The following is a 56324-nucleotide window of genomic DNA, read 5'->3' as shown; positions in this document are numbered from 1 at the left end:
GTTGCGGGAGCGGTTCTGCGAGCAGCTCATGCTCGCCCTCTACCGCTCGGGCCGGCAGGCGGACGCCATCAACGTCTACTACCGCGTACGGGAACGCCTCAGCAAGGACCTCGGGCTGGAGCCCGGACCCGGTATGCGCAACCGGCTCACGGAGATCCTGCAGCAGGAGCCGAGCCTGATCCTCGCCGGGAGCTGACCCCCGCGCTCGGGGCCCGTCCGCGCCGAGGCCGACCGGCCGCCACCGTGCGGCACGGCGGCCGCGGCATCGCGTCGCCATCACCCGACTCGCTCCGGGCGCACCTCCGTTCAGCACGCTTAGTCACCTGACTAACTATAGTCCGGGTGTGCTTCTGTGTCACCCCCGCGCTGCCCGCGGTGACACGAGTGCGGCGGTATCCGGCCATCCGGATGCCGCCGTCTCCCATGCCCACATCCGGACAAAAAGGACTCAGTCAGGTTTCAGTGCATTCTCAGGAACCCCTGGAAAAGTCTTGTGCGCACCCTTCTACAACCTCGACTCGCGCGTTATTCGCAGACGAAACGGAGTCAGTGTGGGCACCGGTCAGCCGTCCCGTTCCACCCCTCAGAGCCTGCGCACCTATTACTCCTACGTGAACGGCGAGCGGAGGGAGAGCGGGGAATGGGTCTACGTGGTGGACTCCAACGCCCTGCTCGACGACGTCTTCGCCAGCCTCCGCCTCAAGCGCCGCCTGGAGCAGGGGCCGCTGGAGGACGTCGCGCCGGAGGGCCTGCCGGACACCGTGGTCGGCCGGGTCGCCAAGGCGGACCGCGACACCGTTGAGCTGGCGGTGAAGGCCGCCGCGTCGGCGTTCCCGGAGTGGGCCGCGGCGCCGCTGGAGACGAGGGTCGACCGCTTCGCCGAACTGCTCCACCGGCGCATATCCGACCACGCGGAGGAGATCGCCGCCATCCTGGTGGCGGAGGGCCACCCCCTCCCGCTGGCCCGCTGGCAGGTCTCCGGGATGCTGGAGATCTTCGGGGCGCAGTCCGCCGCGTTCTACCGCTCGCAGATGCTCCAGGAGTTCACCCACGGCGAGCGCCGGCTGCAGGTCCGCCGCCGCCCGGACGGCGTGGTCTGCCTCAACCCGCCGCAGAACGCCCCGCTCTCCAGCGCCATGCTGGGGGCCACCGCCATCATGGCCGGGAACGCGCTGGTCGTCCGGGCCCCCCGGAGCGGACCGCTGGGCGTGATGTACGTGCTCCAGGAGGTCGTCGCGCCCGTGCTGGAGGAGCTGGGCGCGCCCAGCGGCGTGCTCAACGCGGTCTGCGGCGACCCCGCGCCGATGCTCTCGGCCTGGCTGGAGAGCCCCGAGGTCGACGACATCATCTACTTCGGCAGCAGTGAGAACGGCGTCCGCTTCGAGCAGCGCTGCATCGCCGCCGGGAAGAAGCCGATCCTGGAGCTGGCCGGCAACGACGTGGTCACCGTCTGGAAGGACGCCGACGTCGAACTGGCCGCCGAGGCCCTGACCGAGAGCTTCTACGGCTCCGGCCAGCTCTGCATGATCCCCAACCAGGTCGTCGTCCACCCGGACGCGGCCGACGGACTGCTGGACGCGCTGCTGCGGCAGGTGCGCGAGATCCGTCCCGGCCGCCCCCAGGACCCGGACGTGCTGCTCACGCCCGTCCTGCGCAACGAGAAGTTCTTCGCCTGCCTGGAGCAGGCGCTGGACAAGGGCGCCGAGCTGGTCCACGGCGGCCACGCGACGGGGATGGACGGCGTCCGCGACCCGCACGGCATCTTCCTGGAGCCGACCGTGCTGGTGGTGCGCGGCCTGGCGCACGCCCGCGAGCTGGACGCCGTGCGCCACGAGACGTTCTTCCCGCTGCTGCCGGTGATCGTGGCCGAGCCCGCCGACGACGCGACGACGCTGGACCGCTTCGTGGCCTTCGTGGAGTCCAACGAGTACGGGCTGCGCAACTCGCTGTGGGCGCGGGACGAGCGGGTCGTGGAGTACTTCACCGACCGCATCACCGGCGGCGGCCTGCTCAAGGTCAACGACTCGCACATCGGCTTCCTACCCTGCCTGCCCACGCACGGCGGCACCGGGCTGACCGGCGGGGTCTTCGGCGAGGCCAACTACCCGATCCTGCGCACCTCGCACATCCAGGGCGTGAGCCTCAGCGGCGGTTCCCGACCGCGCGAGGCCGTCTTCGGCGCGTGGCGTGAGCTCTTCGGCTGACGCGTTCGTCGGGCACCTGCCGCAGGCGTTCGCCGCGACGCTCCAGGACGCCCTGAGGGACATCCGCGACAACCTGCCCTTCCGGGCGACCACGAGGGGAACCATGACCACAGTCGACACTCCGGGCGCAGCCGCCGAGGACCACACCGCGGACGCGCTGATCGAGCTCTACCGGACGCGCATGAACAAGGGGCGCGCCACGCTCGGCGAACTCTTCGGCCGCCACGTGGAGGTGGCGTCGGACGGGGCCTGGGTCACCGGCGAGGAGGGGCGCCGCTTCCTCAACTGCGGGGGGTACGGGGTGTTCATCACCGGCGCCCGCCACCCCGCGGTCGTCTCGCGCGTCGCCGAGCAGTTGGGCCGCCACCCCGTGGGGACGCGGCTCTTCCTGGAGCCGCAGGCCGCCTACGCCGCCGACGCGCTCGTGGCCCACGTGCCCGCGGGCCTGGAGCGGGTGCACTTCGCGTGCGGCGGCGCCGAGGTGGTGGAGGCGGCGATCAAGCTCGCCCGCACCCGCGGCCGCACCCGCCTGGTGGCCACCGAGGGCGGCTACCACGGCAAGACCATGGGGGCGCTCAGCCTCACCGGCAAGGACGTCTTCCAGGCCCCGTTCCGGCCCCTGCTGCCGGGCGTCGACCACGTGCCGTACGGCGACGCGGCGGCGCTGGAGCGACTGCTCGCCACCATGCCGGGCGAGGCGTGCGTCGTGCTGGAGCCGGTCCAGGGCGAGGCCGGGGTGGTCGTCCCGCCGCCGGGCTACCTGCGCGAGGTCCGCCGGATCTGCGACGCCCACGGGGCGCTGCTGGTGCTGGACGAGATCCAGACCGGGCTGGGCCGGCTGGGCGCCTGGTGGGGGGCCGACCTGGCGGGCGTGGTCCCCGACATCCTGCTCACCGGCAAGGCGCTGGGCGGCGGCGTCATGCCCGTATCGGCCCTGGTGGCGACGGCCGAGGTGTTCTCGGTCTTCGACCGGGACCCGTACCTGCACACCTCCACGTTCTCCGGCTCGCCCCTGGCGATGGCGGCGGTGCGCGGCGCGCTGGCCGCGATCGAGGAGGACGGCCTGGTCGAGCGGGCCCGCGACCTGGGCGACCGGCTCCTCACCGAGCTGCGGGCGATCGCCGTACGCCACTTCGGCCCGGCCGTCGCCGAGGTGCGGGGCCAAGGGCTGCTGATCGGCGTGGAGTTCACCGAACCGGGGCTCGCCGGCGAGCTGCTGATCGAGCTGCTCGAACAGGGCGTCATCGCCAACCACTCGCTCAACTCGCACATGGTGCTGCGCTTCACCCCGCCCGCCGTGCTCGCCCCCTCGGACGTGGCGTTCCTCTACGAGGCGTTCGACCGGGCCTGCCGCGCGCAGGCGGCGCAGTACCTCCCCTCCGTACCGACTCACTAGGCGGCATACCCATGCGTAGCGTGCAGCTTGCGATCGACATGCCCGGCACCGACCCCGACACCGCGTTCGCCGCGATCCGCGCGTTCGGCCGGTTCTCCGACCTGGCGCCCGCGGTGCGCTCGGTCGAACCGCACGAGGGCGGCAGCGACTGGGAGGTCTACTTCCGCAACGGGATCCTGCGCTGGACGGAGGCCGACCGCGCGGACGAGACCGCCCGCACCATCGACTTCGCCCAGGTGGACGGGGACTTCGCGTCCTTCTCCGGCCGCTGGCACGTGGTCGCGACGGCGGACGGCGGCCGGACCGACTTCACCTGCGACTTCGACTTCGGCATCCCCAGCCTGGTCGGCATCCTCGACCCGGTCGCCGAGCGCGTCGTCAAGGAGACGATCAGCCTGATCGTCATCGGCCTCTTCCCCGGCTCCACCGTCCTCGACGACGCCAGACTCTCGGACCGGCTGGCGCAGTTGGCGACGCCGCCCGCCGGCGCGGTCTGAGCCGGGGACGACCGTGATGACTCGGGCCTCGATCCTGGCCGGACTCGGCGTCCGGCTGCCGGAGCGGATCGTCACCAACGACGAGCTGGGCCGGGAGCTGGACACCTCCGACGACTGGATACGCAGCAGGACCGGCATCGGGCGGCGGCACGTCGCGGACCCCGGCACCGCCACCTCGGACCTGGCGTACGAGGCGGGCGGCCGGGCCCTGAAGTCCGCCGGCGTCGAACGCGCCGACGCGGTCGTGCTGGCCACCACCACCCCGGACCGGATCTGCCCGGCCACCGCGCCGCTGGTCGCCGCCCGGCTGGGGCTGGGGCCGGTGCCCGCGTTCGACGTGTCCGCCGTGTGCACCGGGTTCCTCTACGCGCTGGCCACCGCCCGCGGGCTGATCGCGGCGGGGATCGCCGACAGCGTCCTGGTGATCGGGGCGGACACCTACTCCACCCTCCTCGACCCGCTGGACCGCTCCGCGCGGGCCATCTTCGGCGACGGCGCGGGCGCGGTCCTGCTGCGCGGGGGCGAACCGGACGAGCCGGGCGCGCTCGGCCCGACCGTGCTCGGCAGCGACGGCGGCGGCGAGGGGCTGATCTCGGTGCGGTCGGGCGGCTCCAGGGAGCCGTTCCGCGCCGAGAGCGCCGCCGGCGCGGACCCGTACTTCCGGATGAACGGCAAGGCCGTCTTCCGCAACGCCGTGGAGCGGATGGCGCAGAGCGCGCGCCAGGTGGCGAAGGAGGCCGGCTGGGCGGTCGACTCCGTCGACCGGCTGATCGCGCACCAGGCCAACCTCCGCATCCTGTACGCCGTCGCCGACCAGCTCGGGCTGGGGCGCGACCGCTGCCCGGTCCACCTGGACCGGGTCGGCAACACCGCCGCCGCCTCCCTGCCGCTCGCGCTGGCCGACGCGGTGGACGGGCGGCGCCTCGTCCCCGGCCACCGCACCGTGCTCACCGCCTTCGGGGGCGGGCTCACCTGGGGCGCGACCGCCCTCGTCTGGCCGGACGTGCGACCCGCGTGAGCGCCCGGCCCACCACCCGCACCATCCACCCCTCCAGCGGACGCCGTGTCCGCACCACCGTTACGGAGACAGCCATGAGTGACGTGTACGCACGCTTCGTCGACCTTCTGGAGAAGGGCTTCGGCGCGGACGCCGGAGAGGTGTCCGAGAGCACCACCTTCATGGACCTGGAGCTGGACTCGCTCGCCCTGGTCGAGCTGGCGATCGCCGCGCAGCAGGAGTTCGGCGTGCCGATCGGCGACGACGAGCTGCACGCCGAGGACACGATGGCGCACGTCGCCAAGGTGATCGAGGCCAAGCTGGTGGAGGTCTGATGGCGGCCGGTGACGGCCGCTTCGACGCCGCCATCACCGGCCTGGGGATGGTGACGCCCGCCGGTTCGGGGGCGTCGCCCACCTGGGAGCGGCTGTGCGCCGCCGAGGCCACCTGCGCCGGCCCGGTCGAGGAACTGTCCGGCCAGCCCGTGGAGTTCGCCGCGCGGGTCCCCGGTTTCGACCCGGTGCGGGCGGTCGGGCGGCGCAAGGCGTGGCGGCTGGACCGCCACAACCAGTTGGCCCTGGCCGCCGCGGCCGAGGCCGTGGCCGACTCGGGGCTCTCCCCGGCCACCTGGGACGGGGCCCGCGTCGGGGTGGTCCTCGGGGTCGGGCTGGGCGGCGCGGCGAGCTGGGAGGCGCAGCACCGCAAGCTGCTGGAGCAGGGCGCCGAGAGCATGTCGCCGATGCTGATCCCCCTGCTCATCAGCAACATGTCGGCCGGGCACCTGGCGATGGAGTACGGGGCGCGGGGGCCGAACTTCGTGACGGCGACGGCCTGCGCCTCGGGCGCCACCGCCATCGGCGCGGCCCGCGAACTGCTGCGCGGCGGACTCTGCGACGTGGTGCTGACCGGGGGCGCGGAGGCGTGCGTGGTGCCGTCGATCGCGGGCGGCTTCGCCCGGATGGGCGCGCTCTCCCGGCGCGCCGCCGACCCCGCGGCGGCCTCCCGCCCGTTCGACGCGGGCCGGGACGGCTTCGTGCTCGCGGAGGGCGCGGCCGTCCTGGTGCTGGAGCGGATGGAGGACGCGCGGGCGCGCGGGGCCCGCGTGCGGGCGCGGGTCAGCGGGTACGGCGCGTCCGCCGACGCGTACAACCCGACGGCCCCCGACCCGGAGGGCAGGGGCGCGGAGCTGGCGGTACGGGCGGCCCTGCGGGACGCCGGGCTCGGCCCGGAGGACGTCGACCACGTCAACGCCCACGGCACCTCCACACCGCTGAACGACGTGTCCGAGGCCCGGCTGATCCGGCGGGTCTTCCCGCACCGGCCGCCGGTCACCTCCGTCAAGGGGGTGCTGGGGCACTCGCTCGGCGCGGCCGGGGCGATCGAGGCGGCGGCGGCCGCGCTGACGCTGGAGCACTCCTTCGTCCCTCCGACCGCGAACCTGGAGAGCCAGGACCCGGAGATCGATCTGGACGTGGTCGCCAAGGAGGGCCGGGAGGGGGCGCTCGCCACCGTGGTGAGCAACTCGTTCGGGTTCGGCGGGCAGAACGCGGTCCTGCTGCTGAGCCGGGCCTGAGCCCGGCGGGCCCGGCCACGGGCGGTACGGCACACGGCGGGGCCCGGTCGCGGGAAGCGACCGGGGCCCGCCGCGTGCGTCGCGCGGGGCCGGCTACCAGGCCGGCGAGGCGGAGTAGCCGGCGCCGACCCGCTCGCCGGCCGTCTCGTCGACGACGACGGCCATGGCGCCGAAGTCCCGCTCCAGGCCCCGGAAGACGTCCGACTCCATGTCCCGGTCGAAGGCGTCCCGGTCGCGCACGCCGATGATCTCGAAGTAGTGGAACGGGGCCTCGGGGCTGTGCGAGACCCGCTGGACGCTGAAGGAGACGACGCTGGGCAGTTTCGGGCATGTGGCGTAGTCGACCTCGCACACCCAGCGCTCGAAGCGCAGCGGGTCGACGGCGGGCAGCAGCTTGACGCGGTGGACGATGTACTCCACGGGGTCCTCCGGGGCGTAGGGGGTCAGCGGGCCGTGCGGCGCCGGGGGGCGCGGCCCAGGCCGAGCGCGCGGGCGATGTTGTTCTTCTGGATCTCGTTGGTGCCGGAGAAGATCCGGGACGGCAGCGCGTCGCGCAGGAACTCCTCCGCCTCCCCGTCCACGATCCCGAGCCCGCCGCGCAACTGCACGGCGTCCAGACCGAGTTGTACGGCCGCCTCGCTGACGGCGATCTTGGCGAGCGCGGGGTCGACCTCGTCCTGGCTGCCCTCGTCGAGGCCGACGGCGGCGCGGAAGAGCAGCAGCCGCGCCGCCTCGTAGCGCAGGGTCATGTCGACGATGCGGTGGCTGACCGCCTGGAAGGACCCGATGGGGGCGCCGAACTGCTCGCGCTGCCGGACGTGGTCGATGGTGGAGTCCAGCAGCCGCCGCATACCCCCGAGGTACGCGGCGAAGAGGCAGGTGCGCTCCCAGCGCATCGAGGAGGTGAACACGGCGGCCCCGCCGCCCTCCGCGCCCAGGACCTGGTCGGCGGGGACGGCGACGTCCTGGAGGTGGACGTCGGCGGTCGGCGAGCCGCGCAGGCCGACCTTGTCGTACGGGCGGCCGACCGTGAGGCCGGGCGTGCCCGCCTCGACGAGGAAGGAGGTCACCCCGAAGAAGCCGCCCTCGGGGTCGGTGACGGCCTGGACGAGGAAGACGTCGGCGACCGGGGCGTTGGTGGTGAAGCACTTCTCGCCGTTGAGGACGTAGTGGTCGCCGTCCCGTACGGCGCGGGTGCGCAGGCTGAAGGTGTCCGAGCCGGCCTCCGGCTCGGTGATGCCGTGGGCGGCGATCCGCTCGCCGGAGGCGAGCGCCGGCAGCCACCGCTTCTTCTGCTCGGTGGTCCCGAACTCCACCAGCGGCATCAGGCAGGCGTACAGGTGAGCGGCGACGGAGAAGGCGAAGCCGGTGTCCCGGCAGCCGCGGCCGAGCGCCTCCATCAGCGCGGTGGCGCTGACCGCGTCCAGCCCCGAGCCGCCGAACTCGTCGGGGACGCAGGTGCCGGTGGCGCCCTGCCGTCCGGCCAGCCGCCACCGGCGGCGGAAGTCGTCGGCGTCGAACGCCTCGGGCGCCCGCAGCCTCTTCTCGGCGAAGTCGGTGAGCGTGGCGCACATCTCTTCGGTGTCGCGGTCGAGGGTGAAACTGATCAGCGGTCTCATCGGCGGTGGTCCGTCCCGTCCTTCGGTGCGTCGTCGCGGTCGGCGCCGGGCGCTCCCGGCTCCTCGACCAGCAGGTGGTAGTCGATGCCGCCGGTGCCGAAGGAGCTGACCGCCGCGCGGCGGGGCCGGCCCGGCGTGGCCGGCCACGCCGCGGCGCGGGTGCGGAGCACGGCCGGCAGCTCCTCCAGCGCCAGCGCCGGGTTGGGCTCGTGGAGGTTGGTGTTCGGGGGCAGCGTCCTCGAGCGCAGGGCGAGCAGCGTGCGCAGGAGGCCGGCCCCGCCCGCGGCGGCGAAGGTGTGGCCCACGAAGCCCTTCGCGGAGCCGATCTCCAGCGGGCGGGCCCGTCCGGGCCCGCCGTAGACCCGGCCGGTCGCGGTGATCTCCACCCGGTCGCCGACCTTGGTGCCGGTGCCGTGCGCCTCCAGGTAGTCCACCTCCGACGGGGCGTGGCCGACCTGGGCGAACGCCTGGCGCATCGCCCGGACCTGGCCGTCCGCGTCGGGGGCGATCAGCGACTTGGCGTCGTTGGCGGCGCCCATGCCGGTGAGCAGGGCGACGATCGCGTCCCCGTCCCGCTCGGCGTCCGAGCGCCGCTTGAGCAGGAACAGCGCGCACCCGTCGCCGGGCGTGAAGCCGTCGGCGCCGGCGTCGAAGGGGGTGATGCGGGTGTGGGAGAGCAGGCCGAGCGCGGAGCAGAGCACCATGTCCCGCGACGAGCAGGGCAGTTCGACCCCGCCGGCCAGGGCGTAGTCCGCGGCGCCGTTGCGCAGGGCGGTCATCGCGGTGTCCAGGGCGGCGAGCGAGGAGGCGCAGGCGGCCTCCACCGCCATCGGCACGGCGTCCAGCCCGTACACCCCGGCGAGCAGCGCCGCCGAGCCGCTGGCCAGGGCTCCGTCGAAGGTGTGGGGCGTCGGCCCGGCCGGTCGGCCGTAGCCCCGCCGGGCCGCCTCCAGGAGTCGGTCGACCTCCGCCGCGGAGAGCGCCTTGAAGGCGGTCAGACCCCGGACGTGCTCCTCCAGCTCCCCGATCGAGGCGTCCACGTGGGCCTGCCGGTCGGCGGCGAGGCCGAGGTTGCCGGCCAGGGCGATCAGCCCGCGCCCGGTGAGCGGTCCCCCGGCCCGGCGGCCGAACAGCTCGGCCGCGACCGCCAGCACCATGCGCTGGGCGGCGTCCATCGCCGCGTACCGCTCGGGGCCGATCGACGCGCCCGGCGGCGGGGAGAGCGGGACCGGGGCGTGTCCGCCCAACTCCGTGTAGCTGTGGGTGAGGCTCAACGCGCCCGGCGCGTAGTGCAGTTCGCGGTCCAGCCGGTCCGGCGGAACCGGGCGCAGCCGGTCCTGGCCGTCCAGCATGAGCCGCCAGTAGGCGTCGGCGTCCTCCGCGTCGGCGAACCGCCCCCCGTAGGCGACGACGGCGATCGGCTCGGGGCGCGCGCCGGTGCGCGGCGCCGCCCGCGTCGCCGCCGTGCCCCCGCGAGGGGCGGCCGGGCGCGGCACGTGCTCCTCCAGGACCAGGTGGCACAGGGTCCCGGTGATCGACGCCCCGCTGACGGCGGCCCGCCGGGGCGCGGAGCCCTCGGGCGCCGCCCAGGCGGCGGCGGCCACCGGACCGCTGCGGGTGCGGTGCGCGGGCAGTGTGCGGTGGTGCAGCGCGAGCGCCGCCGTCGTGACCGCGGCCAGCCCGGCGTGCGCGAAGGTGCGCCCGATCCGGTGGCGTACGGTGCCGATGACCGGCGCGTCCGCGCCGAACCCGCCCTCCAGCGCCTCCCGTTCGCGGGCGTCGGCCTCGCCGGACGCGGTGCCGGCGCGCTCGACGTACTGGACCGCGCCGGGCCCGGACGCGCGGTGGGCGGCGCGGGCGGCCTCGCGGTGCCGCTCGGCCGAGGTCTCGTGGCGGAACGCGCCGGCGCGGCCGCGGTGGCGGATGCCGCTCCCCGCGATCACGGCGTAGATCCGGTCGCCGTCCCGCTCGGCCGCGGCCAGCGGCTTCAGCAGCAGCGCGCCCACGCCCTCGGAGAGGTCGTCGGCGGGGGAGGAGTCGCCGTGCGCGGGCGGCGGGAGCCCCTTGGCCCGCAGCAGCGCGGCCAGCACCCCGCTCTCGTACAACTGCCCGGTGACGACCAGGGCGCGCTCGGCGAGCCCGGCGCGCAGCGACCCGAGGGCCTGGTCCAGCGCGAGGAAGGACGTGGCGTCGGCGGACTCCACGGCGAGCGTCCGGCCGCGCAGCCGGAACGCCGACGCTATGCGGGCCGGGATGGTGCTCGTCATCTCGCCGACCCGGTCGTGCGGGGCCGCGCCGAGGCTCCCCCGCAGCAGCCCGCGCAGCTCCTCGGCGGCCTGGGCCGCGTTCTCGGCCGCCCTCGGGACGCCCAGGGCGAGCGCGGCCCGCTCCACCTCGCGGGCGTAGCCGCTGCCCGCGATGCGCAGCGCGTTGGCGTACTGCCGGTCGAGGCCGAAACAGGCGCCGACCACGACGTCGGTGCGGTCGTCCGCACCGGCCGGGCCGGCCCCCGCGTCCGCCAGGCACTGGTCGGCGGCCTCCAGCATCAGCAGTTGCAGCCGCGCCAGCGAACGCGCCTGGACCGGCGGGATGCCGAAGCGGGCCACGTCGACCGCGGGCTCGTCCGGCGCCCAGCGCGCCGGCTGCCGCGTTCCGTCGGATGCGTTCCGTACCCATGCCCAGTAGGCCTCAGCCCCCACTGCCCGAGGAGTGAGCGCGGCGATTCCGATGATAGCCGTTCGCTCTGGTCCGGTGTTTTCCTGCTGAACGCAGGATGCGACTTCGGAGTGCATGACGGGCAACTCCAGATTTTATCGTTCGGCCGGTTGGCGAAAATCCGTGGAAACGTACCACAGGAATACGGCGTCCAGGGGAGGGGGCGGCTGTCGTCCCGCACGGTGCGCGAAGTCCGGCCAAGGCCCGTGCCCCGGCTGTGCGGATTTCCGTCCGAAGTCCGCGGCCCGCCTCCGGCCCGGAGCCCGTGCACCCCGTTTGACCTGGGCAGATGGGCGCGACAGCCGATTGACATCGGAATCTCAGCGGGATGCAAGCTGCGTCTGCGACGGTTGTCCCGGCTCGGCGTCCTGTCGAATACAAGTGTAAGGCGGCCATGATTACTGAGCAGTCGATCATCGAATACATAGCCGCGGTCTGGCTTGATGGTGACACTGAGGGACTGGATGCCGAAACGCGTCTCACCGAATTGGGCATCATCGATTCCGCCGCGATTTTCGACCTGGTGCACTTCCTGCAGAGCGAATTCCGTATCACGGTGCCGTTGCACGAGGTCGCGCCGAAGAACTTCCAGTCGGTCAGCGCCGTGACCGAGCTCGTGGACCGCATCCGGAACGAGAGGGAGGCCGCCCGATGACGGAGCCGGCGGACACCACCGAGGGCCCCTCGCCCATCCACCGCCAGGTCGTCGAGATCGTCGCGTCCCGCACGCTGTACGACACCGCGCGCCTGACGCCGGAGAGCGACCTGGAGGGCGAGCTGGGCATCGACTCCGTGGTGCTGGAGTCGATCCTCCAGGCGCTGAGCGAGCACTTCGGCCTGGAGAGCGACTGGGAAGCGGCCCCGACGACCCTGCGGGAGCTGGTGGCGGACGTGACCGCCGCGCTCGCCGCGCGCGAGGGCGGGGACGGCGTGGACGGTGGGGACGAGCTGCTGCGGACCCTGGTCGACACGGCCGTACGGCACACCCACTACCAGCGCCACCAGCTCGGCCTGGACGCCGACTTCGAGAGCGAGCTGGGCATCGACTCGGTCGTCCTCACCTCGATCATCGCGGACACGGCCGACGCCGCCGGCATCCCGCAGGAGGCGACCACCGCCGTCCAGGCCACCACGCTGCGCAAGCTGCACGCCGAACTGGCGTCCCTGCGCCCGCTGGACGGCCGGGAGACGGCGGCGGACGGACCGGACGCGTGGGACGGCCGCTCCATGAAGGACTTCATGGAGGAGCGGGACCCCGACCTCTTCGCCAAGGCCCGCTCGTTCCGCCGCTACCGCGCCCGCCGCGAGCAGGAGAAGCTCTACTGGTACGGGATGCCGCACCGCGCCATGAGCGGCAGCCGCGCGGTGATGTACGACGACCTGGAGGGCCGGGAGCGCGAGTTCCTGATGTTCGCCTCCAACAACTACCTGGGCCTGGCCAACCACCCCAAGGTCATCGAGGCGATCTGCGACGCCACCGGCGCGTTCGGAGCCACGCACACCGGCTCCCGCATCATCGGCGGCACCAACGAGCTGCACCGCGAGCTGGAGCGCCGGCTCGCCCGCCTCAAGGGCCGGGAGGCGTGCGCGGTCTTCCCCGGCGGGTACTCCGCCAACCTCGGCGTCATCTCCGGCCTGGTCAAGAGCTACGACGCGGCCGTCGTCGACCGGCTCAACCACATGAGCATCGTCGACGGCTGCAAGCTCTCCGGCGCGGTCCGCAAGATCTACCGCCACAACGACATGGCCGACCTCGAACGCGTGCTCCAGCGCTGCGCCGGCGAGGTCATGGGGAAGCTGATCATCGCCGACGGCGTGTTCAGTATGCACGGCGACGTCTGCGACCTGCCCGAGATCGTGCGGCTGGCACGGGAGTACGGCGCGCGCGTGCTGGTCGACGACGCGCACGCCACCGGCGTCCTGGGCGAGCGCGGCACCGGCACCGCCGAGCACTTCGGGCTCAAGGGCCAGGTCGACCTGGAGCTGGGCACGATGAGCAAGACCCTGGCCGGGATGGGCGGCTTCGTCGTCGGGGACGAGGACGTCATCGACTACCTCCGCTTCTACGCGAACTCCTACGTCTTCGCGGCGAACATCCCGCCCGGCACCGCCGCCGGGCTGATCGCCTCCATCGACGTCATGGAGGCCGAGCCGGAGCGCGTCACCCGGCTCTGGGACAACATCCGGACGCTGCGCTCCGCGCTCCTGGACGCCGGGTTCGACCTGGAGCGGACCGAGAGCGCCATCCTCCCGATCGTCATCGGCGACGAGCGCACCGCGATGGAGATGGGCCGGGCCGTACGGGCGCGCGGACTGTTCTGCCAGACCGTGGTCTTCCCCGGCGTCCCTCTGGGCGACGCGCGGCTGCGGGTCAGCGTCACCAGCGAGCACACCGCCGAGGACCTGCGGGAGGCCGCGGGCGTCTTCGTCGAGGCCGGACGCGAGGTCGGGGTGCTGCCCCCGGCCGAGCGGTGAGGGGGGCGCCGTGAAGAACGCCCGGAAGGGGAGCGTCTCCGTGATCCGGCTGCCGCGCGGACTGGACGAGGGCGAACGCGCCCGCCCCGCGCTGGTCGGCGAGGAAACCGTCTCGTACGGCGAGCTGACCCGGCGCGTCGACGGGCTCGCCCGGTGGCTGCGCGAGGCCGCCGGCCCCGGCGATCGGGTGGCTGTCTGGCTGGACAAGCAGCCGCGCTACGTGGAGGCGGTGCTCGCCGCCCTGGAGACCGGCTGCGTGTACGTGCCGCTCGACGGGGCCCAGCCGGTCGGCCGGGTGGCGACGATCCTCGGCGACTCCTCGCCCACCGTGCTGTTCACCGACCGGGCGCGGTGGGGGCGGCTCACCGCGGAGCGCCTGCCCCCGTCGCTGCGCGCCGTCGTCCTGGCCGACGGGGCGGAGGACGGCGGGGCCGAGGAAGCCGGAGCGGCCCGGCTCCGCGCCTGGCCCGCACCCGCCCCCGCCGGCGCGGCGGCGCCCGGCGGACGGCCCGTCGACCCCGACGACCTGGCCGCCCTCCTCTACACCTCGGGCTCCACCGGCACACCGAAGGGGGTCAAGATCTCCCACCGGAACCTGGCCAACTTCGTCGGCTGGGCGCTGGAGGAGCTGGACGTGGGCCCGGCGGACGTCTTCGCCAACCACGCCTCGTTCAACTTCGACCTCAGCACCTTCGACCTGTTCACCGCGCTCGCCGCGCGGGCCGCGCTGTGGGTGGTCCCGGACGCGGGGGCCAAGGACGTCTCCGCGCTCGCCTCCGGCATCCGCCACCACGGCGTCACCGTCTGGTACTCGGTGCCCTCGATCCTGCACCTGCTCACCGCCTCGGGCGCGCTGACCGCCGAGCACACGGCCACGCTGCGGTACGTCCTGTTCGCCGGCGAGGTCTTCCCGATGGCCCAGCTCACCCGGCTGGCCGAGGTGCTGCCGCCCCGGACCGCGCTCTACAACCTCTACGGGCCGACCGAGACCAACGTCTGCACCTACCACCGGGCCACCCCGGACGACCTGCGGCGGGAGCACCCGCTGCCGATCGGAGCCCCGATCAAGGGCGCCCACGTCCGGGTCGAGGACGAGGACGGCGGCGCCGTCACGGACCCGTCCCGGCCGGGCGAACTCGTCGTCTCCGGCGCGTGCGTCACCCCCGGCTACTGGGGCCGGGAGCACGAGCCGGCCGCCGAGGACCACCGGGCCGGCCGCCACCGCACCGGCGACCTGGTCGCGTACGAGGACGGCCTGCTGGTCTACCGGGGCCGCAAGGACCGGATGGTCAAACTCTCCGGCTACCGCGTCGAGCTGGGCGAGGTCGAGTCGGCCGTCCTGCGCCACCCGGCCGTCCAGGACGCGGCGGTGATCACCACCGGGGAGGGCGGCCGGGCCCGGATCGCCGTCTACTACGTCCCGCGCGAGGGCGCGAAGCCGCCCAACCTGCTCCAGCTCAAACAGCACTGCACGGTCTACCTGCCGCCCTACATGCTGCCGCACGCGGCGACCCGGCTGGCCGACCTGCCGCGCAACGCCAACGGCAAGACCGACTACCGCGCCCTGGCCGCCGCCGTCCGCCCGCTGCCCTGACGGCCCGCCCCGCCCGGCCGCCGCCCGCCGCATCCCACACCACCGAGGACACCGTGCCCCCAGCCGAACCGCCCGCACGCGCCGACGGACCGTGGTTCCCCGAGGGGGCCCCCGGCCCCGGCGGCCCGGACGCGCTGCCGCTGGTGTGCTTCCCGTACGCGGGCGGCACCCCGTCGGTCTTCCACCGCTGGGCCGGCCCGCTCGGCCCCGGCGTACGGATCGCGGCCCCGCTGCTGCCCGGCCGCGGGCTCCGGCTGGCACAGGAGCCGTTCACCGCGATGGGCCCGCTGGTCGACGCCCTCGCCGAGGCGCTGACGGACCGGGGCCTCGACGCGGGCTGCGCGTTCTTCGGCCACAGCATGGGCGCGGTGCTGGCGTACGAGGTGGCGTGCGCCCTGCGCGAGCGCGGCCGGCCGGGGCCGAGGGGGCTCTTCCTCTCCGGCAGCCGGGCCCCGCACGCCTACGGCGACCGCCGCGACAGCGAGCTGCCGGAGCGGGAACTCGTCGCCCTGCTCGGCGACCTGGGCGGACTGGGCGCCGGACCCGGCGCCGTACGCCAGGCGTTCCTGCGCCGCCGGCTGCCCGCGCTCCGCGCCGACCTGCGGGTCTGCGACCACTACCGGTGGCGGCCGAGGGACCCGCTGGACGTGCCCCTGACCGTCATGACCGGGGCCGACGACCCGCTGGCCCGCCCCGAGCAGGCCGCGTCCTGGCGCCCGTACACCACCGCCGCGTTCCACCGGCGCACCTCGCCCGGCGGCCACTTCTACCTGCTCGACGAACCGACCCGAGACCTCTTCCTGCGCGAACTGCGCCGCTGGTGCGCAGGGACCACCCCCGCCGGTCCGGGCCCCCGCGCCCTCGCCGGACCCGACCGCACACCCCCGAGGTACTCATGACGCCGACCGGACACCGCTCCCGCACCGCCTCGCCGCTGACGACCGCGGCGACGGTCGCCAGGCTGCTCCGCTCCCCCCGGATCAGGCTGCTCCTGTCCCTCTCGGGCAAGCTGGTCATCCCGGTGTACCGGGCGGCCTTCCTGACCGCCGCGGCCGGCAGCGGAGTGCTGCGCCGACTCGCCGAGAGCCCCGCCGACCTGGAGACCCTCGCCGCGGAGCTGGGCGTCCGGGGCGACGCGCACCGGCTCGGCCGCTGGCTCGACACCGGTGTGCGGCTCGGCCAGTTGCGGTCGCACCACGGCAGGTACGCGCTGCGCGGCCGGCTCGCCAAGCAGCTCGCCCGCGTGGAGAACGACGCGGCCGCCGGCGCGCTGGAGGAGGTCGTCCGCTTCCACTGCCCGGTGCTCCTGGACGCCCCGCGCATGGCGCGCGAGAACCGCTCGTTCAGCCTGGGGGACCAGGACGGCGCGGTCATCGCCCGCTCCTCGCTGGTGGTGCAGCCGTTCATCGAGGAGGCCGTCTCCCGTGTCCTGGACCGGCACGGCCCCGTACGGCTCCTGGAGATCGGCTGCGGCAGCGGGGTGTACGTGCGCCACGCCGCCGCGCTCAACCCCCGGCTGACCGCGCTCGCCGTCGACCTCCAGCCCGAGGTGGCCGCCGAGGCGGCCCGCAACATGGTCCGCTGGGGCATCGCCGACCGCGTCACCACCCGCCAGGGCGACCTGCGCGACCTGGAGCCGGACGGGCGCTACGACCTGGTCACCCTGCACAACAACATCTACTACTTCCCCGAGTCCGACCGGGTCGAGGCGCTCGCCCGCGCCCGCGCGGCCCTGGCCCCCGGCGGCCGGCTGCTGCTCACCACCTCCTGCCGGGGCGGCAGCCCGAGCCTCGAAGTCCTCAACCTGTGGTTCGAGTTCGCGGACTTCGGCGGGCCGCTGCCGGTGGAGGAGGAGCTCGTCGCGCAGATGAGGAAGGCGGGGTTCACCGACGTGGAGGCCCACCGGATCGTCCCCGGAGAGCAGTTCCGCGCCTTCGTCGGCGCCAACTCCTGACACCTGCCACCCGCACCGCCCCTTCTGGAGGTTCCGCATGACCGCCACCGACGGCACCCCGACCACCGAGGCCCCCGAGGGCGACACCGAGTTCGTCGTCGTCCTCGGCTCCGGCGCCCCCGTCATCACCGAGCACCTGGGCGGCAAGGCCGCCCGGCTCGGCGAGATGATCGAGGCGGGCGTGCCCGTCCCGCCCGCCTTCTGCCTCACCACCCGGCTGTTCCGGCGCTTCCTGGACGAGTCCGGACTGGCCGAGGAGCTGCGGTCCGGCGACACCCCGGCCCGCAAGGAGATCGTCGCGCGGGAGCTGCCGGAGCCGATCGCCCGGATGATCCTGGACGCCTACGCGGCGCTGGGGCGGCCCCGCGTGGCGGTGCGGTCCTCGGCGAGCAAGGAGGACTCGGCCGACCAGTCCTTCGCGGGCCAGCACGACACGGTCCTCGACGTCGGCGGCGACGAGGCGGTGCTGCACGCGGTGAAGGAGTGCTGGGCCTCCCTGTGGTCGGACCGCGCCACGGTCTACCGGGACGACCCCGCCTCGGTCGGCTCGATGGCCGTGGTCGTCCAGGAGATGGTCCACGCGGACGTGAGCGGGGTGCTCTTCACCGTCGACCCGATGGGCGGCCGGCCGCACCGCATGGTGGTGGAGTCCTGCTGGGGCCTGGGCGAGGGGCTGGTGTCGGGCAAGGTCACCAGCGACCTGTTCGTGGTGGACGACCGCACCCTGGAGGTCGTCGAGCGGCGCGTGCGCTACAAGGTCACCCGGTGCGCGGCCGTGGAGCCCGGCCGGGTGGCGCTGGTGAAGGTGGACCCCGCCCGGCGCGACCGGCCCACCCTCACCACCGAGCAGCTCGGCGAACTGGCCCGGCTCGCCGTGCAGGTGCGCGACAGCTACGGCGCCGAGCAGGACATCGAGTGGGTGCTCAAGGACGGCCGGATCTCCCTGCTCCAGACCCGGCCCATCACCACCGGGCCCCAGCCGCCGAGCCGGCACACCCCGTACGTCAAGGACGTGCCCGACCACGTCCGGCAGAACACCATGTGGTCGCGGATGGACATCGGCGAGATCTTCGTCGGCGGGATGACGCCGCTCGGCCTGAGCTTCGCCCGCTACTACCAGCGGCACATCCACGGCGACTGCGTCCGGTCCATCGGCGCCCGCGAGACCGGCGACATGGACCTGCACATGGGCTACCTCCAGGGCCACGTCTACCTGAACGTCTCCTACACCTCGCACGTCCTCACCCAGAGCCCGCCCACCAAGGACGCCGCCGTCTTCACCGAGCGCTTCGCCAGCGAGGAGGTGGACATGGCCTCCTACCGCTCCCCCTTCGGACAGTTCACCTCCGGCGCGCGCAGCGCGGTCGCCGCCGGGCACTGGGCGGCGAGCTTCGTCAAGGAGCTGGCCGGGATGCGCAAGCGGGCCGAGCGGATGGCCGCCTCCCGCCACCGCGCGTACGACCGGGCCCGCGCCCTGGACCTCACCCGGCTCGGCCGCGCCGAGCTGGGGGCCGAGTTCGACCGCTACCTGGCGTACTGCAAGGCGATGAACGTGGGCTACATGCCCTACTACATCAACGCCTTCGCCTTCTACAGCGCCTTCTCCGACCTGTGCGCCCAGTGGCTCGGCGACAAGGGCGCCAACCTGCAGAACCGCATCAAGACGGACATGTCCAACCTGCGGACCGTCGAGTCGGCCCGCGAGCTGTGGGAGCTGGCCCAGGAGGCGCGCCGCCGCCCCCGGGTGCTGAGGACCCTCGTGGAGTCGCCGCTGACGGACGTCGAGTCCGAGCTGCGCGCCACCGACGAGGGCCGCGCCTTCTGGGACGGGCACGTCGTGCCGTTCATGCGCGCCAACGGCACGCGGGGCCGCCAGGAGATGGAGCTGACCCACCCGCGCTGGGTGGACGACCCCGCGTACGTCTTCCAGATGGTCCGCCGCTACGCGCAGGACGAGCAGTTCTCCATCGACGACCTGCTGCGCGGCGACGGCGGCGTGGCGCGGGAGGCCGAGGCGGTGCTGCGCGACCTGCCCCTGCCCAAGCGGATCGTGCTGCGCCGGATCATGTCCCTCTTCGCCACCTGCAGCGAGCTGCGCGAGATCACCCGGATGGCGATGGTCACGTCGGTCTGGCTGGTCCGCACCGTCGTCTACGAGGTCGGCCGCCGGCTGGTGGACGAGGGCGTCCTGCACTCCGCGGACGACATCGCCTTCCTCGACTTCGAGGACGTACGCGCCTACCTCGGGAGCGACCGCGCCGCCGCCGACGTCTTCCCGCGGGCCGAGCTGGTCGAGCGCAGGCGCACCCACGAGTACCACAACAGGCTGCCCGAGCCGCCGCTCACCTTCATCGGGGAGTACGACGTCACCCAGGCCCTGCGCGCCCCGGAGGACGGCACGCGCCTGGAGGGCCTGGGCTCCAGCCCCGGCCGGATCGTCGGCCGGGCGCGGATCATCGAGGACCTGGCCTGGCAGGCCGACGAGTTCCAGCCGGGGGAGATCCTCATAGCCCGCTTCACCGACGCCTCCTGGACCCCGCTGTTCGCCATCGCGGGCGGCGTGGTCACCGACATCGGCTCGATGCTCTCGCACAGCTCGATCGTCTCGCGCGAGTTCGGGCTGCCGTCCGTGGTGAACTGCAAGCACGCCACCCAGCGGATCTCCACCGGCGACATGATCCGCGTGGACGGCGACGCCGGTCTCGTCGAGGTCGTCGAGCCCGCCGCCGCACCGGACGCGCCGGGCCCGGACGCGCTGGGGGGCTGACCGTGCCGCTCCCGCCACCGGCCCCGGCGGCCCCGCCCGCCGGGCGCCACGCGCTCCTGGCGGGCCTGGAGGACCGGCTGCGGCTGGACGCCGAGCGGCCCCTGCTGGTCCACCGCGCGCCGGGGCCGCTCACCTTCGCCGTGGTCTCCGTCGCCTGGCTGCGCGCCCTGGCCCCCGAGGCGGTGGAGCACCTGGCCGACACCCGGCTCAGCCCGGTCGAGCGGGCCGTCCACCGCGGGCTGCCGCTGCCCAAGCGCCGGTCCGAATGGCTGGCGGGCCGGCTCGCCGTCAAGTACGCGGTCGCCGACCACCTCCAAAGGACCGGCCCGCACACCGGGGGCGGCGGGCCCGCCCTCCGCGAGATCGTCGTGCGCGCGGTCCCCGACGGGCCGCGGGCCGGCAAGCCCTTCGTCCGACAGGCCGCCCACATCGCGCTCTCCCACTCGCTCGACCACGCCGTCGCCGTCGCCGGCGCCCACCCGCTCGGCATCGACCTGGAGGGGCGGCCGATGGGGCCGCACCTGGCCCGGATGCTCGCCGTGCCCGGCGGCGAACACGCCCCGGCCGGGCTGCGGCGGGTCGCCCGGATGCCCCTGGCGCTGCGCTGGGCCTGCCGGGAGGCGGTCGTCAAGTACACCGGCGTCGCCGGGCGCGAGGCGCTCCACCAGGTCCGGATCACCGACTGGCACGGCGACGGCGTCTTCCGCTGGACCCCCGGCGCCGCCCTGCTCCGGCACTGCCGCGGGGCCGACGGCCTGCCGGCCCACGGCTGGGCCCGCCGGCTCGGCGCCTACGCACTGGCTGTCACATGGAGGTAGGACCCCCCTTGGCCCCCGCTGAAACCCCTTCGACCCCCACCCTGGTCACCTGCGGCGACTTCGGCCGAGCGCTGCGGTCCGCCGCCGAGACCGCCCGGCTCGCCCCGTCCTCGCACAACTGCCAGCCCTGGGCGCTGGTCGCCCTGAGCAGTCCGGAGGCCCGCGCGAGCGCCGCCCGGCTGCTGGACGCGTCGGGCGGCTCCGGCCCGCGCGAGGGCAGCGAGTACGTCGCCGTCGTGCTCGACCGCGACCGGCAACTGGACTCGCTGGCCGCCCACGAGCTGGAGATGCTGGTGAGCTGCGGCGCGTTCGCCCACCTGCTGGTCCAGTCCCTGGCCTGCCAGGGCTGGTGGCTGGAGCGCCACGTGCTCACGGACGAGCCCGGCGGCTGGGCGTACCGCGGCGTCCCCGCCCCGGTGCGGGCGCTGGGCGCGGCCGGGTGGCGCCCCGGCTGGTCGCTGATGGCCGTCCTGGAGCTGCGCTACGCGGGCGTGCCGCAGGGGAGCCTGACGGAGTGGCAGCGCCTCGCGGCGGCCCGCCGGACCAACCGGGGCCCCTACACGGACCGGGAGGTCGGCGCCGACGCCCTGAGCCGGCTCCAGCACGCCGCGCGGGGCCTGCCCGCCCGGGCGCCGGTGGCCGTGCGCCACCTCACCTCCCGCGCGGACCGCGACCGGTTCGTCGCCTTCGTCTCCCGCCACGCCCACCGGGACTTCAGCGACCGGGCCGCCTGGCGCGAGACGTACGCCTACGTCCGGCCCACCCGCGCCGAGGCCGAGCGCCGAGGCGACGGGTTCAGCCTGAGCCAGCTCTTCGGCCCGCTCCACCCGCTGCGCGCCCTGATGCTGCGCACCGCGCTGCGCCCGGACACCATGCGCCTCCTCCGGCACGCCGGCTACCCGCGCCTGCTGGCCCGGCGGATGGCCGCCGCGATCCGCCCCACCCCGGCCATCGTCGCCCTGGGCCTCACCGGGACCTCGCCCAGCGCGGCCGACGCGCTGCGCGGCGGCGCGCGGCTGGCCGACTACTGGCTGGCGGCGACCCGCGAGGGGCTGTCGCTGCACCCCGTCAGCATCGTCCTCCAGCACGAGGACCTGCGCCGGCGGCTCCAGGCCGAGCTGTCGCTGCCCGGCCGCACGTTCTTCGTCAGCCGCCTCGGCCACGCCGCGTCCGACTTCCCCCCGGCCCCCCGGCGCGCGGCGGAGAGCTTCACCGTCGCGCTGTAGTCGCGGGCGGGCGAGGCACACTGCAGGGGTAGACAGCCGCGACGCAGAGGACGGACGCATGATCACGCTGAAGAAGGAAGACGGACCGGCGGACCTGGGCGGGGTGACCCACCTGTCCATCGGGGTGTCCTGGGACCCGACCGTGGGCAGCAGCGGCGGGCTGATGGGCAAGCTCCGGCAGAAGGCCGGGACCGACCTGGACCTGATCGCCATCGCGATGCAGGGCGCGGACCCGGTACGGCTGGCCGGGCTGGACTCCCTGGACCCGCTGGGCAACGGCTCGCTGGTGCACAGCGGCGACAACCAGAGCGGGCACGGGGACGGCGACGACGAGACCGTGACCGTCGAGTTCGCGCGGGTGCCGCAGAACATCACGTCCATCGTGTTCGTGGCCGCCGCGTACAAGAAGCGCAGCGCCTTCCAGAACGCGCGCAACATCAGCTTCAAGGTGTACGACGCGACCGGCGGCAGCACGCAGCAGGTCGCCGACATCTGGCCGAGCCTGCTGACCAAGGACAACGGCTGCGCCGTGGCCAAGGCGGTGCGCGCCGGCGCGGACTGGAAGCTCGAGGTGATCAACGAGACCGGGAAGATCAAGCAGGGCGACGAGCAGGACCTGATGCGCTTCGCGGCGAGCAGGTAGCCGGGAGCACGGCGAACGCCCTCCGACCCGCGGGGAACGGGTCGGAGGGCGTTCGCGTACGCCGGAGGAGTGCGCCCGGAGCGCGCGGGCGGGACCCGCGCCGGGTCAGGGGCGGTCGTCCAGGCCGGGGAGCTCCGCTTCGACCGCCTCCGCCTCGTCCGCCTTGGCCTTGGCGTCGGGGTCGAGGTCCGCGCGGTCGCCGTCGACGGCGCTGAGGGGGGAGCGCTCGTCGATGACCTCGGTGGGCGCGGGCGGCTCGACCAGCCAGTCCGGGTTGGCCTGCTTGTCCCACCAGCGCCACGCGGCGTACGCGCCGCCCGCGAGGGCGCCCAGGATCAGCAGCCCCTTGAGGGAGCGGCCGGTCCGGGCGCGCCGCTCGTGCTTCCTGGCGAGCTTCTGGATCTCCTGGGCCGTGACCGGGCTGCGCAGCGCGGCCAGGGCGGCGGCGCTGCGGGCGGAGGCGTGCTCGGCCAGCGGCTGGGCGACGGCGCGGGCGTGCTCGACGCGGGGGGCGGTGTAGTCGGCGGCGTTCCGCGCGGCCTTCCGGGTGGAGGCCGCCGCGCGCTGGGCGGCCTCGTCGACCTTCGGCGGCACATGGGTGAGGGCCTGCTCTAGGCGCGGCGCGAGGTGGGACGCGTACTGGACGCGGGCCTGCTGGGCCGCCTTCGTCACCTTGGGCGCGAGCCGGGCACGGGCCTCGTACGCGTAATGGGCCGCCTGCTCCTTGGCCGTGTCGGCGTAGGGCGCCACCACTTCCGCGGCGTGCTGCGCGCTCTCCTTCGCCGAGTCGGTTGCGGCGCGCACGCTGTCGATGCGGGTCACGTGATCCTCCTCCTTGGTGGCGGGTAGGTACTCCGCCTGTCCGCCCAGTTCGAAATCATGCCTGTGACGGCCATGATCGGCAGCCGGGGCGGGCATCCGGGTCATGTCGTCGTCTGCGGTCTCACGGTGCGTGGGAAGTGTGCCGCCGACAATGCCACGGTTCGCCCGCCGACGCGCCCTTCCCCCCGGCGACGGGCCGCGCGTTCACCGGGCCGTGGGAGTATCGGCGGACGTCAGATCGAGGATTACGGAAGGCGCGACGTGGCCGAGCAGCTTTACGCCACCCTGAAGACCAGCCGGGGCGACATCGAGATCCGGCTCCTGCCGAACCACGCCCCCAAGACGGTCAGGAACTTCGTCGACCTGGCCACCGGGCAGCGGGAGTGGGTGAACCCCGAGACAGGTGAGACGACCACGGCCCGCCTGTACGACGGCACCGTCTTCCACCGCGTCATCAGCGGGTTCATGATCCAGGGCGGCGATCCCCTGGGCAACGGCACCGGGGGCCCCGGCTACAAGTTCGCCGACGAGTTCCACCCGGACCTGGCGTTCACCAAGCCGTATCTGCTGGCCATGGCCAACGCGGGGCCGGGGACGAACGGCTCGCAGTTCTTCCTGACCGTGTCGCCCACCGCGTGGCTGACCGGCAAGCACACCATCTTCGGCGAGGTGGCCGACGAGGCGGGCCGGAAGGTCGTCGACGCCATCGCGGCCACCGCGACCAACCCGCGCACCGACCGCCCCCTGGAGGACGTCGTGATCGAGTCGGTGGTCGTCGAGACCCGCTGACGCCCGCCGCCGGGAACCAACCGGCGCGTCCGTCCGTAGTGCTTCATGGCGGGGCGGCGGCGGTCTCCGCGCCATGAAGCACTGCGGACGAGGACGAGAGGCAGGCCAGGACCGATGGACCAGCAGCCGCCGGCGGAGCGCGACGGTGCGGCGGGCGAGCGGCCGGCCCCGACCTGCTACCGCCACCCCGACCGCGAGACCGGCGTCCGGTGCACGCGCTGCGAGCGGCCGATCTGCCCCGCCTGCATGGTCAGCGCCTCGGTCGGCTTCCAGTGCCCCGACTGCGTGCGGCAGGGTTCGGGCACCGGCCACCACCCGGCGGCGAGCCGGCCGCGCACGCTCGCGGGCGGCTCGGTGGCGGCCGACCCGCGGTTGGTCACCAAGATCCTGCTCGGCCTCAACCTCGCCGTCTTCGTGGTGGTCGCCGCCGCCGGGCCCGCGCTGCTCGGCGACCTGATCCTGTTCGGCCGGGCCTGGGACCCGACCCCGCCGCCGGGGGCCGTCGCGGGCGTCGCCGAGGGCCAGTGGTACCGCCTGGTCACCTCGATGTTCCTGCACCAGGAGGTGTGGCACATCGGGTTCAACATGCTGGGGCTGTGGTGGCTCGGAGGCCCGCTGGAGGCGGCGCTCGGCCGGGCCCGCTATCTCGCGCTCTACCTGCTGTCCGGCCTCGCGGGCAGCGCCCTGACCTACCTGATCGCCGATCCCCACCAGGGGTCGCTCGGCGCGTCCGGCGCGATCTTCGGCCTGCTGGGGGCCACCGCGGTCCTGATGCGCCGGATGAACCAGGACATGCGCCCGGTGCTGGTGCTGCTCGCGCTCAACCTGCTCTTCACCTTCACCTGGGGCGGCATCGCCTGGGAGGCGCACATCGGCGGCCTGGTCGCGGGCGTCGTCATCGCCGGCGGCATGGTGCACGCCCCGCGCGAGCACCGCACGGCCGTCCAGGTCGGCGTCTGCGCCCTCGTCCTGCTGGCGACCGCCGGGATCGTCGTCGCCCGGACGATGGCGCTCACCTGACCCTGCCCCGTCGGCCCACAGCGGGTGACGAACACGCGGAATCAGCGGGTCCCCTTCCGCTCATGCGAGCGCGAAGGGGCTCTTTGCCCCCAGGCAGAGCCCAGTTGTCCACAGTGTCGGATGACTGGTGTGCACGGCAAGGGGAACATCTGTGCCCACCATCGCTGAGCTGGGGATTCCCTTGGCGCGACACGGCGCAGCCCCCTCGGGTGGAGGGGGCTGCGGTCACACCGGCGTCAACATGGCGAGACGTTATCCACAGATCGTCTGACCTTTTCCCCTGCCTGTGGATAACTCTGTGGGTAACTCAGGGCAAGGCTTGCGCGAGGAGGTGGGGAGCGGGTACAGGACCCGTCCGCTTCGGAAGCGGGGCTACTTCCACTGGGTGGAGACGGCGAAGCCGCCGGCGATGAAGCCGAAGCCGACCACGATGTTCCAGTTGCCCAGGGAGTCGACCGGCAGATTGCCCTCGGTCACGTAGAACACCACGATCCAGGCGAGCCCGATCAGGAACAGCGCGAGCATCACCGGGGCGACCCAACTGCGGTTGGTCAGCCTGATGGTCGTTGCCTGCTTCGCCGAAGGCGGCGTGAAGTCGGCCTTCTTGCGGATACGTGACTTCGGCACGAGGGACTCTCCTGTCGATGCGCTGCGTGACCGCGCAGGGATCTGTGGCGGGCGCCGGGGGCGGGTGCCTGGGGGAATGCCGCCTCCCCCGAGCGTCCGTTAGCGTAGTGCTTCCCTGGCGCCTGATGAGATAAGGGTACGTTGAGCAATTCCGCCGACTCCCCCGAAGGCCCGGTCCGGCACCCGTCCGCGTGGGCCGCCCGGGCGCTCACCGCCGCCGTCTTCGCCCTGGCCGGACTGATCTTCGTCACCAGTGCCAACACGGCCAAGGGCACCAACCTGCGCAGCGACTCCTCCCTGCTCAAGCTCTCCGACCTGATCCGGGAGCGCAGCGAGAAGAACGCGGCGCTGAACGAGTCCAGCGCCGCCGTGCGCGCGGACATCGACGCCCTCGCCCAGCGCGACGACGGCTCCACGAAGGCCGAGGACGCGGCCCTGGCGGCCCTGGAGAAGGCGGCCGGCACCACGAGGATCACCGGTGACGCCGTCAGCGTCACCCTCGACGACGCCCCGCCCGACGCCACCGCCAACCCCGGCTACCCCGAGCCCCAGCCCAACGACCTGGTCATCCACCAGCAGGACCTCCAGGCCGTGGTCAACGCCCTGTGGCAGGGCGGGGCGCGCGGCATCCAGGTCATGGACCAGCGGTTGATCTCCACGAGCGCCGTCCGCTGCGTCGGGAACACGCTGATCCTCCAGGGCCGTGTCTACTCCCCGCCCTACAAGGTCACCGCCGTCGGCGACCCCGGCAGGCTCAGGCGGGCCCTGGACCACTCCACCGCGATCCAGAACTACCAGCTCTACGTGAAGGCGTACGGGCTGGGCTGGAAGGTCGACGAGGACGACGCGGTCACCCTGCCCGGCTACTCGGGCACGGTGAACCTCCACTACGCGCGCCCCGCGGAGTGAGCCCGGACCGGGCCGCGGCGCACGCCGCCGCCCGCGCGTCCGCCGGGGCGGGGGCCGCCGGCTTTCCCCGGCCGCCCCACGCTCCCCCCGCGGCCCTCTAGTCTGGTGCGGACACCGAACGGAGGGATCAGCGTGTACGGATGGATCTGGCGGCATCTGCCGGGCAACGCGTGGGTGCGGAGCGCCCTTTCGCTGGTGCTCGTGCTGGCGGTCGTCTACGCGCTGTTCCAGTACGTGTTCCCGTGGGCGGAGCCGCTGCTCCCGTTCGGAGACGTGACCGTCGACGGCGAGAGCGCCGGTGGATCGGGAGCCGGCCGGTGAGCGCGCGCATCCTCGTCGTGGACAACTACGACAGCTTCGTCTTCAACCTCGTCCAGTACCTCTACCAGCTCGGCGCCGCGTGCGAGGTGGTGCGCAACGACGAGGTGAGCCCCGCCCACGCCCAGGACGGCTTCGACGGGGTGCTGCTCTCGCCGGGCCCCGGCACGCCCGAACAGGCCGGCGTCTGCGTCGAGATGGTGCGCCACTGCGCCGACACCGGCGTCCCGGTCTTCGGCGTCTGCCTGGGGATGCAGTCCATGGCGGTCGCGTACGGCGGGGTCGTCGACCGGGCCCCCGAGCTGCTGCACGGCAAGACCTCGCCGGTGGAGCACGCGGGGCAGGGCGTGTTCGCCGGGCTGCCCTCCCCGTTCACCGCGACGCGCTACCACTCGCTCGCCGCCGACCCCGGCGCGCTGCCCGCCGAGCTGGAGGTCACCGCCCGCACGGCGGACGGCATCGTCATGGGGCTGCGCCACCGCGACCGGGCGGTGGAGGGCGTGCAGTTCCACCCCGAGTCGGTGCTGACGGAACACGGCCACCTGATGCTCGCCAACTGGTTGGAGCAGTGTGGGGACCGGGGGGCCGTCGCGCGGTCGGCGGGGCTCGCGCCGGTGGTGGGCAAGGCCGTCGCGTGACCGAGGGCCGCCCCGAGGACGCCGGACAGGAGGCTCCGCGCGCGCAGGAGCCGTACGGGCCCGACGGCGCGCTCACGGCGGCGGTGGACGGCCTCGCGGACCCGCTCAACGATCCGCTGCCCGGCGGGCACACCTCCCCGTGGTTCCGAGCGGAGGCCCGCCCGGCGGACCGCGGCCCGGACGGACCGGGCGAGGCGCCCCGTAAGGCGCAGCAGCCCTCCTACGAGCCCCGAGAGTGGTACGACCCCGAGGGGTTCCGCCGGGACTGGTACGGGCCCCAGCGGCCGCCTGAGCCCGTTCCGGGGCCGCCCCCGGCCGACGGCCCGGCGCGGACGCCCGCGACGACCGGCCGCCCGGCGCACAAGCCCGCCGGAGCCCCCGGCCCGGCGCACAAGCCCGCCGGAGCCCCCGGCCCGGCGCGTCCGGCGTCCGCCTCCCCGGCCGTCCCGAGGCCCGACGAGACGATGGTGCTCCGCCCGGCGACCCCCCGGCGGCCGACGCCCCCCGGCGACCGGGGCCCGACCCCCGAGCCCCCGACCCAGGTCCTCGGAGCCGTTCCCGCAGACCCGGCCACCCAGGTGCTCAGGGCCGTCCCGGCCGACCCGGCCACCCAGGTTCTCGGAGCGGTCCCGGCCGATCCCGCCACCCAGGTGCTCAGGGCCGTCCCGGCCGAACCGGCCGCACAGGTCTCCAGAGCCGTTCCCGCAGACCCGGCCACCCAGGTGCTCAGAGCCGTCCCCGCCGAGCCGCGCACCGAGGTGCTGAGCTCGGTCGCCGGGGGCTCCGGCGCGGGGTACGGGCAGGACGCGGCGGAGCCCCGTACGCCCCCCGTCTTGCCCGGCGGCGGGCGCGCCGAGCGGCGCAGGGCTGCCAAGGGACGCGGCCGGCGGCGTACGGAACCGCCCGCCGCGTCCGCCGCGCCCGCCGCGCCCGCCGCGCCGCTGTCGCGGGTCGAGGCGCGGCGCGCGGCGCGGGCGGCGAAGGACAGCCCGGCGGTGGTCGCCAGCCGGGTGGCCGGCGAGGTGTTCATCTCCCTCGGCGTCCTGATGCTGCTGTTCGTCGCCTACCAACTGTGGTGGACCAACGTCCGGGCCGAGCAGATCGCCGGCCGGGAGACGCACAGGATCCAGGACGGATGGGCCAACGGGAAGCGGAAGCCCGGCGTCTTCGCGCCCGGCGAGGGCTTCGCGATCATGCACATCCCCAAGTTGGACGTCGTCGCCCCGATCGCCGAGGGCATCGACAAGGAGAAGGTCCTCGACCGGGGGATGATCGGTCACTACGGCGAGGGCCGGCTCAAGACGGCCATGCCCGAGGACGAGCAGGGCAACTTCGCGGTGGCGGGCCACCGCAACACCCACGGCGAGCCGTTCCGCTACGTCAACACGCTGGTCCCCGGCGACCCGATCGTGATCGAGACGCGGGACGCGTACTACACGTACGAGATGGCCAGTGTCCTCCCGCAGACCTCGCCGTCCAACATCTCGGTGATCGAGCCGGTGCCGGTCGGCTCCGGCTTCAAGGGGCCGGGCCGGTACATCACGTTGACGACCTGCACCCCGGAATTCACGAGTACCTACCGGTTGATCGTCTGGGGCAAGATGGTCGACGAGCGGCCGCGCAGCAAGGGGAAGCCCGACGCGCTCGTCGGCTGAACATCCTCAGGACAGGGGCGGTGCGGTGGCAGCGAGGACCAAGCACGACGAGCGGACCGACGCGTCCGCGCCGCCCCCGGCGCGTCCCCGCCCCCGCCACCCCCTGGCGACGGCCGTCAGCGTCCTCGGCGAACTGCTGATCACCGTGGGCCTGGTCCTCGGCCTCTTCGTCGTGTACTCCCTGTGGTGGACCAACGTGCTCGCCGACCGCGAGGCCGACCAGCAGGGCGACACGGTCCGCAGCCGCTGGGCCGGCGGTCCGGGCGCGCTGGACACCAAGGACGGCATCGGCTTCCTGCACGTGCCCGCGATGAAGAACGGCGAGGTGCTCGTCAAGAAGGGCACCGACCCCGAATCCCTGAACAGCGGCGTCGCGGGCTACTACACCGACCCGATCGCGTCCGCCCTGCCCTGGGACGAGACGGGCAACTTCACGCTGGCAGCGCACCGGGACGGGCACGGCGCCCGGTTCCACAACATCCACAAGCTGACCGAGGGCGACGCGATCGTATTCGAGACCAAGGACACCTGGTACGTCTACAAGGTCTACGAGACGCTCCCGGAGACCTCGAAGTTCAACGTCGACGTCATCCGCCCGGTGCCCGAGGAGTCGGGCGTGAAGAAGCCGGGGCGCTACATCACGCTCACGACCTGCACCCCGGTCTACACCTCCCAGTACCGCTACATCGTGTGGGGCGAGCTGGAGCGCACGGAGAAGGTCGACCGGGACCGCACGAAACCGGCGGAGCTGCGCTGAGCCCTCCCGGCGGGGGAGCGCGGACGCGCCGAAGGGCCCCGGCCGCCATCGCGGTGGCCGGGGCCCTTCGACGTGTGCACGGGGCGTGGGCGCTACCCGCCGAACGCGCCTCCGAAGAGGCCGCCGCCCCCGCCCTGGTTGCCGTTGCCGTTGCCGTCGTCGTCCTCGCCCCCGCCGCCGCCGCCGTCGCCCGCGGTGGTGAGGAGGTTGACCGCGGAGTTCTTCGGCACCGGCTGGCCGACGCCCGGCTGGACGATGACCACCTTGGCGTCGTCCTCCTGCGGGCCCCGGATGCTGCCGACGGTCAGACCCGCCTGCTGGATCTGCGCCTTGGCCTCGGCGAGCGTCAGGCCCTGGACGGCCGGGACCTGGACCTGCTCGGGCTCCGGCGGGCCCTTGGAGACCTTGAGGACGATCTGCGCGTCCTCGGCCTGCTTGCCGGGCGCCGGGCTCTGCTCGACGACCGTGTCCTTGGGCTGGTCCGAGTCGACGTCGGTCCGCGAGATGTTGGTGAAGCCGATGCCCCGCAACTGCTGCTCCGCGGCCGCGTAGGTCCGGGTGCGCATGTCCGGCAGGTCGAGGGTGGCCTGCTTGGCGATCGTGAGGGTGATCTCCGCCCCCTCCTCGGCCTTCTCGCCGCCCGCCGGGTCCTGCTTGATCACCGTGTTCTCGGTCTTCTCGGACTCCGCCGTCGTGACGTTGACCGTGAAGCCCTTCTCCTCCAGCACCTGGCGGGCCCCGTCCTCGGACTTCTCCAGGACGTTGGGGACCTCGATCTTCGGAGCGCCGGCGGAGACGACGACCGTGACGGTGCCGTCCTTGTCCATCAGCGCGTCGCCCGCGGGCTCCTGGGAGCAGATCTTGCCCTTGTCCTGGTTCTCGCAGGGCTCCTCGGCGCCGACCTTCAGGACGACGCCGGCGTTGGCCGCGAGGCTCTGCGCCCGCTCCAGGGTGGCGCCCACCACGTGCGGCGCCTTGACCTGCTGCCCGTCGTCGTCGGTGGGGGCGAAGACGGCGCGGCCGATCAGGATCGCGCCGATGAGCACCAGGACGCCCGCGACGACCAGCAGGATCGTCGAGGTGTTGTTCTTCTTCTGGCGCCGCCGCCCCGGCCGGTCGTCGTAGCCGCCGTCCTCCGGGTTGACCGGGGGCAGCATCGAGGTCTGCGCGCTGTTCGGGTCGCTCGGGCGCAGGGCGGTGGTGGGCTGGTCGCCGGGGTAGCCGTCGTAGCCCCCGTACCCCACCGCGCCCATCGCCGCCGTGGCCGCGACCGGGCGCCCGTCGAGGCAGGCCTCGATGTCGGCGCGCATCTCGTCGGCGGACTGGTAGCGGTAGTCCGGGTCCTTGGTGAGCGCCTTGAGGACGATCGCGTCCATCTCGGGCGTGATCTCGGGGTCGAAGTTGCTCGGCGGCTGCGGCTCCTCCCGGACGTGCTGGTAGGCCACCGCGACGGGCGAGTCCCCGATGAACGGGGGCCGCACCGCGAGCAGCTCGTACAGCAGGCAGCCGGTGGAGTACAGGTCGGAGCGGGCGTCGACCTGCTCGCCCTTGGCCTGCTCCGGGGAGAGGTACTGGGCGGTGCCGATGACCGCGGCGGTCTGCGTCATCGTCATCCCGGAGTCGCCCATGGCGCGGGCGATGCCGAAGTCCATGACCTTGACCTGGCCGGTGCGCGTCAGCATGACGTTCGCCGGCTTGATGTCGCGGTGGACGATCTGCGCGCGGTGCGAGTACTCCAGGGCCTGGAGGATGCCGACCGTCATCTCCAGCGTGCGCTCGGGGAGCAGCCTGCGGCCGGAGTGCAGCAGTTCCCGCAGCGTGGACCCGTCGACGTACTCCATCACGATGTACGGGATGGAGACCCCGTCGACGTAGTCCTCGCCGGTGTCGTACACGGCGACGATGGCGGGGTGGTTGAGCGAGGCGGCCGACTGGGCCTCACGGCGGAACCGGGCCTGGAAGGACGGGTCGCGGGCCAGATCGGCCCGGAGCGTCTTCACAGCTACGGTGCGGCCGAGCCGGGTGTCGTGCGCGAGGTAGACCTCGGCCATGCCACCACGGCCGAGCACCGAGCCCAGCTCGTACCGGCCGCCGAGGCGACGCGGCTCTTCCATAACTGTTCCAGCCCTCTCCGTCAGTCCCGACCGCACCCGTGTGTGGTCCGCGGCGGTGCGCTGTTCGCGCATACGCTACCGGGCACGGGTGACGTGATCCGCCCGCACCCGGCAGCCGATATCCGACCGGTATCCGATGTCCGGTATGACGGACGGCCGCGTGACGGGTCTCACTTCCCGCTGTCGACGACCGCCTTCATCACGGCGCGGGCGATCGGGGCGGCCAGCCCGCCACCGGAGATGTCGTCCCGGTTGGCGTTGCCGTCCTCGACCACGACGGCGACGGCGACCGGGGAGCCGCTGTCGGTCTTCGCATACGAGATGAACCAGGCGTACGGCTTCTCGCTGTTGTTCAGCCCGTGCTGCGCGGTACCGGTCTTGCCGCCCACAGTGACGCCGGGAATGCGCGCCCTGGTTCCCGTGCCCTTCTCGACGACGGTCTCCATCATCCGCTGGAGCTTCTGGGCGTTCTCCCCGGAGAGGGCGCGGCCCATCTCCTCGGGCTCGTGCGTGGAGATGGGGTCGAGGTTGGGCGCCTGGCGCTCGGCCACCATGTACGGCTGCATGAGCTTGCCGTCGTTGGCGATAGCGGAGGCCACCATCGCCATCTGGAGCGGCGTGGTCCGGTTCGACGCCTGGCCGATGCCGGCCATCGCGTTCTGCGGCTTGTTGTCCTCGGGGTAGACGCTCGCGTCGGCGCGGACGGGCGTGAAGACTTCCTTGTTGAAGCCGAACTTGTTCGTCTGCTCGATCATCTTCCGGTTGCCGAGGTCGTCGCTCATCTTCCCGAAGACCGTGTTGCACGACCAGCGCAGGGCTTCGCGCAGCGAGGCGTTCTCGCAGGGGATGGCGCCCTCGTTCTTCAACTGGACGGTGGTCTGCGGCAGCGTCCAGGGCAGCGGCGAGTCCGTCTTGGCGTCGATGTCGTCGTAGAGCCCGTTCTCCAGGGCGGCGGCGGCGGTGACGACCTTGAAGGTGGAGCCGGGCGGATAGGTCTCCCGCAGCGCCCGGTTGAGCATCGGCTTGTCCTCGTCCTTCAGGAGCTTCTGCCGCGCCTCGGAGTCCTTCTCGGAGTTGCCCGCGAAGACCGAGGGGTCGTACGAGGGGGTGCTCGCCAGCGCCAGGATCGCGCCGCTGCGCGGGTCGAGGGCGACGACGGCCCCCTTCTTCCCGTCGAGCCCCTCGAAGGCGGCCTTCTGGGCGGCCCCGTTCAGGGTGGTGACGACGTTGCCGCCCCGCTTCTCGTCCCCGGTGAACATCGACAGGGTGCGGTCGAAGAAGAGCTGGTCGTCGTTGCCGGTGAGGATGCCGTCCTCCAGGCTCTCCAACTGCGAGGAGTCGAAGGCCTGCGAGGAGTAGCCGGTCACGGGGGCCCAGAGCGGGCCGTCCTTCCAGACCCGCTTGTACCTGAAGTCGCTGCCGTCCGTCTCGACGGACCCGGTGACCGCCTTGCCGTCCACGATGATGTCGCCGCGCTCGTGGGCGTAGCGCTCGATGCGGATGCGGCGGTTCTCGTCGCGGGCGGTCAGCTCGTCGGCGCGGACGTACTGGATCCAGTTGTCCCGGATCAGCAGGGCGAGCATGAGGAACCCGCAGAAGATCGCGACGCGGCGCAGCGGCTTGTTCACGGTCGGACCACCTGCGTCATCTCGGCGTCGGTCGACGGGGCGGGTGACGGGGCGGGGCGGCGGGCGGTGTCGCTGATGCGGATCAGGATGCCGATCAGCGCCCAGTTGGCGATGACGGACGAACCGCCGGCGGCGAGGAACGGCATCGTCATACCGGTGAGGGGGATGAGGCCCATGACACCGCCGGCGACGACGAAGACCTGGATCGCGAAGGCGCCCGAGAGGCCGATGGCGAGCAGCTTGCCGAACGGGTCGCGGGCCGCCAGCGCGGTGCGCACGCCGCGCTCGACGATCAGGCCGTACAGCAGGAGGAAGGCCATCACCCCGGCGAGCCCCAGCTCCTCGCCCACGGTGGCGAGGATGAAGTCGGTGTTCGCGGCGAAGAGGATGAGGTCGGAGTGGCCCTGGCCGAGGCCGGTGCCGAGCGTGCCGCCGGAGCCGAAGGCCATCAGCACCTGGGCCATCTGCTCACTGGCGGCGTGCTTCCCCCAACCGGCGAAGGGGTCGAGCCACGCGGTGACGCGGTCCTGCACGTGCGGCTCGAAGGACGCCACACCGACCGCGCCGGCCGCCGACATCAGCAGGCCGAAGACGATCCAACTGGTGCGTTCGGTGGCCACGTAGAGCATGACGACGAACATGCCGAAGAAGAGGAGCGAGGTGCCGAGGTCGGTCTCGAAGACGAGGATCAGGATCGACATGGCCCAGATGGCCAGGATCGGCCCGAGGTCGCGGCCGCGGGGGAGGTACATCCCCATGAAGCGGCGGCTGGCCAGCGCCAGCGCGTCGCGCTTCACCATCAGGTAGCCGGAGAAGAACACCGCGATGACGATCTTGGCGAACTCGCCGGGCTGGATGGACCCGATGCCGGGGATGGTGATCCAGATCTTCGCGCCGAACTGGGACGGGAAGAACATCGGCAGGATCAGCAGGAACAGCGCCACCACCATGGAGATGTAGGTGTAGCGCTGGAGGATGCGGTGGTCCTTGAGCAGGAGCAGCACGCCCACGAAGAGCGCCACCCCCAGGGCCGAGAAGATCAACTGCTTGGAGGCGGCCGGCGCGAAGCTGGGGTGGGCGAGCAGCCGTTCCGACTGGTCGAGGCGCCAGATGAGCGCCAGACCCAGCCCGTTCAGCAGCGTGGCCAGCGGCAGCAGCAGCGGGTCGGCGTACTTGGCGAACCTGCGCACCACGAGGTGGGCGACCCCGCCGAGCAGGGCGAGCCCCGCTCCGTAACCGAGCATCCCCGAGGGCAGTTCGCCGTTGAGGGCGAGGCCCACGTTGGCGTAGGCGAACACCGAGATGGCGACGGCGAAGACGACCAGTGCCAGCTCGGTGTTGCGGCGGCTCGGTGCGTCGATCGCGCCGATGGTGGTGGTGTTGGTGACAACGCTCATGGTGCTGAAGGCCCCCTACGGCTTACTGCTTACCGCACTGCGGGACCAGCTTCTTCTCATCCTCCGAGAGGCTGGGGCCGGAAGTGGGAGCTGTGGTCGGCTTGGTCCCCTTGGCGGAGGGCGTGGCGGAAGTGCTGGCGGAGGGGGCGCCGGTGGCGGCGTCCTCGTCCGTACGGGCCTTGTTCCGGGCGTCGGTCGCGCGGCGCTCGGCGTCCTTCTTGCAGGCGGAGGCCTGGGCGGCGAGCTCGGCGACCTTCTGGCGGGCGTCGGCGATGCTGCCCTCGGAGATGGTCGCCTCGACCTGCTTGCGCTGGTACGGCGGCAGGTACTTGAGCTCGATCTCCGGGTGGTTCTTCTCGATCTTCGAGAGCGAGATCCAGGCGAGGTCCTGGCTGATCCCGCGGTAGAGCGCGACGTTCTCGTCCTGCGTGCCGACGTAGTACTGGTTCTGCGTCCAGCGGTATCCGCCGTACAGCCCGCCGCCGACCACGGCCAGCGCGAGCACGGTGTAGAGGGAACGCTTCAGCCACGTGCGGCCGCCGCCCCGCTTGACGAAGTCCTCGTCGGTGTACGCGTCGTAGGAGCCGTCCGGCATCCCCCCGTAGCCCGCGTCGCCGCTGCCGGGGGGGCCGAAGCCGCCGGCGGGCGGGGGCGTGGGGCGGCCGAGGCCGGCCGCGCGCCCGGCGGGCGTCTGCATGGCCCCGCCGTCGCCGAGCTGGGCGGCCTGGTTCTCCGCGACCGCGCCGACGACGACCGGTGTGTCGCTGAGCCGTCCGGCGAGGGTGTCGTTGCCGTCGACGTCCAGGACGTCGGCCACGATGCAGGTGATGTTGTCGGGGCCGCCGCCGCGCAGAGCGAGCTGGATCAGCTCCTGGATGGTCTCCTGCGGGCCCTGGTAGCTGGCGAGGGTCTCCTCCATCGTCTGGTGCGAGACCACGCCGGAGAGGCCGTCCGAGCAGATCAGGTAGCGGTCGCCGGCGCGGACCTCGCGGATGGAGAGGTCCGGCTCGACGTGGTCGCCGCTGCCCAGCGCCCGCATCAGCAGGGAGCGCTGGGGGTGGGTGGTGGCCTCTTCCTCGGTGATCCGGCCCTCGTCGACCAGCCGCTGCACCCAGGTGTGGTCCTGGGTGATCTGCGTCAGCACGCCGTCGCGCAGCAGATAGGCGCGGGAGTCGCCGACGTGCACCAGGCCGAGTCGCTGACCGGTCCAGAGCAGGGCGGTGAGCGTGGTGCCCATGCCCTCCAACTGGGGGTCCTCCTCGACCATGACGCGCAACTGGTCGTTGGCCTGCTGGACCGCGGTGCCGAGCGACGTCAGGAGGTCGGAGCCCGGTACGTCGTCGTCGAGCTGGACGAGCGTGGAGATCACCTCGGAGCTGGCGACCTCACCGGCCGCCTGGCCGCCCATGCCGTCGGCGATCGCGAGGAGCCGGGGACCGGCGTAGCCGGAGTCCTCGTTGCCCTCCCGGATCATGCCCTTGTGCGATCCGGCGGCGAAGCGCAGCGACAGACTCATGCGCACCTCGCCCGTCGGCTCGGGGTACAGCCTGTCTCGAGCCACACTGCCCACCCTCCGGTCGGGAACCGGGCAGCGTCCGTCGTCCATGCTGCCGCGGCTCGCTCGCTCCGCTCGCTCATTGTCGTACTACTTCCGCAGCTCGATGACGGTCTTGCCGATACGGATCGGCGCGCCCAGCGGAACTGGTGTCGGGGTGGTGAGCCGGGTCCGGTCCAGATACGTGCCGTTGGTGGAACCGAGGTCCTCGACGATCCACTGGCCGTCACGGTCCGGATAGATCCTGGCATGTCTGCTGGAGGCGTAGTCGTCGTCCAGCACGATCGTGGAGTCGTGGGCCCGGCCCAGGGTGATGGTCTGCCCCTGGAGCGCGACCGTGGTGCCCGTGAGGCTGCCTTCGGAGACGACCAGCTTCGTGGGCGCCCCGCGGCGCTGCCGGCCGGACTGCTGGCGCTGCTGGGGTGGCGCCGCTTGTTGTGGTTGGCGGCCCTGCTGGGGGCGCGCGTCGGCGGCAGTGCGGCGTGAGCCGCGCTGCGTGACGCGCGTTCCGAACAGGTCGCTGCGAATGACCTGGACGGCCACGATGACGAACAGCCACAGAACAGCCAGGAAACCTAGCCGCATGACCGTCAGGGTCAGCTCTGACATTGCCCCCGCTTCACCCTTCGGCTTGCCGGTAAACGATGGTGGTGCTGCCCACGACGATCCGCGAGCCGTCGCGGAGCGTAGCGCGGGTGGTGTGCTGCCCGTCCACCACGATGCCGTTGGTGGACCCGAGATCCTGGATCGTCGAGGGCGTTCCGGTCCGGATCTCACAGTGCCGGCGCGATACGCCGGGGTCGTCGATCCGCACGTCGGCTTCGGTGCTGCGTCCCAGCACCAGCGTCGGGCGGGAGATCTGATGGCGGGTGCCGTTGATCTCGATCCAGCGCCGCGTCCGGGCGTCCGGCGGCGGGCCGGGCGTGGCCGGCGGACGCCGGTCGTTCGCGGGGGCCGAGGGCCGTCCGGCGCCGGGCGGCGGGGCCGCGGGCATCGGCGGGGCGGCGCTCGGGGGATAGCCGTAGCCGCCCGGCGACTGCGGGGCGGCGGGCCGCCCGGCCGCGGGCGACTGGAACGGGGCCTGGGGGTCGGACTGTGACGAACTCGACGCCAGCGTGCGGCTGCGGACCCGGTAGAGCCCGGTGTCGAGGTCGTCGGCCTTCTCCAGGTGGACCTTGATGGGGCCCATGAACGTGTAGCGCTGCTGCTTGGCGTAGTCGCGCACCAGGCCGGAGAGTTCGTCGCCCAACTGGCCGGAGTACGGGCTGAGGCGCTCGTAGTCGGGCGTGCTGAGCTCGACGATGAAGTCGTTGGGGACGACGGTCCGTTCGCGGTTCCAGATCGTCGCGTTGTTGTCGCACTCGCGCTGGAGGGCGCCCGCGATCTCGACCGGCTGCACCTCGGACTTGAAGACCTTGGCGAAGGTGCCGTTGACCAGCCCTTCGAGGCGTTGCTCGAAACGCTTCATGACCCCCATGGGGCACCTCCTCCGGTGTCATCGTCCCTGTACTGCTTACTGATCGTATCCACGCGTCGGGAAATCGGCTGGTTCCCCTTGTCTGGCCTGTGGATGAGTGTCACCCCTCACACGGATCGTAGAGGTGGCCTCCCCACAGTGTCCCGCACTCGGGACGCACTGAGGAGGAGTGGGGGCGACGGCTCGGGGTTCCCGCTTCCCCCCGGGGAAGCGGTGAAACGACGGATGTGAAACCACCCTGTCCTGCGTGCTAATCTTCCGGATGTCGCCAGGGGATCGCACCGGAACAACGGTGGGAGAGCCTGGAAACACCACTCTTGCGCGAGTGGCGGAACGGCAGACGCGCTGGCTTCAGGTGCCAGTGTCCTTAGGGACGTGGGGGTTCAAATCCCCCCTCGCGCACAACGGGTAGTCGCTTGCGACTGCCGGGTTGGTTCGACAGAACCCCCGCCTCGGAGAGATCCGGAGCGGGGGTTCTTCGTTGTGCGGATGTTCCGGGTCGCCGTGTCGTGGGCACGCTGTGATGGTGCCCGCCCCCAGGGGAGCCGACGTCGGCGTCCTGTGTTCGAGGGGGCGGGCGACGTCGTACGGGCCGGGGGTGGTGAGGGGGGAGCAGGGGCGTGACCCGTCGGGCGGCATCCGGCGGAGGGTCGGCGGTGCCGTGGCGAGCGTTCGCCGACGGCGATGTGCGGGGTGCGGGCACGGTTTCCGGACAGAGCGATGGTCCGCGTGCGGGCTCGCTTGCATACGCTGACCGCGAAGGTTGGATCGACGGCGGCTCGGCGGTGAAGGGCTGAGCGCATAGAACGTCCCGGAGGCAGGAAATGGCGAAGCAGGCTCGCGCGGTCCAGACGTGGCGGTCGATCGTGGACGCCGCGGCGAGCGTCTTCGACGACTACGGCTACGAGCGTGCCGCCATCTCGGAGATTCTCCGCCGCGCCAAGGTCACCAAGGGGGCGCTGTACTTCCACTTCGCCTCCAAGGAGGCCATCGCCCAGGCCATCATGGATGAGCAGACCTCCACGGTCGAGTTCTCGCAGGAGGGATCTCCGCTCCAGTCCCTGGTGGACGGCGGCCAGCAGTTCGCCTTCGCGCTGCGCCACAACTCGATGGCCCGTGCCGGTACGAGGCTCTCCATCGAGGGCGTCTTCCTGGGGGGACCGCACCCGTGGGGCGACTGGATCGACGCGACGGCCCGCATGTTGGAGCTGGGCCAGGAGCGCGGCGAGGTGTTCCCCCAGATCGACCCGATGGTGACCGCGAAGATCATCGTCGCCTCGTTCACCGGCATCCAGCTCGTCTCGGAAGCCGACTCCGGACGGGCCGACCTGCGCGAGCAGGTGGCGGAGATGTGGCGCCACATCCTGCCGTCGATCGCGCACCCCGGAGTCATCGCCCACATCAAGCCGGAGGGCCGGGTGGACCTGGCGGCCCAGGCGCGGGAGAAGGCGGAGCGCGAGGAACGCGAGGAACTGGAGGCCAGGAGAGCCGCCGCCAAGGACGCGGCGGCCGCCTCCGGGGCGGACGCGGGCGCCAGGCCGGGCGGTACGGGGCTCCGGGGCGGCGGCGCCGGTCGCGGCGGTGACACGGGGAGCGCGGCTGACGAGGCCGAGGAAGAGCCTGCCGGCGCGGCGGTGGCGGCCGGACGGGTCGGCTGACCTGACCCGCGCGCAGAGGGCGGGCGGTGTTTGCTGTGCGGGGCGTTTCGCTCTCGTGCGGGGTGTTTCGCTCGCCCGGTGACGTGGGGCCCGGTGTTTCGCGGGTGCGGGGATGCGCGTGGGCGGCGTTTCTCACCCCTGATGTTTCACGTGAAACGCCCGATTCATCGTCTTCGTCGGCGGTGGGGTGCGGCGGGGCCGGGGCGGGTCGGTGCGACGGCGGAGGCCCTGCCGCCGTGACGGCGGGCGTGTCGGCGGGCGTCGGGCCTCGGGCGTGCGGGTTCCGCGCGTAATTCTGGACAAGTTCCGGCTCCGGCGCGGGGCGGCGGCGTACGGGCAGGTCGGCGGGCGGTGCGGGCTCGCTCGGGACCCGGCGGGACCCGGCGGGCAGGGGACGGTCGTCCGGAGCGTCAGGGGAGGATCAGGAGCCCTCCGGGGCCCCGGCGCGGTTGTAGCGCAGCAGGTAGTCCGCGAAGCGGGCGAGGTCCCGCGCCGTCCAGTCGGCCAGCCGCTCCTGGTAGGCGGCCCGGCGGCTCGCCTGGGTGGCGGTCAGCGCGCGCGTGCCGGCCTCGGTGGGGTGCAGGACCTGGATGCGGTGGTCGTCCGGGTCGGGGTGGCGCTCGATCAGGCCCAGCTTCTCCAGAGCCGCGATCTGCCGGCTGACCGTCGACTTGTCCAGCATGTAGTGCGCCGCCAGGTCGGTGGCCCGGCAGCCGTGCCGGTCGTCGATGTGCGCCAGCAGCGTGTACGAGACCAGCGGCAGCTCCGGGTGCAGTCGGGCCGCCGCGGCGCGCGCCCGGCGCGCGAAGGCGGTCAGCTCGCGCTGGATGACCTCCAGCGCCTCCTCGCGCTCGCGGTCGCTTCCGTTCGGGGTGTTCGTCACGCTCGTTCCACCTTTCCCGCATTTAGGTTGTACAGTACAACGAGTTAGTAGTTGTAAAAGCCAACCATAGGAGATCGTTCTGATGTCCGCAGGCTCTCGCACCGCCCCCGGCCCCGCGGCCGGGTCGCTGCGCCATGTGCTCGGTCACCTCCTCACCCCCCTGCTGATGTGCGTCGGCATGGGGCTCGCCTACCTGGGCGCCTTCCACGCACCGCAGCCGCACGACCTGCGGGTGGACATCGTCGGCTCCGGGGCCGGCGCCCAGGTGCTGGCCCAGACGCTGCAGGACCGGGGGGACGGCGCCCTGGACGTACGGACCGTGGCGGACCGGAGCACGGCCGAGGAGCACCTCAGGACCCAGGAGAGCTTCGGCGCCTACCTGCCGGGCGCGCGCCCCGAACTGATCGTGGCCTCCGCGTCGTCGGACACCAGCGCCACCGTCGTGGAGAAGGTCTTCACCAAGGCGGCCGCCGCGGAAGGCGCCCCGCTGAAGGTGACGGACGTGGCGCCGACCGCGGACGGCGATCCGACGGGACAGGGCGTCTTCTTCCTGCTGGTCGCGATCAGCATCGGTTCGTACGCCTCGGTCGCCGTGATCGGCGGCGCGGGCGGCGCGCTGCCGCTGCGCGTCCGGGCCGTGCTGGTGGCGGGCGCGTCGCTCGTGGTGAGCCTCATCGGCGCGGTGTTCGCGGGTCCGCTGTTCGGCCTGGTCGATCAGGGGATCGTGGGGCTCTGGGCGCTGGGCTGGCTCTACTCCGCGGGCATCCTGCTGATCGGCGTCGGGCTGCACACCTTCCTCAAGCGGTGGACGACGCTCGCGGTGATGGTCCTGTTCGTCATGCTCAACTTCACCAGCTCCGGCGGCATCTACCGCCCCGAGCTGCAGCCCGGCTTCTTCGGGTCGCTGCACTCCTTCTGGAACGGCGCGGGCTTCATCGAGGGCGTGCGCAGCCACGTCTACTTCGGCGGCCACGCCCTGGGCGGCCATGTGCTCGTCCTGGTGCTCTGGCTGATCGCCGGACTGGCCCTGCTGGGCGTCGCCGGTCTCGCCGAGGCGCGCAGGCGGGCGGCGCCGTCCACCGGTGCGGAGCGGGGCGCCGCGGCCGAGGAGAAGGCCGAGCGGGAGAAGGAGGAGCTGGAGGAGGAGTTGGAGGAGGCGGTCGGCGTCTGAGCGGACCGGGACCGGGACCGGCCCGCTGCCGTCGACACGGCCGACCACGGGGCCGTCCACGGGGCCTCGTCCCCGGGGCCGGGCGGGTTGGCCGGGAACGGCGGTACCGTCGTTCCCGGCCGCTGCTGGGCAGGGCCGCTGACCGGAGCGGGACGCCGGACGGCCGAGGAGCGTACGAGTGCGGGGGAGGCGGGGCCGATGAGCGGAACCGGGGCGGCGGGGCCGGAGCAGGACGCGGGCGGGGCGCGAGCGCGTATTCCGGTCGTGCCGGGGTTCGCACGGCGCGGGGCGTCGGGTTCGCGGAAGGCGGCGGGCAAGGCGCTCCGCGACCGGGTGCCGCGTTCCGCCCACGCCTCGCTGGACCTCCCGCCGGGGCGGCCGGACGCCGTGCGGGCGGTCGAGGAGTCCAACCGGGGCCGGGTGCCCGGCCTGACGCCGATACGGGTGGGCCGGATGACGGCCACCCCGTTCGCCTTCCTGCGGGGCGCCGCCGGGCTGATGGCCCACGACCTGGCGGGCGGCCCGGTCTCCGGAGTGGGCGCCCAGCTCTGCGGCGACGCGCACGCGGCCAACTTCGGCCTCTACGGCGATCCGCGCGGCCACCTGGTCATCGATCTGAACGACTTCGACGAGACGGTCTTCGGCCCCTGGGAGTGGGACCTCAAGCGGCTCGCCACCTCGTTGGTGCTGGCCGGCCGGGCCGCCGGGGCCGACGAGGACACCTGCCGCCGGGGCGCGTACGACACGGTCGGGGCCTACCGCCGCACGATGCGGCTGCTGGCCCGGCTGCCCGCGCTCGACGCCTGGCACGCCATCGCGGACGAGGAACTGGTCTCGCACACCGACTCGCGCGATCTCGCCGGGACCCTGGAGCGGGTCTCGGAGAAGGCCCGCAAGAACACCAGCGCCCGGTTCGCCGCCAAGTCCACGGAGGAGTGCCCCGACGGAGGACGGCGCTTCGTGGACGCCCCGCCCGTCCTGCGCCGGGTGCCGGACGCCGAGGCCGCGGCCGTCGCGACCGGACTCGGCGGCTACCTCTCCACCGTCTCCGAGGACCGGGTGCCGCTGCTCGCCCGGTACGCGCTCCACGACGTGGCGTTCCGCGTGGTCGGCACCGGCAGCGTGGGGACCCGGTCGTACGTGGTCCTGCTGCTCGACCACCGCGGGGAGCCGCTGGTCCTCCAGGTCAAGGAGGCGCGTCCCTCGGTGCTCGCGCCCCATCTCCCGGCGGTCGGCTTCGACGTGCCGCGGGTGGAGCACGAGGGCCGCCGGGTGGTGTTCGGGCAGAAGCGGATGCAGGTCGTCAGCGACATCCTGCTCGGCTGGGCGGACGTCGACGGCAGGCCGTTCCAGGTCCGCCAGTTCCGCAACCGCAAGGGCAGCGTGGACCCCGCCGCGCTCGCCGCCGATCAGGTGGACGACTACGGGCGGATGACCGGCGCGCTGCTCGCACGGGCGCACGCGCACAGCGCCGATCCGCGGCTGCTGGCCGGCTACTGCGGCAAGGGCGACGAACTCGACGAGGCGATGGCGGCCTTCGCGGTGCGGTACGCCGACCGTACGGAAGCGGACCACGCGGAGCTGGTGCGGGCGGTCAGGGCGGGCCGGATAGCCGCCGAGTGCGGCGTATGACGGGGCCGAGGCGCGGGCGCCGGGGGCGGGACGGGGCCGGGACCCCGGCACGGGGGTCCACCGCGTGTCCCGTGCGGCGGGACCGTGGCCATACGCTGGACGGGTGACCCACGAAGCCGCCGGGGTGCCGACCACCCGGAACGATGATGACCGGCAGGACGACGACCAGCTCCACGCCCCGCGTCCCGCGCCGGACGCGCAGGGCGCTCCGGAGGCCGCTGACGCTCCGGAGGCCCCCGGTGAGCCGCGGGAGGACGCGGCGCGCCCCGAGGCGCGGCTGGCCAGGGCGGTGCGGGTGGCCGAACAGGCGCTGATCGAGTTCGAGATCGCGGTGGAGACCTTCCGGGTCGAGGTCGAGAACTTCTCCCGGCTGCACCACCAGAAGCTCGGCCCGATGTACGCCCGTCTCGACGAGCTGGACGCCCGGATCGCGGAGGCGCGGGCCGCCCGCACCGGCGACCCCGAGGACTGGCGCAAGGCGCGGGAGGCGCGGGCGGTCGTCATGCCGATGCCCGGTGTGGACGAGCTGTTCCACGACTGGATGGACACCGACGGGCTGTCCCCCGAGGCCGCGGCCATGCTCACGGAGCAGCCGGTCCAACCGCCGAAGCGGGTCAGGCCCAGCGAGGAGGCCCGCAGGCTCTACCGCGAGCTGGCCCGCAAGGCGCACCCGGACCTCGCCCAGGACGAGCAGGAGCGGGAGCGCCGGGACGAGTTCATCGCTCGGGTCAACGCCGCCTACGGCCGAGGCGACGTCGAGTCGCTGAAGGAGCTGGTCGCGGAGTGGGCGGCCGGCCCGGTGCTGCCGCCGTCGCCGCTGAGCGAGAGCGAGGAGCTCTACGCCCGGCTGGAGTGGCTGAGCAGGCGCAAGGAGCTGCTGTCCGTGCTCGCCAAGGAGCTGGAGGAGGGCGCGATCGGCTCGATGCTCCGCATGGCCCCGGACGATCCGGACCGGCTGCTGGAGGACATCGGGGAGCAGTTGCTGGGCGAGGTCTCCCGGCGCGAGGCCGAGCTGGCGGAGCTGGTGCAGTAGCGTTCCCGGTGACCCTGCCGCGTACGTACGAGAGAAGGCATGACCCATGAATTTCGCCCCGCTGCCCTCGGTGGACGCCGCGGAGGTCCCGTCGGACGGCTTCGTCCTGGACGTCCGTGAGGACGACGAGTGGGCGGCCGGGCACGTCGAGGGTGCGCTGCACATCCCGATGAGCGACTTCGTCGGCCGGTTCGGCGAGCTGACCGAGGCCGCCGGGGACGGTCGGCGCGTCCATGTGATGTGCCGCGTCGGCGGACGGTCGGCCCAGGTCACCCAGTACCTGGTGCAGCAGGGCGTCGACGCGGTGAACATCGACGGCGGTATGCAGGCCTGGGAAGGCGCCGGGCGGCCGATGGTCACGGACGACGGAGCGCCGGCCTTCGTGCTGTGATGCCCGCCTCCGCGGTGAGGTGGAGCGCCGGCCTTGGTCCTGCGGCCCCTGTGCCGCCGTCGCCCACCGCCGTGGTGAGGGGGCGGCGGCGCCTGCCGGTGCGTCAGCGGTCGAAGTCCAGCTCCACCTCCGGGGTGAGCGGGTGCGACTGGCAGGCCAGCACGAAGCCGGCTCCGGTCTCCTCCGGCTCCAGGGCGAAGTTGCGGTCCATCCGGACCTCGCCCGAGACCAGGAACGCCCGGCAGGTCCCGCACACCCCGCCCTTGCAGGCGTAGGGGGCGTCCGCACGGCTCCGCAACACGGTGTCCAGCAGTGATTCCGAGCCCCGCACGGCCCAGCTCCCCGAGCGGCCGTGGAGCGTCGCCGTGAGCGTGGCGTCGGTCGGGGCGGTGACGCGGGCCGCCGGGGCGTCGGCGGGGCCGTCGTCGACGTGGAAGACCTCCTGGTGGACCCGGACGCGGTCGACGCCGAGCGCCCGCAGGGCCTTCTCCGCGCTTCGCACGAGGCCGAGCGGGCCGCACAGGAACCAGCCGTCCACCTCCGCCACCGGAAGCACGGCGGGCAGCAGGCCGGTGAGCCGTCCGGTGTCCAGCCGCCCCGAGGGGAGGCCGGCCGCCTGCTCCTCTCGAGAGAGGGCGGTGACGAGCTGGAAGCGGTCCGGATACCGGTCCTTGAGGTCGGCCACCTCGTCGAGGAACATCGTCGAGGCCGCCGTCCGGTCGCTGCGGATCAGGCAGAACCGGGCCGCCGGCTCCCGGTCCAGCAGGGTGGCCGCCATGGACAGCACCGGTGTGATCCCGCTGCCGCCGACCACGGCCGCGAAGAGTCCGGGGCGCGGCTCCAGGACGAACCGGCCCGTGGGCGGCATGGCCTCCACCTGATCGCCGACGGACAGCTCCTTCAGCGCGTACGTGGAGAACGCTCCTCCGTCGACCAGCCGGATGCCCACCCGCAGCACGGGCTCGCCGGGCGGCTCGGTGGCCGGTGCGCAGATCGAGTACGAGCGGCGGACCTCCTCGCCGTCCACGGTGTAGCGCACGTTCAGATGCTGGCCCGGGGTGTGGCGGAAGGTCTCGTGCAGCTCGGCGGGGACGGCGAGGGTGACGGCCACCGCGTCGTCCGTGATCCGTTCGATCGCGCTGACCCGGAGCGGATGGAACATCTACAACTCCTTGAAGTGGTCGAACGGCTCACGGCACGTGACGCAGCGGCGCAGGGCCTTGCACGCCGTGGAGGAGAACCGGCTCAGCAGCTCCGTGTCCGTGGAGCCGCAGTGCGGGCAGCGCACCGAGAGCGTCAGCGGCACGGGGCCGTCGCCGGCGCCGCTGGAGCGCGGCGGCGCTATGCCGGACTCCGCGAGCTTGCGGCGGCCTTCGGCGCTGATGTCGTCCGTCGACCAGGCCGGTGCGAGGACCGTGACCACCGCGACCTCCGGCACCCCGTGGTCGTGCAGGACGCGCTCGATGTCGGCGGACATGGCCTCGATCGCGGGGCAGCCCGTGTAGGTCGGGGTGATCCGCACGGTCGCCCGGCCCGCGCCGTCCACCCGTACGCCCCGCACGACGCCCAGCTCCGCCAGGGTCAGAACCGGGAGCTCCGGATCGGGAACGGAACCGGCGAGCCGGCGCAGCTCGGCCTCCAGCCGGGTGTCGGTCACCATGACGCCCCCGGATGGCTGCGGTGGAGGTGCTGCATCTCGGCGATCATGCGGCCGAACGGCACGGTGTGCAGGCCCTGCCGTCCCGCTCCCGCCGCCCACCCTCCGGACTGCGGGCCCGCCGGGAGCGTCAGGGTGGCCCGTGCGACGACGTCGGAGACGGCGGTGAGCCAACGGGCCCGCAGCTCCTCGAAGTCGACGGCGGAGCCGGGGCCCTCCAGCCCCTCGACCGGCTGGAACATCTCTCCGGTGAAGCGCCACAACGCGTCGAGGCCGCGCTGCATCCGGCCGTGGCTCTCAGCGGTGCCGTCGCCGAGCCGCAGCACCCACTGCTCGGCGTGGTCCCGGTGGTAGGCCACCTCCTTCACCGCCTTGGCCGCGAGGCCGGCGAACTCGCCGCGGCCGGTCGCCAACCGCTCGTACAGCAGGTGCTGGTACACCGAGAAGTAGAGCTGCCGGGCGATGGTGCGGGCGAAGTCCCCGTTCGGCTGCTCGACCAGTTGGAGGTTGCGGAAGGCCCGCTCCTCGCGGAGGTAGGCGAGCTCGTCCTCGTCGCCGACGAGCGAGAGCAGGACCCGTGCCTGCCCCAGCAGGTCCAGGGCGATGTTGGCGAGAGCCACCTCCTCCTCCAGGACGGGGGCGTGGCCCGCCCACTCCCCCAGCCGGTGCGAGAGCACCAGGGCGTCGTCTCCGAGGGCGAGGGCGGCGCTCACAGGTGCTTCACCCCTTCCGGGATCTCGTAGAACGTCGGGTGGCGGTAGGGCTTGTCCCCGGCCGGCTCGAAGAACGAGTCCTTCTCGTCGGGGGAGGAGGCGGTGATCTCGGTGGAGGGGACCACCCAGAGGGAGACGCCCTCCGAGCGGCGGGTGTAGAGGTCGCGGGCGTTGCGCAGGGCCATCTCGGCGTCCGGCGCGTGCAGGCTGCCGGCGTGGGTGTGGGACAGTCCGCGCCGCGAACGCACGAACACCTCCCACAGCGGCCAGTCGGTCGAGCTGGTCATGGCGTCTCCTCCCCCTGCTGTGCGGGCCCCGCGGACTCGGCGCCGGTCGCCGGCGCGTGCGCCCGCGCCGGTGGGGCCGGAGCGCCGGGCGCGATGTGTTGGGCGGCTGACGCGGGCGGGGCGTGCTTGGCGGCGTAGGCGGCCGCGGCCTCCCGGACCCAGGCGCCCTCCTCGTGGGCCCTGCGGCGCTGGGTGATCCGCTGTTCGTTGCAGGGGCCGTTGCCCTGGAGGACCTCGTGGAACTCCGCCCAGTCGATCGGGCCGAAGTCATGCCGTCCGCGCTCCTCGTTCCACCGCAGGTCGGGGTCCGGCAGATCGAGGCCCAGCGCCCGGGCCTGCGGCACGCAGATGTCCACGAAGCGCTGCCGCAGCTCGTCGTTGGAGTGCCGCTTGATCTTCCAGGCCATGGACCGCTCGGAGTGGGCCGAGGCGTCGTCCGGGGGGCCGAACATCATCAGGGACGGCCACCACCAGCGGTTCACCGCGTCCTGGGCCATGGCGTGCTGGGCCTCGGAGCCGCGGCTGAGGGCGAGCAGCAGCTCGTACCCCTGGCGCTGGTGGAAGGACTCCTCCTTGCAGATGCGGACCATCGCGCGGGCGTAGGGGCCGTAGGAGCAGCGGCAGAGCGGCACCTGGTTGGTGATCGCCGCCCCGTCCACCAGCCAGCCGATCGCCCCGACGTCGGCCCAGGTCAGCGTCGGGTAGTTGAAGATCGACGAATAGCGCTGGCGGCCGGCGTGGAGCTTGTCGAGCAGCTCCTCGCGGCTGGTGCCCAGCGTCTCCGCGGCGCTGTAGAGATACAGCCCGTGGCCGGCCTCGTCCTGCACCTTCGCCATCAGGATCGCCTTGCGCCGCAGCGAGGGGGCGCGGGTGATCCAGTTGGCCTCCGGCTGCATCCCGATGATCTCCGAGTGGGCGTGCTGGGCCATCTGACGGACCAGCGAGGCCCGGTAGGCGTCCGGCATCCAGTCGCGGGGCTCGATCCGCTCGTCCGCGGCCACGGTCGCCTCGAAGGCCCGTACGCGGGCCGCGTCCCCCGCCTGCCCCGCGTCCACCGTGCCCGACGCCCCCCGCGCCGCTTGGCCCGCAGTCACTGCCGCCATCCCGGACTCCCTACCGACCGATCGTTCGGTTCTCTGGCTTCAATGGTGAGTCGGAGGCCCGTAGGGTGTCAACCCTGTGGATAACTGAGCGGTGATCGACGGTGGGCGGGGCGGGATGGATGCGGATCACGGCGGGGGCCCGGCGAACCGGCAGAAGGCCCCCTGGCCCTCGGCTTCGGCGCCTCAGGCGGACGTGCCCGACGCGCCCGCGCCCCCGTCTTCGGCGGACCCGGCGGACCCGGCGGGCCCCGCGGACACAGCGGGCCCCTCGGCCGGCCGTGGCATAGCCGGGCTCTCCTTCCCGTACCAGGTGGGCGCGGCCCTGGCGCTCTCCCTGATCGGGCTGCTGGCCTGCGCCCACGTGGCCGTGGTCTTCCTGCACGTCGCCCCGTCGAACACGCTGACCAAGCAGCACGGGGAGACCATCGACGACTGGGTCTACCCGGAGTTCGAGCAGAACTGGAAGCTGTTCGCGCCCAACCCGCTCCAGCAGAACATCGCCGTCCACGTGCGCGCCGAGGTGGTGGGGGAGGACGGCCGCCGCACCACCGGCTGGATGAGCCTCACCCACGAGGACGGCGAAGGGATACGCGGCAACCTCCTGCCCAGCCACATCCACCAGAACGAACTCCGCCGGGGCTGGGACTTCTACGTCAACTCCCACGACGGCGAGAACCGTTCCACGAGTCTGCGCGGCGACCTCTCCGAGCGCTACGTCCGCCGCATCGCGATGCTGCGGCTGAGCGGACGGGACTACGGCGGCACGATCGAGCGCATCCAGCTCCGCTCCGCCAGCACCCCCGTCGCCCCGCCCCCGTGGAGCACGGAGCGGATCGACACCCGGCCGGTCCACCGCGTGCTCCCCTGGTGGACCGTGACCCCGGACGACCTTCCCGCGCGTGACGCGGAGCGGGCCCGGAACGCGGCGCACGGTGCGGAGGGCAACAGGTGACCACCCCTCCGCCGTCCGGCCCGCAGCGCCCCGCCGGGCCGCCCGCCGACCCGCAGCGCCCCGGCGGGCCGCCCGCCGACCCGCCGCGCGCCGCCACACCCCTGCCATCCGCCCCGGCTCAGGCCGCCGCGCCCCACCGCAGTGCCGTCCGCCCGCCTGCCGCCCCCCGCCCCGGCGTCCCCGCCAACGGCCCGGCCCGCGCCCTCCAGCGCGTCACCGCCTCGGCCCTCGGCCCGTACCAGAGCGCCGTCGTCCGGATCGGGTTCGCCGCCACGTACCTCTTCTTCCTGCTGCGCGAGCTGCCCCACCGCCATGAGCTGTACGGCCCCGACAGCCCGTGGCGCTGGGACCTCGCCCGGCGGCTCACGGACAGCAACGACGCCTTCTCCGTACTGCTGTGGACCGACAGCGCGCTCTGGTTCGAGGCCGTCTACGCCCTCACCCTGCTGTCCGCCGCCGCCCTCCTCCTCGGGTGGCGCACCCGGACCATGTCCGTCCTCTTCATGGTCGGCGTGCTCTCCCTGCAGAACCGCAGCATCTTCATGGGCGACGGCGGCGACAACGTCGTGCACCTCATGGTGATCTACCTCGTGCTGACGCGCTGCGGCCAGGTCTGGTCGCTGGACGCCCGGCGCGCGGCCCGGAACGCCGGACGCGCGGCGGCCGGTTCGCGGCCCGCTCGGGACGTCGCGGGGCCGGTGCTCTGGGCCGTGCTCGGGCCCGTCCTGGCGGTCGCCACGGTGATGGGCGGGCTCGGCGGCACCTGGTGGCTCCCGGCCCTGCTGTGGGCGGTCTGGCTCTCCGCCGCCGCCTGGTGGGCCGTGAACCGCCGCGCGCCCCGCGGGCAGTCGCGCATCCTGCTCGACGTGCTGGCCAACCTCGTGCACAACGCCACGCTGGCCGTGATCATGGCCGAGGTCTGCCTGATCTACGCGACCGCCGGCTGGTACAAGATCCAGGGCTCGCGCTGGCAGGACGGCACCGCGCTCTACTACCCGCTCAAGCTGGACTACTTCACCCCGTGGCCGGCCCTCTCGGACGTCCTCGCCTCCAGCGGGCTCGTGGTGATGGTGCTGACGTACGGCACGGTCATCGCCCAGGTCGCCTTCCCCTTCACCCTGTTCAACCGGCGGATCAAGAACGTCCTGCTGGTCGTGATGATCGGCGAGCACGCGGGGATCGCCCTGCTGCTCGGACTGCCGTTCTTCTCCCTGGCGATGATCGCGGCCGACGCCGTCTTCCTGCCCACCGCCTTCCTCGTGTGGCTCGGCGGCCGGGCCGCGCTCGGCAGGCGGCGGCTGCTCTCCCGGCTGCCCGCACGGTCCCCGGAACGCGCGGCGGCGGAGCGGCCGGCCCGACCGCCGCGACCGGCCGGGACCGGGCCGGACGAGGACGCCCACGGCGGTACGGGGGGACCCCGGCGCCCCGGTGGCGGCGGGGGCCATACGCTCGTCGGGTGAGCAGCGAGACCGGCAGCACCCAGGAACCCCCGGCCGACCCCCAGGACCCCGCCGGGGCGGAGCCCCTCCAGTACGACGACGGGTACGGCCCGGAGGTCGGCGTCGGGCCGCACCCGCTGCCCTGGCCCGAGGGCGAGCGCTACGACCCCGAGCTGCTGGCCCACGGCGACCGGCGCAACGTCGGCGACGCCTACCGCTACTGGACGCGGGAGGCGATCGTCGCCGACCTCGACCTCCGGCGGCACGACTTCCACGTGGCCGTGGAGAACTGGCACCACGACTTCAACATCGGGTCGGTGGTGCGGACCGCCAACGCCTTCCTGGCCAAGGAGATCCACATCGTGGGCCGCCGGCGCTGGAACCGGCGCGGCGCCATGGTGACGGACCGCTACCAGCACGTCCGCCACCACCCCGACACGGCGGACCTGACCGCGTGGGCGGAGTCCGAGGGGCTGCCGATCATCGGGATCGACAACCTCCCCGGAGCCGTACCGCTGGAGCGGACCGAGCTGCCCCGCCGGTGCGTGCTGCTCTTCGGGCAGGAGGGGCCCGGCCTGACCGAGGAGGCCCGCGAGCACGCCGCCATGGTCTGCTCCATCGCCCAGTTCGGTTCGACGCGGTCCATCAACGCCGGAGCCGCCGCCGCGATCGCGATGCACGCGTGGGTGCAGCGCTACGCCGCCGTCCCGGACCCCCGTGACGGCCTGCGGGGGACGCCGGGGGCCGCTCCCTAGGCCTGGCGCCGCACCTCCACCACGCGGAAGCGGTTGGCGACGAAGGCCCCGTCGCACAGGGTCGCGTTCGCGGCGGGGTTGCCGCCGGAGCCGTGGAAGTCGGAGAAGGCCGCCGTCTGGTTGACGTAGACCCCTCCGGTCAGGTTCAGCGAGAGCTGGGCCGACTCCTCCAGGCAGACGTCCTCGATCGCGCGCTCCACCTCGGGCGACGTGGTGTAGGCGCCGACCGTCATCGCCCCCTCGTCGCGGATGGTGCGGCGCAGCAGCTCCAGGGCGGCGGGCGTCGACTCGACCGCGACCGCGAAGGAGACCGGGCCGAAGCACTCCGAGAGGTAGGCCGCGCCGTCGTCGGCCTTGGCGGCGTCGAGCTTGACGATGACGGGGGTGCGGACGACCGCGTCGGGGAACTCGTCGTTCGCCACCGTGCGCGAGGCGAGGGCGACCTCGCCCAGCTTCCCGGCCGCTTCCACCCGAGCCAGCACGTCGCGGTTGACCAGGGCGCCGAGCAGCGCGGCCGCGCGGGCGTCGTCCCCGAGCAGGCCCGTGACGGCGGCGGCGATGTCGGCGACCACGTCGTCGTAGGACTTGGGGCCCGCGTCCGTGGCGATGCCGTCCCGCGGGATCAGGAGGTTCTGCGGGGTGGTGCACATCTGGCCGCTGTACAGGGAGAGGGAGAACGCCAGGTTGGCGAGCATCCCGCGGTAGTCGTCGGTGGAGTCGACGACGATCGTGTTGACGCCGGCCTTCTCCGTGTGGACCACGGCCTGGCGGGCGTTCTCCTCCAGCCAGTCGCCGAAGGAGGTCGAGCCGGTGTAGTCGATGATCCGGACCTCCGGGCGGAGCGCCAGGGACTTGGCGATGCCCTCGCCGGGGCGCTCGGCGGCCAGGGCCACCAGATTCGGGTCGAAGCCCGCCTCGCGCAGCACGTCGCGGGCGATGCCCACGGTGAGGGCCAGCGGCAGCACGGCGCGCGGGTGCGGCTTGACCAGCACCGGGTTGCCCGTGGCGAGGGAGGCGAAGAGTCCGGGATAGCCGTTCCACGTGGGGAACGTGTTGCAGCCGATGAGCAGCGAGACGCCGCGGCCGGAGGCGACGTACGACTTGTGCAGCTTCAGCGGATCGCGCTTGCCCTGCGGCTTGGACCAGTCGGCGGTCCCGGGGGTGCGCGTCTGCTCCCGGTAGGCGTACGCGACGGCCTCCAGGCCGCGGTCCTGGGCGTGCGGCCCGCCCGCCTGGAACGCCATCATGAAGGCCTGGCCGCTGGTGTGCATCACGGCGTGGGCCAGCTCGTGGGTGCGGGCGCTGATCCGCGCCAGGATCTCCAGGCAGACCAGGGCCCGGAGCTCCGGCCCGGCCGCCCGCCAGGCGCCCGTGCCGGCCCGCATCGCCGGGATCAGCACGTCCGGGTCGGCGTGCGGATACTCGACGCCGAGCCGCGGCCCGTACGGCGAGACCTCGTCGCCGGTCCAGCCGTCGGTGCCCGGCTGTCCCAGGTCGAGCCGGGTGCCGAGCACCGCGTCGAACGCGGCCCTGCCCTCGGCCGCGCCGAGGCTGCCCGGAGCGCCGCCTTCCCCGTACGCCTTCGGGTGCTCGGGGTGCGGCGACCAGTACGCACGGGTGCCGATCGTGTCCAGGGCCCGGTCGAGCGTGGGCCGGTGGGTCTCGGATAGCTGCTGGGGGGTGAGCGCGGCGGCCATGGCGGACCAACTCCTCGTCGAGCCGGGCGGTGACGTACGGACGGAGTTAGAGTAACCGAACGATCGGTCGGGACAAGGGGCCCCGAAGGACCTGTGGACAACCCATGGGGGAGGATCGCGGACATGACCACGGCCAAGCGGGACACGTACACCCCGGAGACCCTGCTCACCGTCGCCGTTCGCGTCTTCAACGAGCGTGGCTACGACGGCACGTCCATGGAGCACCTTTCGCGGGCCGCAGGCATCTCGAAGTCCTCCATCTACCACCATGTGGCGGGCAAGGAGGAGCTGTTGCGGCGAGCCGTCAGCCGGGCGCTCGACGGGCTCTTCGCCATTCTCGACGAGCCGGGGGCGCTGCGCGGGCGCGCGATCGAGCGGGTCGAGTACGTCACGCGCCGCACGGTCGAGGTGCTGATGGCCGAGGTCCCCTACGTCACGCTGCTGCTGCGGGTGCGGGGGAACACGAAGACCGAGCGCTGGGCGCTGGAGCGCCGCCGCGAGTTCGACCAGCGCGTCGCGGAGCTGCTGCAGGCCGCGGTGGCCGACGGCGACCTGCGGGCGGACGTGGACATACGGCTGGCGACCCGGCTGCTGTTCGGCATGGTGAACTCCCTGGTCGAGTGGTATCGGCCGCAGCCCGGCGGCTTCCCGGACGAGGACCAGCTCGCCGACACGGTCGTCCGACTGGCGTTCGAGGGGATGCGGGCGAACGGCCGCTGAGCCCTTGCGGGGGCGGCGCGCGGCGCCGAACCACGCGGTGCCGAACCGCACGGCGGCGCGCGCGGCGCCGAACCGCGCGGCCCGCGTGCTGCCCGGCCGTGCTCCGGCCGTCCCCGACCGGCCTCCGCCTCCCGCGTCAGCTCCGCTCCGGCCGTCCCCGACCCGCCTCCGCCTCCCGCGTCAGCTCAGCTCCGGCCTGCCCAGCTCCGCCGGCCGGTCCGGGTACGGGCCGAGGTCCGTCTCCTCGAACACCAGCAGGGTGCGGGTCGAGAGCACCTCGGGAATGGCCTGGATGCGGGTGAGGACCAGCTCGCGCAGCGCCCGGTTGTCCGGCGTGTGCACCAGCAGCAGGACGTCGAAGTCGCCGCTCACCAGCGCGATGTGCGTGGCCCCCGGAAGCGCCTGGAGCTGTTCGCGCACGGTGCGCCAGGAGTTCTGCACGATCTTGAGCGTGATGTACGCGGACGCGCCCTGGCCCGCCCGCTCGTGGTCGACGCGGGCCCCGAAGCCCCGGATCACGCCGTCCTCGACGAGCCGGTTGATCCGGGCGTAGGCGTTGGCGCGCGAGACGTGGACCCGTTCGGCCACCGACCGTATCGAGGCGCGGCCGTCCGCCCGGAGGATGCGCAGGATGTCGCGGTCGGTGGCGTCCAGGGGCCGGGCGGGCGGTGCCGGCGGTGCCGGCGTGGCCGCTGGGACGGCTTGGGCCGGAGCGGGCGGCGGCGACGGGGACGCCGTTGGGTCGGGACCGTCGCCTGTGTCGGCCATTCGTTCAGCTCTCATCCGCCCGCGCCTCCGTGTCATGGACGACCTGACCCCATCACAGGCTGTGGAGAACCGTTTGTCCACAGGCCGACGGCGCCTGTAGCCAAAATGCGTTCGCGACCGAACAATCGGTAGGTGAGGCAGGCCGCGTCCGCGTCCTGTCCGCTCTCGACATCTCGTTCCGCGGCGACACCCCCGATCTCTCCCGATGCCAGGAGGTGCTTCTCATGACGGTCCAAGAGCTGCCCGGCGCGGCCGCCTACCGGCCCACGCCGCCCCCGGCCTGGAAGCCGATCACCGACCCCGCCCCGCTGCTCCCGGACCCGGAGCCGTTCCGGGTGCTCGGCACGGAAGCGGTCGCCGGTGTCGAGCCCGAGCTGCTGCTGCGCCTCTACGCCGAGCTGGTCCGCGGCCGCCGCTACAACGCGCAGGCCACCGCGCTGACGAAGCAGGGCCGACTGGCCGTCTACCCGTCGAGCACCGGCCAGGAGGCGTGCCAGGTCGCCGCCGCACTGGTCCTGGAGGAGCGCGACTGGCTCTTCCCCAGCTACCGCGACACGCTGGCGGCCGTCGTACGGGGTCTCGACCCGGTCGAGGCCCTGACCCTGCTGCGCGGCGACCGGCACACCGGTTACGACCCGCGCGAGCACCGCATCGCACCGCTGTGCACCCCGCTGGCCACCCAGTTGCCGCACGCCGTGGGGCTGGCGCACGCGGCCCGGCTCCGGGGCGACGACGTGGTGGCGCTCGCCCTGGTCGGCGACGGGGGCACCAGCGAGGGCGACTTCCACGAGGCGCTGAACTTCGCGGCCGTCTGGAAGGCCCCGGTCGTCTTCCTCGTGCAGAACAACGGCTTCGCCATCTCCGTGCCGCTGGCGAAGCAGACCGCCGCCCCCTCCCTCGCGCACAAGGCGGTGGGGTACGGGATGCCGGGCCGCCTCGTCGACGGCAACGACGCCGCCGCCGTGCACCAGGTGCTCGGCGAGGCGGTGGTCCGGGCACGGCGTGGCGAAGGACCGACCCTGGTCGAGGCGGTCACCTACCGCATGGACGCCCACACCAACGCCGACGACGCCACGCGCTACCGGGTGGACAGCGAGGTCGAGGCCTGGCGGGCGCACGACCCCGTGCGGCTGCTGGAGCGCGAGCTGACCGGCCGGGGGCTGCTGGACGACGAGGCCGTCGAGCGGGCGCGGGGGGGGGGGGGGGGGGGGGGGGGGGGGGGGGGGGGGGGGGGGGGGGGGGGGGGGGGGGGGGGGGGGGGGGGGGGGGGGGGGGGGGGGG

The 56324-nt window shown here is 73.3% G+C and carries 52 protein-coding genes and 1 tRNA gene (1 of these 53 running past the window's edge); 34 read left to right on the top strand and 19 right to left on the bottom strand.

The genetic code is table 11. The features are described from left to right. From ACZ6EJ_RS11000 to ACZ6EJ_RS10970, 7 genes are all read left to right on the top strand, one after another. A protein-coding gene (locus tag ACZ6EJ_RS11000; protein ID WP_469266226.1) for an AfsR/SARP family transcriptional regulator crosses the window boundary here: on the top strand, positions 1-196 show its end. Its footprint begins 581 nt before the window's first position; 196 of the gene's 777 nt are visible here — the last part of the coding sequence; its start codon lies off the left edge, out of view; it ends in the stop codon at positions 194-196. Between the two features lie 355 nt (positions 197-551). Then, positions 552-2204, top strand: a complete 1653-nt coding sequence (locus ACZ6EJ_RS10995) for an aldehyde dehydrogenase family protein (RefSeq protein ID WP_469266224.1) — start codon at positions 552-554, stop codon at positions 2202-2204. A 103-nt stretch (positions 2205-2307) separates the two neighbouring features. Then, on the top strand, positions 2308-3600 hold the full coding sequence (locus ACZ6EJ_RS10990; RefSeq protein ID WP_469266298.1) for an aspartate aminotransferase family protein: 1293 nt from the start codon (positions 2308-2310) through the stop codon (positions 3598-3600). Positions 3601-3611: 11 nt separating this feature from the next. Beyond that, positions 3612-4097 (top strand): type II toxin-antitoxin system RatA family toxin, encoded by a 486-nt coding sequence (locus tag ACZ6EJ_RS10985; protein WP_469266222.1) that lies wholly within the window; start codon positions 3612-3614, stop codon positions 4095-4097. A 16-nt stretch (positions 4098-4113) separates the two neighbouring features. Further along, entirely contained in the window at positions 4114-5115 is a 1002-nt protein-coding gene (locus ACZ6EJ_RS10980; RefSeq protein WP_469266220.1) for a beta-ketoacyl-ACP synthase III, read from the top strand. Between the two features lie 74 nt (positions 5116-5189). Next, positions 5190-5429, top strand: coding sequence for an acyl carrier protein (locus tag ACZ6EJ_RS10975; RefSeq protein ID WP_469266218.1), 240 nt, complete (start codon positions 5190-5192; stop codon positions 5427-5429). Then, a complete protein-coding gene (locus ACZ6EJ_RS10970) occupies positions 5429-6667 on the top strand; it encodes a beta-ketoacyl-[acyl-carrier-protein] synthase family protein (protein ID WP_469266216.1) in 1239 nt (412 codons plus the stop codon). The genes ACZ6EJ_RS10975 and ACZ6EJ_RS10970 overlap by 1 nt, the downstream gene beginning before the upstream one ends. A 93-nt stretch (positions 6668-6760) precedes the next feature. Here the strand turns inward: ACZ6EJ_RS10970 and ACZ6EJ_RS10965 are convergent, their stop codons facing one another. From ACZ6EJ_RS10965 to ACZ6EJ_RS10955, 3 genes are read right to left on the bottom strand one after another with little or no spacing between them, the layout of a single operon-like run. Further along, entirely contained in the window at positions 6761-7087 is a 327-nt protein-coding gene (locus tag ACZ6EJ_RS10965; protein ID WP_469266215.1) for a RedY protein, read from the bottom strand. Positions 7088-7110: 23 nt separating this feature from the next. Then, on the bottom strand, positions 7111-8286 hold the full coding sequence (gene redW, locus ACZ6EJ_RS10960; RefSeq protein WP_469266214.1) for an L-prolyl-[peptidyl-carrier protein] dehydrogenase: 1176 nt from the start codon (positions 8284-8286) through the stop codon (positions 7111-7113). Continuing rightward, entirely contained in the window at positions 8283-11078 is a 2796-nt protein-coding gene (locus tag ACZ6EJ_RS10955) for a polyketide synthase (RefSeq protein ID WP_469266213.1), read from the bottom strand. Before ACZ6EJ_RS10955 ends, redW begins: the two co-directional genes overlap by 4 nt. A 317-nt stretch (positions 11079-11395) precedes the next feature. Between ACZ6EJ_RS10955 and ACZ6EJ_RS10950 the strand changes: the two genes are divergently transcribed. From ACZ6EJ_RS10950 to ACZ6EJ_RS10910, 9 genes are read left to right on the top strand one after another with little or no spacing between them, the layout of a single operon-like run. Further along, positions 11396-11656 (top strand): acyl carrier protein, encoded by a 261-nt coding sequence (locus tag ACZ6EJ_RS10950; RefSeq protein ID WP_469266211.1) that lies wholly within the window; start codon positions 11396-11398, stop codon positions 11654-11656. After that, on the top strand, positions 11653-13476 hold the full coding sequence (locus tag ACZ6EJ_RS10945) for an aminotransferase class I/II-fold pyridoxal phosphate-dependent enzyme (protein ID WP_469266209.1): 1824 nt from the start codon (positions 11653-11655) through the stop codon (positions 13474-13476). Before ACZ6EJ_RS10950 ends, ACZ6EJ_RS10945 begins: the two co-directional genes overlap by 4 nt. 10 nt (positions 13477-13486) lie before the next feature. After that, a complete protein-coding gene (locus tag ACZ6EJ_RS10940; RefSeq protein ID WP_469266207.1) occupies positions 13487-15070 on the top strand; it encodes an amino acid adenylation domain-containing protein in 1584 nt (527 codons plus the stop codon). 53 nt (positions 15071-15123) lie between these two features. Beyond that, on the top strand, positions 15124-15969 hold the full coding sequence (locus ACZ6EJ_RS10935) for a thioesterase II family protein (RefSeq protein ID WP_469266206.1): 846 nt from the start codon (positions 15124-15126) through the stop codon (positions 15967-15969). Next, a complete protein-coding gene (locus tag ACZ6EJ_RS10930; RefSeq protein ID WP_469266204.1) occupies positions 15966-17024 on the top strand; it encodes an SAM-dependent methyltransferase in 1059 nt (352 codons plus the stop codon). Before ACZ6EJ_RS10935 ends, ACZ6EJ_RS10930 begins: the two co-directional genes overlap by 4 nt. Positions 17025-17061: 37 nt before the next feature. Then, the gene (gene redH, locus ACZ6EJ_RS10925) at positions 17062-19791 is read left to right on the top strand and encodes an undecylprodigiosin ligase RedH (protein ID WP_469266202.1); all 2730 of its coding nucleotides are present in this window, start codon (positions 17062-17064) and stop codon (positions 19789-19791) included. Positions 19792-19793: 2 nt separating this feature from the next. Further along, positions 19794-20609 (top strand): 4'-phosphopantetheinyl transferase family protein, encoded by an 816-nt coding sequence (locus tag ACZ6EJ_RS10920; protein ID WP_469266200.1) that lies wholly within the window; start codon positions 19794-19796, stop codon positions 20607-20609. A gap of 8 nt (positions 20610-20617) precedes the next feature. After that, positions 20618-21835 carry a nitroreductase family protein gene (locus tag ACZ6EJ_RS10915; protein ID WP_469266198.1) on the top strand — a complete coding sequence of 406 codons (1218 nt, stop codon included), beginning with the start codon at positions 20618-20620 and terminating at the stop codon, positions 21833-21835. A gap of 58 nt (positions 21836-21893) precedes the next feature. Then, the gene (locus ACZ6EJ_RS10910; protein ID WP_469266196.1) at positions 21894-22478 is read left to right on the top strand and encodes a TerD family protein; all 585 of its coding nucleotides are present in this window, start codon (positions 21894-21896) and stop codon (positions 22476-22478) included. A gap of 105 nt (positions 22479-22583) precedes the next feature. On the opposite strand, the gene ACZ6EJ_RS10905 is transcribed toward ACZ6EJ_RS10910, so the two are convergent. Continuing rightward, on the bottom strand, positions 22584-23300 hold the full coding sequence (locus ACZ6EJ_RS10905; RefSeq protein WP_469266195.1) for a DUF5324 family protein: 717 nt from the start codon (positions 23298-23300) through the stop codon (positions 22584-22586). A gap of 261 nt (positions 23301-23561) precedes the next feature. Here ACZ6EJ_RS10905 and ACZ6EJ_RS10900 point away from each other — a divergent pair, with 261 nt between their 5' ends. After that, positions 23562-24089 (top strand): peptidylprolyl isomerase, encoded by a 528-nt coding sequence (locus tag ACZ6EJ_RS10900; RefSeq protein WP_469266188.1) that lies wholly within the window; start codon positions 23562-23564, stop codon positions 24087-24089. Positions 24090-24203: 114 nt separating this feature from the next. Beyond that, a complete protein-coding gene (locus tag ACZ6EJ_RS10895; RefSeq protein WP_469266186.1) occupies positions 24204-25109 on the top strand; it encodes a rhomboid family intramembrane serine protease in 906 nt (301 codons plus the stop codon). Positions 25110-25481: 372 nt separating this feature from the next. Here the strand turns inward: ACZ6EJ_RS10895 and crgA are convergent, their stop codons facing one another. Beyond that, positions 25482-25736, bottom strand: a complete 255-nt coding sequence (gene crgA, locus ACZ6EJ_RS10890) for a cell division protein CrgA (protein WP_469266185.1) — start codon at positions 25734-25736, stop codon at positions 25482-25484. A gap of 141 nt (positions 25737-25877) precedes the next feature. On the opposite strand from crgA, the gene ACZ6EJ_RS10885 reads away from it, so the two are divergent. From ACZ6EJ_RS10885 to ACZ6EJ_RS10865, 5 genes are all read left to right on the top strand, one after another. After that, complete coding sequence (locus ACZ6EJ_RS10885; RefSeq protein WP_469266183.1) at positions 25878-26645, top strand: DUF881 domain-containing protein; 768 nt, start codon at positions 25878-25880, stop codon at positions 26643-26645. 132 nt (positions 26646-26777) lie between these two features. Next, positions 26778-26966: a hypothetical protein gene (locus tag ACZ6EJ_RS10880; protein ID WP_469266182.1), complete on the top strand. Its 189-nt coding sequence runs from the start codon at positions 26778-26780 to the stop codon at positions 26964-26966. Continuing rightward, positions 26963-27601, top strand: a complete 639-nt coding sequence (locus ACZ6EJ_RS10875) for an aminodeoxychorismate/anthranilate synthase component II (protein ID WP_469266181.1) — start codon at positions 26963-26965, stop codon at positions 27599-27601. The genes ACZ6EJ_RS10880 and ACZ6EJ_RS10875 overlap by 4 nt, the downstream gene beginning before the upstream one ends. Next, positions 27598-29256, top strand: a complete 1659-nt coding sequence (locus tag ACZ6EJ_RS10870) for a class E sortase (RefSeq protein WP_469266179.1) — start codon at positions 27598-27600, stop codon at positions 29254-29256. Before ACZ6EJ_RS10875 ends, ACZ6EJ_RS10870 begins: the two co-directional genes overlap by 4 nt. Before the next feature lie 25 nt (positions 29257-29281). After that, a complete protein-coding gene (locus ACZ6EJ_RS10865; protein ID WP_469266177.1) occupies positions 29282-30013 on the top strand; it encodes a class E sortase in 732 nt (243 codons plus the stop codon). 92 nt (positions 30014-30105) lie between these two features. On the opposite strand, the gene pknB is transcribed toward ACZ6EJ_RS10865, so the two are convergent. From pknB to ACZ6EJ_RS10835, 6 genes are all read right to left on the bottom strand, one after another. Continuing rightward, positions 30106-32127 carry a Stk1 family PASTA domain-containing Ser/Thr kinase gene (gene pknB / locus ACZ6EJ_RS10860; protein ID WP_469266175.1) on the bottom strand — a complete coding sequence of 674 codons (2022 nt, stop codon included), beginning with the start codon at positions 32125-32127 and terminating at the stop codon, positions 30106-30108. Between the two features lie 170 nt (positions 32128-32297). Then, complete coding sequence (locus ACZ6EJ_RS10855; protein WP_469266173.1) at positions 32298-33755, bottom strand: peptidoglycan D,D-transpeptidase FtsI family protein; 1458 nt, start codon at positions 33753-33755, stop codon at positions 32298-32300. Further along, a complete protein-coding gene (locus ACZ6EJ_RS10850; RefSeq protein WP_469266171.1) occupies positions 33752-35152 on the bottom strand; it encodes an FtsW/RodA/SpoVE family cell cycle protein in 1401 nt (466 codons plus the stop codon). Before ACZ6EJ_RS10850 ends, ACZ6EJ_RS10855 begins: the two co-directional genes overlap by 4 nt. A 22-nt stretch (positions 35153-35174) precedes the next feature. Further along, positions 35175-36668 (bottom strand): Stp1/IreP family PP2C-type Ser/Thr phosphatase, encoded by a 1494-nt coding sequence (locus ACZ6EJ_RS10845; RefSeq protein WP_469266297.1) that lies wholly within the window; start codon positions 36666-36668, stop codon positions 35175-35177. A 129-nt stretch (positions 36669-36797) separates the two neighbouring features. Then, positions 36798-37316 (bottom strand): FHA domain-containing protein FhaB/FipA, encoded by a 519-nt coding sequence (locus ACZ6EJ_RS10840; protein WP_469266170.1) that lies wholly within the window; start codon positions 37314-37316, stop codon positions 36798-36800. Positions 37317-37326: 10 nt separating this feature from the next. Then, positions 37327-38184: an FhaA domain-containing protein gene (locus ACZ6EJ_RS10835; protein ID WP_469266169.1), complete on the bottom strand. Its 858-nt coding sequence runs from the start codon at positions 38182-38184 to the stop codon at positions 37327-37329. A 319-nt stretch (positions 38185-38503) separates the two neighbouring features. Here ACZ6EJ_RS10835 and ACZ6EJ_RS10830 point away from each other — a divergent pair. Together ACZ6EJ_RS10830 and ACZ6EJ_RS10825 are read left to right on the top strand one after the other, a co-directional pair. Next, positions 38504-38586 (top strand) — tRNA-Leu (locus ACZ6EJ_RS10830). Between the two features lie 422 nt (positions 38587-39008). Continuing rightward, the gene (locus ACZ6EJ_RS10825) at positions 39009-39842 is read left to right on the top strand and encodes a ScbR family autoregulator-binding transcription factor (protein ID WP_469266168.1); all 834 of its coding nucleotides are present in this window, start codon (positions 39009-39011) and stop codon (positions 39840-39842) included. A 421-nt stretch (positions 39843-40263) separates the two neighbouring features. Here the strand turns inward: ACZ6EJ_RS10825 and ACZ6EJ_RS10820 are convergent, their stop codons facing one another. Next, positions 40264-40725, bottom strand: coding sequence for a MarR family winged helix-turn-helix transcriptional regulator (locus ACZ6EJ_RS10820; protein ID WP_469266166.1), 462 nt, complete (start codon positions 40723-40725; stop codon positions 40264-40266). 82 nt (positions 40726-40807) lie between these two features. Between ACZ6EJ_RS10820 and ACZ6EJ_RS10815 the strand changes: the two genes are divergently transcribed. From ACZ6EJ_RS10815 to ACZ6EJ_RS10800, 4 genes are all read left to right on the top strand, one after another. Continuing rightward, positions 40808-41896, top strand: coding sequence for an ABC-2 transporter permease (locus ACZ6EJ_RS10815; RefSeq protein ID WP_469266165.1), 1089 nt, complete (start codon positions 40808-40810; stop codon positions 41894-41896). Between the two features lie 198 nt (positions 41897-42094). Then, a complete protein-coding gene (locus ACZ6EJ_RS10810; RefSeq protein WP_469266163.1) occupies positions 42095-43528 on the top strand; it encodes a DUF2252 domain-containing protein in 1434 nt (477 codons plus the stop codon). Between the two features lie 103 nt (positions 43529-43631). Then, positions 43632-44561, top strand: a complete 930-nt coding sequence (locus ACZ6EJ_RS10805; RefSeq protein WP_469266161.1) for a J domain-containing protein — start codon at positions 43632-43634, stop codon at positions 44559-44561. 46 nt (positions 44562-44607) lie between these two features. Beyond that, on the top strand, positions 44608-44952 hold the full coding sequence (locus ACZ6EJ_RS10800) for a rhodanese-like domain-containing protein (RefSeq protein WP_469266160.1): 345 nt from the start codon (positions 44608-44610) through the stop codon (positions 44950-44952). Between the two features lie 103 nt (positions 44953-45055). Here ACZ6EJ_RS10800 and ACZ6EJ_RS10795 read toward each other — a convergent pair whose 3' ends face one another. From ACZ6EJ_RS10795 to paaA, 5 genes are read right to left on the bottom strand one after another with little or no spacing between them, the layout of a single operon-like run. Further along, positions 45056-46114, bottom strand: coding sequence for a 2Fe-2S iron-sulfur cluster-binding protein (locus ACZ6EJ_RS10795; RefSeq protein WP_469266158.1), 1059 nt, complete (start codon positions 46112-46114; stop codon positions 45056-45058). Beyond that, positions 46115-46612: a 1,2-phenylacetyl-CoA epoxidase subunit PaaD gene (gene paaD, locus ACZ6EJ_RS10790; RefSeq protein WP_469266157.1), complete on the bottom strand. Its 498-nt coding sequence runs from the start codon at positions 46610-46612 to the stop codon at positions 46115-46117. Next, positions 46606-47322, bottom strand: coding sequence for a 1,2-phenylacetyl-CoA epoxidase subunit PaaC (gene paaC, locus ACZ6EJ_RS10785; protein WP_469266155.1), 717 nt, complete (start codon positions 47320-47322; stop codon positions 46606-46608). Before paaC ends, paaD begins: the two co-directional genes overlap by 7 nt. Further along, positions 47319-47609, bottom strand: coding sequence for a 1,2-phenylacetyl-CoA epoxidase subunit PaaB (paaB, locus tag ACZ6EJ_RS10780; RefSeq protein WP_145808212.1), 291 nt, complete (start codon positions 47607-47609; stop codon positions 47319-47321). The genes paaC and paaB overlap by 4 nt, the downstream gene beginning before the upstream one ends. Next, complete coding sequence (gene paaA, locus ACZ6EJ_RS10775; RefSeq protein ID WP_469266153.1) at positions 47606-48712, bottom strand: 1,2-phenylacetyl-CoA epoxidase subunit PaaA; 1107 nt, start codon at positions 48710-48712, stop codon at positions 47606-47608. The genes paaB and paaA overlap by 4 nt, the downstream gene beginning before the upstream one ends. Before the next feature lie 115 nt (positions 48713-48827). On the opposite strand from paaA, the gene ACZ6EJ_RS10770 reads away from it, so the two are divergent. The 3 genes from ACZ6EJ_RS10770 to ACZ6EJ_RS10760 are packed head-to-tail and all read left to right on the top strand — an operon-like array spanning position 48828 to position 51858. Beyond that, positions 48828-49664 (top strand): DUF5819 family protein, encoded by an 837-nt coding sequence (locus tag ACZ6EJ_RS10770; protein WP_469266152.1) that lies wholly within the window; start codon positions 48828-48830, stop codon positions 49662-49664. Further along, complete coding sequence (locus tag ACZ6EJ_RS10765) at positions 49661-51124, top strand: HTTM domain-containing protein (protein WP_469266150.1); 1464 nt, start codon at positions 49661-49663, stop codon at positions 51122-51124. Before ACZ6EJ_RS10770 ends, ACZ6EJ_RS10765 begins: the two co-directional genes overlap by 4 nt. After that, positions 51121-51858 carry a TrmH family RNA methyltransferase gene (locus tag ACZ6EJ_RS10760; protein WP_469266148.1) on the top strand — a complete coding sequence of 246 codons (738 nt, stop codon included), beginning with the start codon at positions 51121-51123 and terminating at the stop codon, positions 51856-51858. Before ACZ6EJ_RS10765 ends, ACZ6EJ_RS10760 begins: the two co-directional genes overlap by 4 nt. Here the strand turns inward: ACZ6EJ_RS10760 and paaN are convergent. Next, complete coding sequence (paaN, locus tag ACZ6EJ_RS10755; protein WP_469266147.1) at positions 51855-53555, bottom strand: phenylacetic acid degradation protein PaaN; 1701 nt, start codon at positions 53553-53555, stop codon at positions 51855-51857. The genes ACZ6EJ_RS10760 and paaN overlap by 4 nt on opposite strands. A gap of 123 nt (positions 53556-53678) precedes the next feature. Here paaN and ACZ6EJ_RS10750 point away from each other — a divergent pair, with 123 nt between their 5' ends. Further along, entirely contained in the window at positions 53679-54275 is a 597-nt protein-coding gene (locus ACZ6EJ_RS10750; protein WP_469266145.1) for a TetR/AcrR family transcriptional regulator, read from the top strand. 180 nt (positions 54276-54455) lie between these two features. On the opposite strand, the gene ACZ6EJ_RS10745 is transcribed toward ACZ6EJ_RS10750, so the two are convergent. After that, positions 54456-55043, bottom strand: coding sequence for an Lrp/AsnC family transcriptional regulator (locus tag ACZ6EJ_RS10745; RefSeq protein WP_469266143.1), 588 nt, complete (start codon positions 55041-55043; stop codon positions 54456-54458). Between the two features lie 224 nt (positions 55044-55267). Here ACZ6EJ_RS10745 and ACZ6EJ_RS10740 point away from each other — a divergent pair. Then, the coding region (locus tag ACZ6EJ_RS10740; protein WP_469266141.1) for a thiamine pyrophosphate-dependent dehydrogenase E1 component subunit alpha at positions 55268-56324 on the top strand (1057 nt) is incomplete at its 3' end.

It is taken from the genome of Streptomyces sp. NPDC041970 (assembly GCF_055588985.1).
Note: the sequence above shows the minus strand (reverse complement) of the source record. Positions and strands in the feature narration are given on the sequence as shown.

Excerpts from the sequence above, each read along its gene's own strand:
- ACZ6EJ_RS10990 (WP_469266298.1), top strand. The coding sequence starts at position 2,308 with ATGACCACAGTCGACACTCCGGGCGCAGCCGCCGAGGACCACACCGCG.
- ACZ6EJ_RS10985 (WP_469266222.1), top strand. The coding sequence starts at position 3,612 with ATGCGTAGCGTGCAGCTTGCGATCGACATGCCCGGCACCGACCCCGAC.
- ACZ6EJ_RS10980 (WP_469266220.1), top strand. The coding sequence starts at position 4,114 with ATGACTCGGGCCTCGATCCTGGCCGGACTCGGCGTCCGGCTGCCGGAG.
- ACZ6EJ_RS10975 (WP_469266218.1), top strand. The coding sequence starts at position 5,190 with ATGAGTGACGTGTACGCACGCTTCGTCGACCTTCTGGAGAAGGGCTTC.
- ACZ6EJ_RS10970 (WP_469266216.1), top strand. The coding sequence starts at position 5,429 with ATGGCGGCCGGTGACGGCCGCTTCGACGCCGCCATCACCGGCCTGGGG.
- redW (WP_469266214.1), bottom strand. The coding sequence starts at position 8,286 with ATGAGACCGCTGATCAGTTTCACCCTCGACCGCGACACCGAAGAGATG.
- ACZ6EJ_RS10955 (WP_469266213.1), bottom strand. The coding sequence starts at position 11,078 with ATGCACTCCGAAGTCGCATCCTGCGTTCAGCAGGAAAACACCGGACCA.
- ACZ6EJ_RS10950 (WP_469266211.1), top strand. The coding sequence starts at position 11,396 with ATGATTACTGAGCAGTCGATCATCGAATACATAGCCGCGGTCTGGCTT.
- ACZ6EJ_RS10945 (WP_469266209.1), top strand. The coding sequence starts at position 11,653 with ATGACGGAGCCGGCGGACACCACCGAGGGCCCCTCGCCCATCCACCGC.
- ACZ6EJ_RS10930 (WP_469266204.1), top strand. The coding sequence starts at position 15,966 with ATGACGCCGACCGGACACCGCTCCCGCACCGCCTCGCCGCTGACGACC.
- redH (WP_469266202.1), top strand. The coding sequence starts at position 17,062 with ATGACCGCCACCGACGGCACCCCGACCACCGAGGCCCCCGAGGGCGAC.
- ACZ6EJ_RS10910 (WP_469266196.1), top strand. The coding sequence starts at position 21,894 with ATGATCACGCTGAAGAAGGAAGACGGACCGGCGGACCTGGGCGGGGTG.
- ACZ6EJ_RS10895 (WP_469266186.1), top strand. The coding sequence starts at position 24,204 with ATGGACCAGCAGCCGCCGGCGGAGCGCGACGGTGCGGCGGGCGAGCGG.
- pknB (WP_469266175.1), bottom strand. The coding sequence starts at position 32,127 with ATGGAAGAGCCGCGTCGCCTCGGCGGCCGGTACGAGCTGGGCTCGGTG.
- ACZ6EJ_RS10850 (WP_469266171.1), bottom strand. The coding sequence starts at position 35,152 with ATGAGCGTTGTCACCAACACCACCACCATCGGCGCGATCGACGCACCG.
- ACZ6EJ_RS10845 (WP_469266297.1), bottom strand. The coding sequence starts at position 36,668 with ATGAGTCTGTCGCTGCGCTTCGCCGCCGGATCGCACAAGGGCATGATC.
- ACZ6EJ_RS10840 (WP_469266170.1), bottom strand. The coding sequence starts at position 37,316 with ATGTCAGAGCTGACCCTGACGGTCATGCGGCTAGGTTTCCTGGCTGTT.
- ACZ6EJ_RS10835 (WP_469266169.1), bottom strand. The coding sequence starts at position 38,184 with ATGGGGGTCATGAAGCGTTTCGAGCAACGCCTCGAAGGGCTGGTCAAC.
- ACZ6EJ_RS10825 (WP_469266168.1), top strand. The coding sequence starts at position 39,009 with ATGGCGAAGCAGGCTCGCGCGGTCCAGACGTGGCGGTCGATCGTGGAC.
- ACZ6EJ_RS10815 (WP_469266165.1), top strand. The coding sequence starts at position 40,808 with ATGTCCGCAGGCTCTCGCACCGCCCCCGGCCCCGCGGCCGGGTCGCTG.
- ACZ6EJ_RS10810 (WP_469266163.1), top strand. The coding sequence starts at position 42,095 with ATGAGCGGAACCGGGGCGGCGGGGCCGGAGCAGGACGCGGGCGGGGCG.
- ACZ6EJ_RS10800 (WP_469266160.1), top strand. The coding sequence starts at position 44,608 with ATGAATTTCGCCCCGCTGCCCTCGGTGGACGCCGCGGAGGTCCCGTCG.
- ACZ6EJ_RS10795 (WP_469266158.1), bottom strand. The coding sequence starts at position 46,114 with ATGTTCCATCCGCTCCGGGTCAGCGCGATCGAACGGATCACGGACGAC.
- paaD (WP_469266157.1), bottom strand. The coding sequence starts at position 46,612 with ATGGTGACCGACACCCGGCTGGAGGCCGAGCTGCGCCGGCTCGCCGGT.
- paaB (WP_145808212.1), bottom strand. The coding sequence starts at position 47,609 with ATGACCAGCTCGACCGACTGGCCGCTGTGGGAGGTGTTCGTGCGTTCG.
- paaA (WP_469266153.1), bottom strand. The coding sequence starts at position 48,712 with ATGGCGGCAGTGACTGCGGGCCAAGCGGCGCGGGGGGCGTCGGGCACG.
- ACZ6EJ_RS10770 (WP_469266152.1), top strand. The coding sequence starts at position 48,828 with ATGGATGCGGATCACGGCGGGGGCCCGGCGAACCGGCAGAAGGCCCCC.
- paaN (WP_469266147.1), bottom strand. The coding sequence starts at position 53,555 with ATGGCCGCCGCGCTCACCCCCCAGCAGCTATCCGAGACCCACCGGCCC.
- ACZ6EJ_RS10750 (WP_469266145.1), top strand. The coding sequence starts at position 53,679 with ATGACCACGGCCAAGCGGGACACGTACACCCCGGAGACCCTGCTCACC.
- ACZ6EJ_RS10745 (WP_469266143.1), bottom strand. The coding sequence starts at position 55,043 with ATGGCCGACACAGGCGACGGTCCCGACCCAACGGCGTCCCCGTCGCCG.